This is a genomic window from Rathayibacter sp. VKM Ac-2754 (assembly GCF_009807095.1).
Taxonomy (GTDB): domain Bacteria; phylum Actinomycetota; class Actinomycetes; order Actinomycetales; family Microbacteriaceae; genus Rathayibacter.
Genome location: NZ_WUCC01000004.1, coordinates 165,032 through 222,702, shown reverse-complemented (window position 1 = coordinate 222,702; position 57,671 = coordinate 165,032). Strand labels below are relative to the sequence as shown.

Genomic DNA, 57,671 nt, shown 5'->3' with positions numbered 1-57,671 from the left:
CCCGTCCGCGTCGACGGTCTACCTCGCCACCGGCGAGAACTTCCCCGACGCCCTCGCCGGAGCCACCAGCGCCGGCTTCACCAAGAGCCCGCTCTACACGGTGCAGCCCACCTGCGTGCCCCAGCCCGTGCTCGACGACATCGAGCGCCTCGGCGCCTCGAAGGTCGTCCTGCTCGGCGGCCCGACCACGCTCTCGGAGGGAGTCGCGAAGCTGACAGCCTGCAGCTGACCCGGTAGTCCGAGTCGCCCGAGGGGGCCCTGTCAGAGGGGCGCTCTCGGGCGACTTCGCGTGTCAGCGGTCGGCGGGAGCGCCACCGCCGCCCGCCTGACGTGCAGCGCGTCACCTCGGTCGGCACCCCCCTTTGGGGACACAGCGTCGCATCCCATTGCCGAGGCGCGGAGCGTGACGCTAGCTTTCGAGCACCGTTCCCACCCTGTGTCGGCCCTCGGTCTCCCCGTCGCATCGCCGCGTCGTGGTAGAGCGTCGGGCCCGCTCTGGAGGGGGGCGACGGTCCGATCCGCCCTCTCGAGAAAGCGACACGATGTCGTCATCGCTCCACCTCTCCTGCCTGCTCCCCTCCCCGGTGGTGGCACCGTGAAGGCCCCGCGCCGCTCACGGCTCGCCCTGCTCGCTGTCGCGCTGATCGCCGGCACCGCGGGTCTCACCCCTGCGCTCAGTGCCGCCGCCGCCTCCACCGCGTCGACCGTCGTCACCTGCGAGGCCGGCGTCCCGGTCAGCGCGGTCGTCTCCGGCACCACGGACCCCACGGCCGAGCCCGTCACCATCGGCCTCGCTCGCAACGCCACCACCGTCGAGCAGAAGACCGTCCCCGCGGCCGGTGGCGCGTTCACCTTCGCCCCAGTGCCCGTCACGACGGGCGACACCCTGCAGGTCTGGGCCGCGAGCTCCGCGAACATCCAGTACACCTACCGCGTCGGCCCGCAGTCGTGCGGGGGCACGCCCACGCCGACTCCGACCGCGACGGGCACCGCCACGCCGACGCCCACCGCGACTCCGACCGCGACCGCGACGCCCACGGCGACTCCGACGGCCACGCCGACCGCGACTCCGACGGTGACTCCGACCGCGACGCCCACCCCGACTACCGGTGGCCCCGTGACCGTCACCCGCATCGCCGGAGTCGACCGCCAGGACACCGCCGCGAAGGTCTCGGCCGCGACGTTCGCCGCGAACGTGCCCGTCGTCTTCATCGCCACCGGCGGCAACTTCCCCGACGCTCTCGCTGCCGGCCCCGCCGCCGCGAAGCAGAACGGACCGCTGCTGCTGGTCGACCGCGACTCCATGTCGCAGCCGGTCCGCGACGAGCTGCGCCGCCTCAAGCCGAGCAAGATCGTCGTCGTCGGCTCCGACCTGAGCGTCAGCGAGCGCCTCGCGACCGAGCTCGCCGCCTACGCGAAGACCGGTGAGGTCCAGCGCATCGGAGGCGTCGACCGCTACGACACCGCCGCCAAGCTCGTCGAGGCCGCCTTCCCGAAGGGCTCCTCGCAGGCCTGGCTCGCCACCGGCGAGAAGTTCCCCGACGCCCTCGCCGCCGCCGCCGCGGCCGGCTCGGTCCGAGCGCCCGTCCTCCTGATCAACGGCGGACTCAGCACCGTCGACCCCACCACCCGGTCGCTCGTGCAGGGCCTCGGCGTCAAGAAGCTGACGATCGCCGGCGACCCCCTCTCGGTGAGCACCGGTATCGAGACGTCGTTCAACATCACGCCCACCCGCATCGGAGGCGTCGACCGCTACGACACGTCGGTGAAGCTCAACCGCGCCGCCTTCACGGCCGCGTCGACGGTCTACCTCGCCACGGGCGAGAACTACCCCGACGCGCTCTCCGGAGCGGCCGCTGCCGGCTTCACGAAGAACCCGCTCTACACCGTGAAGCCCGACTGCGTCCCGCAGCCCGTGCTCGACGACATCAAGACCCTCGGCGCCACGAAGGTCGTGCTGCTGGGCGGCACGAACACGCTGTCGGAGGGAGTCGCGAACCTGACGGCCTGCCGCTGATCCGGTAGACGGGATCGCCCGGGAACGCCCTCTCAGAGGGGCGGACCCGGGCGATTCTGCGTTGGGGGGTGCTGCGTTTCTAGAGCTTTCTAACGTCGTCCAGGAAATTTCGTAGACGGCGGTAGAAAGCCCAAGAAACACATCTCCGCCGCCGTCATGCCCACTGCGTCGCGATCTGCAGCGCCTCCTGGCCCTCGCTGTCCGGCAGCTTCCGCGACGTGAACCGCCGCCTCGCCAGGTCCCGGTGTCGCGCGCGTCACTTGTCTGAGGCATTCACTGCCCATCTGCTCAGGTCGAACCGAGCGCACTAACCTCGTCCTATGCCCACAGGACCCTTGCACGATCACGTCGTCAACAGCATCGTCAGCGGCGAATTCACTCAAGAAGCCACCCCGTGCCGGTGCATGATCGGCGAGGACCACGTCGAGGGTCCGTGGCCCGGCGAAGACGAGCCCGAGACAGACGCCGCGACGTCGTTCGCGGGTGCAGAGGAGATCTGGGAGTCCAGCGGTAAAGACGAAGACTACGACTTCCGCTGAGCGGTCACTTCGTCAGCGGCGGCCTCCTGGTCACAGGAGCAACCACTCCTTGTCCCGCACGATTACGCGCGCGTCGGCGAGGCCGCCGGCTCCTCGAGAGCTTCCTCGATGCGCTGGGCGCCTTCGCGACGGATGCGCACACCTATCTGCTCGCCGACGGACACGAGAGCGCGCTGACTCCGGCGGAGCTGCGGCTGCGGGAGCGGGTCGCGGCGATGCTGCGCGAGGCGACCGCGGAGGAGCGGGAGACTGGGACGTGGCAGGAGGTCGAGGCGATGGGCGTGCGGCTGGGAGGGGACGGACGGCGGAAGTCCGGACTGCCCCTCACCTGAGTCACTCCCGGAGTGCGTCCTGCAGCTGAACGAGCAGCCTCTGGTCGGCCGGCGCCGCCGCAATCAAGCCGTCATCCGTGACTGCGAGCTGCGACTCGACCACGCCGTAGGCCTTCACCTGGTCGAGGAAGATCTGCTTGTCGTCGAGGTTCGCGAATCGGTAGAGCTGAACCCGCACTCCGTCGAGCTGGCAGGTTCCGTACTCGGCGGCGCCGGGCGCCACCGTGGCCGCCAGTGCGTAATCGGTGCAGTTGAGCTTCGTCGCGGTATCCGCGAGTGTCGCGCCGGTCTTCGCGGCCTCGGTCGGCTCGGGTGCAGCCGTTTCCGGAGGCGAGGCCGCTTCGTTGCTCGCCGATGTGGATTCGAGCGCGGGACTCTCTTCGGGGTCCCCTCCCGCCGCACATCCGGACAGCAGGGCGGTGGAAAGCACGATAACGGGGACGACCAGGCGAATCCGCATGGCGGTGAGTCCTTTCAGGAACGAGGTGGAGGGAACGCTCACTCTGCACCGAGTGAGGGCAGGATCGCGCTTTCGAGACTTAGATCGCCTCGAGACGCGCTCCGGCAGGGTCAGACCGATGCACTCCGACGACGGAGCTCAGCGATGACGCTCTTCTCCCCCGCGTTCATGTCGCCGTCAACAGACGCGACTCGTTCTGCAGCATCGATCAGGTCAGTCAGGTCGCCAGACTCCGCCTCGAGCCGACGGAAGACGTCGGCGGCATCGATGTCGACGACCCTGGAAAGTTGCTCATCGCGGACGAGGTGGTCTTCTCTCACCTGAACGACCAGGTGCTGGAAGAGCAAGGTCTCGTCATCGGAGATCGTGCGGTCGGCGTTGATGACGAGCCAAGCTACCCACAGCATCAGCTGCGGGTGCCGACTCCGGCCGCTCAGCGCCTTCGCGAGCTCGATGACCCTCGCTTCGTTCCGGAAGACGGCCTGGGCGTGACGGCCTGCTATGAGCGTCGTCCAGTGGTTGAGCCCGATAGCGAGGGGGACGCCCACCGCGGGGATCGCGATCTTGATCACATTGCGCTGAAGAAGGTGCTTGCCGACGATCGGCAGCCCTTTCGCCGCGGCGAGGGCGGGGCCGGAGTAGAACTTCTTGATGAGAGGCCGCATCATCACGGGGACCGCCTTCAGAACTCCCTCGCGTGCCACCTCGCCGCCCTTGATCGTGAAGGCCACACGGATGAGCTTCCAGAGGTCCTCGGGATCGGACGGATCGAGCTTGAGACCGTAGAGAACGGCGATGTCGTAGGCGAGGCGGACCTGCAACTGAGTAGTGAACGCGACGTCGACCATGATCGTCCCGACCGCGGCGGGAACCGTGAGAGCGCCCGCAACGCCGGCGCTCCCGAACGTCGCAGCGACGGCAGCCGTGTAAGCACCGGCCGAGGCTCCGCCTTCCAACGCCGCATAGCGAGCAGCGAGCTTGATCCGTCGATCGACGATGCCGTCTGCCGGGACGCCCTTGTACTTCTCCCGGAAGTACTCTCCATCGACCTTCTGGGTGTACGACTTCAAGGCGTTGGCAAGCAGATGCTCGAACCAGTTCCCAGACTTGATGTCCTCCACGCTCAATCCGGCGACGAAGTCCCGCAGCTCCCCTCTCTCCTCCTCGACGGTCGCCCGAGCGGCGTCATCGTCGATCTCGACGTCATCGATCGCGTGCTTCGACATGCGGTGTCCCCCAAAAGAGTTCGGTGTCTGGCCAGACTGCCATGACTGCGGCCCTCGTCCGCCTCGCCGGCGACGCCCTGGACCGCTGCCGGCAACGCGTTCAACAACAGACGATGGGACACCGCGAGCGTTCCGGGGACCCGCTCTACTCGGCACGCCGGACCCTGCACACCGGCTCGAACCTGCTCACCGACAAGCAGCAAGCGCGCCTCGAGGCCTTGTTCGCGGTCGACGAGCATGTCGAGATCGAAGCGACCTGGGACATCTAGCAACGCATGATCGCCGCCTACCGCGACCCCGACCGCACCGCCGGGAAGACCGCGATGGAAGCACTGATCGCGTCGATCAGCAGCGCCGTTCCACGAGCCCTGATGGAGCTGGTCACGCTCGGTCGCACGATGAAGGCCCGGGCCGCCGACATCCTCGCCTACTTCGACCGACCCGGGACCTCCAACGGTCCCACCGAAGCGATCAACGGCCGACTCGAACACCTCCGCGGCTCCGCCCTCGGCTTCCGCAACCTCACCGACTACATCGCGAAATCACTCCTGGAAACCGGCCGCTTCAGACCCCGACTACACCCTCGATTGCGATGAGCCCCTTTGGGCGGGCAGAGAGGAGACGACTCGGCTGGGCAACGCAAGACGATCAGACTCGTTGAGAACACCACACAGCCGTCCTGCTTCGGCCCTACCCGCGATCTCTGAAACTGCGGTAAAGGAGACGTTCACGAACCGAGGCCGAAAGAACGATCACGCCCAGCACGACACCACACAGTGACGACACGACGATCTTGAGAAGTGGTGTCAAGAGCACAAGCGGCTCGTCTTGACTGAGACGCACAGAGAAGATCACGCAGCCGGATGCCAAGACGGACAAGGCCGGAAGCGCGATGCAGAGGTACTCCAGCAACACCTGTGCGACGAGATCAGTCTTGGGGACTCCAATATGTAGGGCCGACGCGAGCTCGACGCGCCGCGAGCGCACAAACGCTCCAGCAATGAGGAAGCAGAGCAGAAAAGAGGCTACCGATGCAAGGCGACTTGGGCGGCTCTCGATGGAACCAGCAATATCGAAATGCGCACCGAGCGTGGAGTTCAGCTGGCCGAGCATGACGTTTCCGGCGCTCCCCGACGTCGCCGAAGCGAGAGGCAACATGGCGAGAGTCTCGTCAGACGACGGAACGTCCACCCAGCACTGATCGAAGGACCCTGACGGAGACACGACCGAAAGCGCAGCCCACCCGAACCCTGGAACTCTTCCGTCGTCGGGGTAGTCGTACACCGCAGAGACGGTCTGGCTGCCGAGGTCGGTTCCAACCGAATCGCCAGTGGTCCGCCCGATCGCTTCTGCAACCTGATCTGACAGGACGATTCCGGGCCCTGGTGTCGATGTCGATCGGAGCAGGATGCGGGCGAATCCGGGTGTGACTTCCCAGAGTGGAACCGGGTTCGAAGGCATTAGATCGAACTGGATGGATCCATGATCTCGGGCTGCGCCTGATGATGAGACCGGGCCCACACCTGCGTAGCTCTCACATTCCCGGGCATCCAGCAGCCCCTTCCCGGAGGCGGTCATGATTGTTGCCCCGGAGCTGACGAAGTTCCGATACGCGTCCATAAGGCTGACAACGTTCGCGCCGTCGAGGGCAGCAAGGAGCCCCACGAGCACTACGAGACAAGCGAACAACGAAAGTGGACGACTCGCACGCGACCGCACGTTGCGGATGGCTTCTACGACGATTTCGCGCCTACGCATCGTCACGGAAGCGCTAGTTCGATTCTGACGTCGCACCGCTCAGCGGTGAGCGGGTCGTGGGTCGCGACAACCACTACACTCCCCTTCATTCCGATCTCCGCGAGAACATCATTCACCTTACGTGCTGCACGCAGATCCAGCTGCGCCGTCGGCTCGTCGACTAACAAGATGTCTGGCGAGAATGCGACAGCTCTGGCCAGTAGCAATCGCTGGGCTTCCCCTCCGGAGAGATGGCGGAAGTCTGTTCGCTTCTGAGCGCTCAACCCAAAGCGCGCTAATATCCTCACCGCGTGTTGGTTTGCCTCATTCCGCGAGAGCCCTTTCCCAAGCAAAGGGAGCGCAACATGATCCAACGCAGTACGCCGCGCCGAGCCGACCGGATTCTGAAAGACCCAGCCTACGGAAAGCTCCGCGTTTCGTTTGACCATTCCATCACTGGGTCGGATCTGGCCTGCGAGGATACCGAGCAGCGTTGACTTACCGGACCCGGATGGCCCGAGAAGTGCATACACGGTGCCGCTTCGAAGATCGAGGGAAATAGGGCGAAAAAGGGGGCCCTCTTTGCTGAATTTATGCGTCACGGCTGAAAGGCGGACGAGAACCTCTGACTCCGCCCCTACCGACATGATTTCGCCTCGTCAGGCGACAAGTCGACTGCGGGAGGCGCTTTTCCTACATCTGCAGCAAAGGAGACGAACACCTTCCCCAGTTGCGATACGACGATGTTCACAGGGTATCCGACGGTCCCCGACCACACACACCCCTCCGAGGCCTCGAGTCCTGTGAGTGCTGTTGCCGGGACGCCCCAGGCATCCTTCGGTGCAGCGAGCTGGTACGTCACATCGAGCTGAGCTGCCCCGACAGGGCCGCCCGAAGCTGGTGCGGCTTTCGCCGCGGCGAGTGCGTCTACTACCTGAGGGACCTGGTTGAGTTGTGCGAGCGCAGCGGGAGAGAATCCGTCAGGTCCGACTGGTATCGATTGGCCGCCTACAGCCAGAATCCGGTCACCGGGAACCAAGTCCGTGGGAACGTTGCCCAGACGGGCGGAAGCAATGCTCTCCGCGCTCGAGAGCAATGGGTCGCCCGCGGAGATCGTGGCACCGAGGATGGCGTCGCACGACCCGATCGGCAGAGTGGGGGTCGGCATCCACAAGATGTCTGCGCGCGTGATCGTGCTGATGGTTCCGGAAGCTGCCCCAGGTGTTCCCAGCAACTTCTGTACTGCGCGAACAGCGGAGGTTCCAAGAACGCCGTCACTAAGGGTTCCGAATCCCAGGTCGTTCAGCGCCGCCTGCAGGGCAGCCACATCATCGCCTTTATCTCCAACCGTCAGATCCCTCCAAAGTGGCGTGGATGTGTAGAGGTTGAGGACAGGGCGGCCGTCGATCTCGAAAACCGATTGACCGCTCTGCGCGCTACCGCCCACCACACAATTCGATCCGGTGATGATTCCCGACTTCGGCGCGAGCAATTCAGTTGAATCGCCGGAATTGACGATCAGCGCCACGGTGCGGGGGTCCGCTATCGTCGTTGACGTGATCGCAACCTGTTCGGAACTCGCTGCGGGATCCACGGTCGAGCTGGCGGGAAGCTTATCCGGCGACAGAGCGATTCCGACCGCGAGAGACCCCGAAGCAACCGATACGGTCACAAGCAGGAAGGTAGTCCACGCGCCAGTGGTCCGCTTCACTCGAGCACTGGCGCGACGACCGCCCCTCAACCGCCGATACCGAGCGGATCGACCTGGCACTTCTCGAGAGTGTCGCCCCCCGTGGCCGGATCCAAGAACGGAACATCATTGTTCATCATGCTTGAGTCGTAGTCCGCTGCAGTGAAGCCGTTATCGACAGCACCACTCTTCACGAGGCATTCCGCAACGATCTCGGATTCGTTGAGGCGTTCAGGGTTGCGATTGATCCAGCTGTACAGCGACCCGACTTGCGCTTCGCCTGTCGACTTCGAACAGTCGTTGATGCGTGAATTCACAAGCGCCGTGTCTTCGCCGTCCTTGAAATCAACGCCGTAAGAGCCGTCGAACTTGTAGTCTCGGATTTCATAGCCGAGGTCGCTGGCGCAGCGCTTGAAAGCAGTGAGAACCGTACTGAATTCTGCCTCGGTAATTTCGCTGTCAGAGAGGATCTGCCGTACTTCTTCGGTGGGCGCAATGGATGAATTGTACGCAAACTCTGTTGCGTACGGACCACTAAAACCTTCGGAGCTGACGGAAGCCATCGGATCAGAGCCCGTCTCTGACTGTTCTGACTGCTGAGGGTCGGACGCACATGAAGTTATGGTGAGCACGAGACTCACACAGAGTGCAGCGAGTCCTGTTCTAGTGAGTCGGTTCATTGTTCCCTCACGACGATGCATCAAACTGATGATACCTTCCTCAGTCCAGTGGTCGCGGCACATGTGCGCCGCGACCACTGGTTGCCTTTCCGCCGGCTACAGCACGTCCCAGTAGGCCGTGTTGCCGGAGAGCTTCACCGGCTGGTTCGCGAGGGCCGGGGTGCCTGGCGACTTCCAGCCGGTGTACTCGCACGCCCCGGATGCGTCGTACGCGCCGCATGCCGTCGCCTTGTGAGTTCGACCGTTGTTGTAGTAGTGCGAGTAGACCGTTTTACCACCAGCGCCGTAATACCAAGTACCCCCCGCCGGGTACTCGATCCCATCGGCCGCTGCCGAAGTCGCCACAGCGCCCACTCCGGCGATGCTGCCCGCGATGATGGCAACAGAAACGCCCAACTTCTTCCAATTCATAATTTTCCCCATTCTGTGCAGCCCATATATGTGGGTTGGCAGATTTTTGATGAATCCGGAGGCTTTGTTGCGTAGTCATTGATTCCTCAACTTCCCCCCAGGGCTCAGAACCTAGCACAGAGTCGAGGCGGCCTCGACTTTAATCTTCTGAGAGCAGAAATGACTCTTGACCAGGTGTTTCCCCGAGAGAATCGCAACGGGAGCCGCAGTCGGTGATAGGTGGTTGCAAGAGATAACGATTGTGTAACGGCCATCCGAACCGCAATACTAAGACTCGGCCCGCTCCGCCGAAAGTCAGGAGTGCGCGATATTTCCACGATGCCTCTTACTACCAGTATCCGCATGTTCGAAGATGTACCGGTCGAATTAATTACTATAGCTAAGGAGACGCGCGACCGATTCGCAGGTTACGACGAGTTACGTATTCAGCGCGAAGTCCGCGATGCGCTGAATAGAAGTCGAATGTCGATCACCGGCGAGAGAGATTACGTAACCGATCTCGAGACGGAGATCGTCGATGCCATCCAAGCGCAACAAAAACCCTGACAAGATTTTCGAGAACGCATACCAGAATAGTCGACTTTCTAGTAGAAAGTGCATGCGTAGGCACGCATGCACTTGATTGGTATATGCTACCTCTCCCTCAATCCGGGCCACTGCTTTGATAACAAAAAGTGAGGAACTAGAGAAAGAGATCGTCGCGAAAGTGATTCGGGTTGTCTTTAATCGAATCGATGTCAAGCTAAACCAGAAGCACCTCACGCACTTGGTGCCCGTTGTCGGCGGGATCGTCCCTGCGGGCCTGAGCAACGACATGCCGATCCGGACTCTGTAGGAGACAACACGGATCTATCGCGCTCGATACCTCTCTGACAAGTACGACGTGTCCTTCGATGAGTGGGCGGACCATGCTGGGGGGGGGTCGACGAGGCAGAGTCGATACCCGACGACACGGTTGCAGTGGATCCGATCGACGTCGAGGCAGTGACTCTTGCCGTGATCGCGGACCAGACCATGCTCGACCCGAATGCAGACGATGGAGCGATTGACGGCCAACCGACCGAACCTGCTGGACAAAGGTCAGACTCGTAGCATTCCAAGGGAGGTGGGTCTCGATACGCCGCCTTCGGCGGCTACTCGACCAACATGCTTGCAAGCGCGTCTCGAGTCGCGCAGGCCCTTTGCTGCCTGCGCGCGTGATCTCTCGGCCAGATTTCCAGCTGGCGGCAGCCCCTACCCCTTACAACGAGGGCGTGGCATTCGTCGCCAGACACTAGGGGCGAAGCGACCCGATCAATTCGCGCTCGTCGGTATCGGGGAGCCCCACCCCACCCACGAACCCCGCCGCCGCCCCGTCCCGCAGCGTCTCCTCCAACGGCCGCCGCACCAGCCCCGCCGCCTCCGCACGCGCCGTCGATCGCGCGTTCATCCCGTACCAGGACCGATCCGCCAGCCAGAGCGGCAGCGAGCGCGGCCCCGCCCACTCGTTCACGCCGTGATCCTTCAGCCACTGCTCGGGAGCGCGCACCGGCTCCGCTGAGGAGCCGGCAGCGGCCGCTGCGAGGAACGCGGGCAGCGGAACCGCTACTCCGGCCGCGTTGAAGACGCCCGCGGTACCGAGAGCGGCGCACCGCACCAGCCACGCCGCGAGGTCCCGCACATCCAGCACCGCGGCCGGCAGCTCCGGCGCATCCGGCACCAGCACCGCCCCCTCCACCGCCGGGTGCGCGAACCGCCACGGCCAGTACGTGCTGCGCCCCGTCGGATCCCCCGGCCCGCCGAGCAACCCGGCCCGCGCGATCAGCGACCGCGACTCCCCGAAGCCCTCGAGCACGGCCTGCTCGCACGCGACCTTCGCGGATCCGTAGTCATCGGCATCGACGTAGGAGTCGGCGGCGAGCGCCGACAACAGCTCAGCGTCCTCATCCGCCCCGACGAAGGCCTGGGACGCGTAGACGTTGCCGGTCGAGACGAAGAGGTATCGCTCGGCGACCGGCGCGAGGTCGCGCACCGCCCGCCGCACGTGGCCGGGCTGCCGGGCGACGTCGAGTACGGCGTCCCAGCGCTCGGCGGCGACGCCGGCCAGCGCGTCGTCGCTGTCGCGGTCGGCGCGCACCAGCCGGGCACCGAGGGGAACGTCCGTGCCGCGAGCGACGCAAGTGACGTCGTGGCCGCGCTCGAGCGCCTCCGTCGCGAGCTGTCGACCGAGCCATGCCGTGCCGCCGAGGATCAGGAGCTTCATCCCGGCATGCTGCCACGACAGCCGCCGGGCCCGCGACGGCGATTGGGCGGCTCGAGTCCTGGCGGCCTACCGCTGCATCTGGCAGCACCCATTGCACGTGAGTCGTCCCGCTGCCGCACTGGACTTTCGTGAGCGCTATCGGGTCGGTCGGCCTGGATCCCGACGGACGCGACGGCGGAGACGGTGCACCTTCGCAGTTACCGCCACGGCTGCGCCAGTGCGGTCCACATCCACGCCTACCCCCCGTTCTGAAACTGTCCTCATGCGAGCTTTCTTCACATACTGTTACCGTGCCTCCCGCCAGCGGTCGACACAGGAGATCACCTGGTCCTGCACCTCGAGAAAGGGAGCCTCTCGATGAGAAGAATCGCCGTAGTCCTGCCACTAGTACTGACCTTCGGGCTGTCCATGATGGCCGCTTACGCTCTACCAGAAGTGGCATGGACACTGGCCAATCCTGCATCAGCAGATACCGACCCGACTTTCCTCTTCGCCGGATTCATCGGTCTCGCCATCATGTCGCTCGCCCTGCATGTCTGGGGTGCCGTCTGGCTTCTGCGAGGACCGAGCGCCCACGACTAGGGCCCAACAGACAGCATCGAGCGGATGCGGCTGCGGGATTCGCGAAGCGCCACGACAAGTGGAGCCGCGCCCGGTCGGACCCCGGGACGCGGCGAGCAGCCCGGCCCGCACGATGAGAGCCTGCGACGTTCCGAACCCCTCAAGCGCGGCCTGCCCTTGCGCGACATCGGCGACTCCGTCGTCGTGAGGTCGTGGCCGCGCTCGAGCGCCTCCGTCGCGAGCCGTCGACCGAGCCATGCCGTGCCGCCGAGGATCAGGAGCTTCATCCCGGCATGCTGCCACGACAGCCGCCGGGCCCGTGGAGGCGCCCCCGAGGCTCGAGGACCGCCGCCATCCTGGGTGCACCTGCGTCATCTCGGCGGCATTCCGCGCCAGCGCCGCGGGCGGGAGAACGCTTGCCTCTGACGCTTCGGCGCCGATGGCCGCGGAGCGAGGGCGGCATCGAATCACCGCCGTTCACGCGCTGCCGAGGGTCTCCTCCCGCGGAAAGACGCGGATCCCTAGGGCACCGGCACCGCAGCGGCGAGGCGGAAGCCTCCCCACCCGAACGCCGAGTCTGAAAACTCTGTGAGCCTCGCATGGGCACGCCCCGACCCCCTCCTGGGCACCCCCCGAAAGGCGGACATCGGATTGGTCCTCCGTGTGCCTAGTTAGGGGGACTTTTTGTCCCCCGGCCGGACGTATCTTGATGCCTGCTCGACCGGGACCATCCGGCCCAGCGGGATCTGGGGGAGCGAGACATGTCGGAAGTGCGCGCGCTCGGGCGCCACCGGCAGACTCCGCGAGGACGGACCCGCCCAGCCGATCGCCGGTCGATCGCGCTGACCCTCGTGCTCGCGCTGCTCGCGGCGGTGCTGGTCGTACTGCCGGCGACGAAGGCCGAGGCCGCGACGGTGCTCCTCCAGGAGAGCTTCGGCGGCACGAGCGTGCCGGACCCGGCCTGGCAGGCGCTCGACAGTGCCTGCATCACCCGTGCCACCGCGGCTCCGCCGACCGGGGCCTCGAACCTCGGAGTCTGCGCCAACCGCGAGCAGGCTCCTCGCGCCGACTTCGCGACAGGGTTCCTCCAGCTGACCGACACCCGCAACAACGCGAAGGGCGGCGCCGTCTTCAACCGGCCGATCCCCGCGACCGGTGGGCTCGACGTGCAGTTCGACCAGTACCAGTACCAGGCGCTCCTCGGGCTGCAGGGAGCTGACGGCATCGGCTTCTTCCTATCCGACGGGTCGCGCAGCCTCACCGCGGCGGGTGCCCCGGGAGGGTCGCTCGGCTACGGGCAGTCGACAGCCGTCCCCGGCGTCAACGGCGGCTACCTCGGCATCGGCCTCGACGTGTACGGCAACTTCTCGTTCGACGACGGTGGGCTGGGAGCCGGCTGTCCTACCAACGCCGCAGCGGGCGCCCGGGTGCAGAACCGCATCGTCGCTCGCGGCCCCGGGCAGGGCACGGCCAACTACTGCTACATCGCCCGCAGCAACGCGATCTCCCTCCGCCCTACCCTCAACCTCGCCAACACAGGCACGCCGGGCACGGACGTCGGCCGTACCATCCGCGTGACCGTCTCGCCCGACGCCAAGCCCGTCGTGACCGTGTACTACGGCAGCTCGGCGGGCCTGCCCGCCTCCAGCCTGACCCAGGTGATGCAGTTCACGATGGCGACGAACGCGCCGCCCACCTTCAAGCTCGGCTTCACCGCCTCCACCGGCGGCTCGAGCGATACGCACCTGATCCGCAACGTCTCGGTCTCCTCCATCAACAACCTCGACGACATCACCCTCGTGAAGCAGATCGACCGCACCACGACGCAGCCCGCGACCTACTCCGAGGGCTCGGTCATCCCCTACCAGTTCGTCGTGACCAACGGCTCTGTCAACGGCACGCTCAGCGGAGTCGCGGTCTCGGACCCGAAGGTCCCGACGGTGACCTGTCCGACGACGACACTCGCTCCGCTCGCCACGGTCACCTGTACGGGCACGCACACCGTCACCGCCGCGGAGGCGGTCGCGGGCAACCTCGTCAACACGGCGACAGCCTCCGCGACCAAGACCACTCCCGGTCAGGCCACGGTCGGCGTCACCAGCAAGACCGCCACCGTCACCGCCCCCATCACCACCCCCGCCCCGGCGATCTCGCTCACCAAGACCGGCGCGCTCGCCGACACCAACGCCAACACGCTCGCCGACGCGAGCGAGACCATCACCTACAGCTTCGCCGCCCGCAACACCGGCAACGTCACCCTCCAGAACGTCGCCGTCTCCGACCCGAAGGTCGCCGGCATCACGCCGCTGAGCACGACCTTGGCCCCGCAGACGACGGCGACCTTCACCTCCGCGCCGTACACAGTGACGCAGGCCGACATCAACACCGGAGCCTCCTTCACCAACACGGCGACGGTCAGCGGTCGCACGCTCGCGGCCACCCCGACGACGGTCAGCGCCTCCTCGACCGTCAACACGCCCATCCGCTACGCCCCCGCGATCAGCCTCACGAAGAACGGCACCCTCGCGGGCTCCACGGTCGGCTCGACCATCGCCTACACGTTCACGGCGACCAACTCGGGCAACGTGCCGCTCACCGGAGTCGCGATCACCGACCCGAAGGTCACGGTCGTCTACGGCGCCTGGCCCGGCGCGACCGGCGAGCTCGGCATCGGACAGTCGGTCTCCGCCTCCGCGACCTACACGCTCACCCAGGCGGATGTCGACGCGGGCTCGGTCGTCAACACGGCGACGGTGACGGGCAAGCCGCCCACCGGGGCGAACGTCACGGCCACCGCCACCCGCACCACCACTCTCACCCGCGCGGCCGACCTCGCCTTCACCAAGACGGCGAACCCGGCCTTCATCAGCACCGCCGGCACCGTGATCACGTACACGTTCCGCGCGACGAACACGGGCAACACGACCCTGACGGGCGTCGGCATCACCGACCCCAAGACCGGGCTCTCGGCCCTCGCCTTCACCTGGCCGGGCACGGCCGGCCGGCTCACCCCCGGCCAGGTCGTCACCGCGACCGCCACCTACACGACGACCGCCGCCGATGTGACGGCCGGCTCGATCGCGAACACCGCGACCGCCACCGCGACACCGCCGACGGGAGCCGTGATCACGCGCACCGCCTCCGTCACCGTCGCCGCGATCCCCGACCCGCAGGTCGACTCGGCCACGGTGGTGCAGGGCGGCTCGGTCGTCATCGACGTGCTCGCCAACGACGGCGCGGCTGCCACCGGCGCGACGTTCTCGCGGGCGCAGCTCTCGGCGACGCCCAAGGTCATCGGAAGCGCCGCGTCGCCCGCGCCGGCCGCCCCGATCATGGGGTCGGTCACCTGCGTCGACAGCGGCGCGACCCGGGGCCAGTGCACCTACCGGCCCATCGCGGCCTACGTCGGCACCGACGTCTTCGACTACGCGCTCTCGGGCACCTACGGCACCTGGAACGTGCGCGTCACCGTCACGGTGACCGCCCTCAACAAGGCGCCCGTCGCCCGACCCGACCGCGCGGTCGCCACCGCGGGAGGCGCCTCCGTCACCGTCTCGCCGCTCGCCAACGACACCGACGAGGACGCGGGCACCACGCTGACCCTCTCCTCCGTCGGCTCCGTCGGCAGCGGCACGTTCGGCTGCGCCGGAGCGACCTGCACCTACACGCCCGGGGCGGCGACCGGCTCGTTCCCGATCGCGTACACGGTGTCCGACGGCGCGCTCACGGCGAGCAGCACGATCACGGTGTTCGTCGACCCCGCTCCGCTCACCCGCCGCGGCTTCACCGGCACCGACACGACCGGCGGCTCGATCGGCCTCGGCACCTGGACCCGCTCCTCCGTCGTCGCGACTCCGGTCGCGAGCTGCACGGCGAACCGCCCGAGCACTCTCGTGAGCTGGGCCGCCGCGCCCGGCGCCACGGGCTGGACGCTCGAGCGCCGCCTCGCCGGCGCGACCCCCGGCGCGTGGACCGTGGTGGCGACTCCCGCCGCCGCGGCCACGAGCTTCACCGACGAACGACTCGGCGAGGGCCGCAGCTACCAGTGGCGGGTGCGACCCGACCTGCAGCGCTGGCTCGGAGTCGCCTCGGCCGCCTCGACCGCGGTCGCCCAGCCGGCCGTCACCACCGCGAGGGGCTGCTGATGCGGCTCCCGCCCACGACTCGACCCGCACACCTCCGTGCCGGGAAGACCACGCCCGACCCGGGCACCCACCAGAGAGGACCGGTCTCATGACCATCACAGCACCCGAATCCAGCCCGAAGCGCCGCGCCCCGTGGAAGAAGATCGCCCTCACCGGCGGTGTCCTCCTGGCGGCGGGCGCCCTCGCCGGCGCCGGCGCGTTCGCCGTCTTCACCGACTCCGGAACCGCGGTCGGCAACGTCGACGCCGGCCAGACCGACATCAACGTGACCGGAGGCTTCACCGTCCAAGACATCGCGCCCGGCGACACGATCCAGCGCCCGCTGACTCTCGTGCTGCCCAACGCGACCAACGACGGCGACCTCGTCTCGACGGTGCGCTTCTACCAGGACGTCACCTCCGAGACCGCGGGCACCGACGACCCTGCGCTCACCGGCCCCGGCGAGTCGCTCGTCACGGGCACCGACGGACTCAACTACCGCCTCCTCACCTGCACCGTCCCGTGGACCACGGCGGCCACCGCCCCCGCGACGAACGGCCCCTACACCTGCGCCGGAACCAGCACCCCCACCGGCTCGGGCAAGCTGTCGACCATCGGCGGAGTCGCCAACGCGGCGAACTTCACCCCGGCGAACTTCGGCATCACCCCCACCACGACCGGCACCTTCCCGTCGGACGCCGGTGACGTGTCGCTCTACACGCTGATCGAGCTCGTCCTGCCGACCGCGGCCGACAACGACTACGAGAACGCCACCGCGCAGATCACCTTCACGGCGGCCGCCATCCAGCGCGCGGGCATCCAGAAGTAGCCCGCTCCCGCTCCGCCCGGCACCTCGGGCGGAGCGGGTCCCTCCCCCGCCCCGAGCGGGGACCCCTTCTTCCCCCGGAGCCCCATGCACCACGTTCGCGCGATCGGCGCCGCCCTCGCGGCGGCCCTCCTCGCGCCCGTCCTCCTCGCGCCGTCGGCGAGCGCCGCTCCGCAGAGCGTCATCGACGTGCGGGAGCTCAGCGCCCCCTCCGCGCTGTCGGGCCTCGCTCCCGGCGACACCGCCGAGTGGGCGGCCGAGGTGACCAACATCGGCACCTCGCCGCACGACCTCTCGGTGGCCTTCGTGGTCGATGGACCGGACGACCTCGCCACCGACCCGCGCGACGGCCTGCAGCTGGTCGTCGATCTCTGCCCCTCCGCCTTCACGGTCGTCGACCGCCGCCTCGCCGACGGCCGCGACATCGAGCGCTACGTCTGCCCCGTCGAGGTCGTCCCGCTCGGGTCCGGCCCCGCCGCGGTCCTCGGCCGTCTCGAGGGGTCCCGCCCGGTCGCCCGCGGCGCCACGATCGGGGTGCGGGTGCGTGTCGCCTTCCCGTCCACAGCGGGCAACGAGCTCGAGGACACCGACGCCGGCCTGCGCGTCGTCGTGACCGAGGCGGACGACATCCCGGTCGGCCCCGGCTCCGGGCCGATCGCCCTCCCGCTCCCCGGCGGCCTCGCCGTCACCGGTCGCGACGTCGGCGCGGCGCTCCTCGGCGGACTGCTCGCGCTCGGCGCGGGCGCCCTGCTCGCCGGGGCCGCCCGGCGACGACGCGACGAGGAGGAGCGCGCATGAGACTCCTCCGCTCCGTCCTCGGCGTCGCCGTCGGTCTCGTCGCCCTCGTCGGCGTCGCCGTCTTCGTGCTCTCGGCACTCGGCGTCGTGCGGCTCGTGCCCGTGCTCTCGAACTCGATGGCACCCGACATGCCCGTCGGCTCGCTCGCGATCACCCTCCCGGCTGCCCCGACCGAGATCCGCGCGGGCGACGTCATCGTCTTCACCGATCCGGATGTGCCGGAGCGCCGCGTCATCCACCGCATCACCTTCGTCTACCCGGAGGACGAGGCGGCCACTCTGCGCGGCCGCGAGCCCGGAGAGCTCGCCCTCACGACGAAGGGCGACAACAATCCGACCGCCGACCCGTGGATCGTGACCATCGCCGATCAGCGCATCTGGCGCGAGCAGACCTCGGTACCGCTGCTGGGTTGGCCGAGCATCGCGCTCGCGCAGCCGGAGGCGCGGTTCGCGTTCTTCGCCGTCGGAGGCGCGGCCGTGGTGGGCGGGGTGCTGCTCGCGATCTGGCGGCGCCCGGCCGAGGTGCGCTCGTGAGCCGCGGGGCGCACCGGGCGGGCGGGTCCCACCGGAGGGAGGTCGTCGGCCGTCTCCGCGGTGGGACCCCGTTCGCCCTGGCCACCGCGGGCCTGCTGCTCCTCGGGGCGGCGGGAGGCGCGGTCGCCGTCTTCACCGACCGGGCGAGCGCCGGCGCCGGAGTGAGCGGCGGCGTCGTGATCGCCGAGTTCGACGCCACGGGCCGCACGACCGCCTCCGTCCCGGTGACGGGGCTCACGCCCGGCGCGATCGCCGTCCGCCTCCTCGACCTCACCAACATCGGCACCCTCAGGATGTCGGCGCTGCAGCTCGAGACCACCGCCCCCGTCGTCGGCGCCTCGTCGTCGGACGGGCTGCAGCTCGCGATCGACCGCTGCTCTCAGCCCTGGTCGACCGACGGAGCGACCTGCGCCGGAACGGTGACCACCGTCGCCGCCGACCGCCCCGCGACGGCGCGCATCGACCTCCCGGCGTCCCCCGCCCTGGCGGTCGGTGCGACCGACAACCTGCGCCTCACAGTGCGGCTGCCGGAGTCGGCGCCGACCGGTGCGCAGGGCACCACGGGCTCGCTGAGCATCACCGTGACCGGCGTGCAGCGGCCCGGTCAGCACCGCTGATCGTCAGCGGTACACGCTCCACACGGCCTTGTCGATGCGCTTCTCCTCGCCCAGGACCTCGACGATCCACTCGCCGTCGCCCTTGGCGAGCACGCGCCCGCGGAGGTACTCGGGCTCCCAGCCGTCGGCCCTCGGGACCCACTTCACGAAGCGGGCGAACCGACCCGGCGTCACGTCTTCTCTCGACATCTCCACACCCTCGCTCCACCGGCGGAAGGGCTCCCTGAGCGGGGTTTCCGACCGGATACCTGGACTGTAAATCGACAGGAGTCGGTTGGAGGAGGGCGTTGACTCCCGGGGCGTCTTCTGCAAGCGCTCTCAGGCGTCTCCCACGGGGGTGCTCGAGGGGGCGCGCTTCACGGCCAGGAGGGCGAGTCGTCGGGACGTGAGACCCTGAGGCACCCGCGCCGAGCGCGCCGGTCCGCCTGGCAGTCCCGGAGGGGGCCGCGAGACGAGCGCGCGTCGCGACGCCTCCAGCGTCACCGACGACGCAGCTCGATCCTCGGCTCACTCGACCTCGAGTCGCACCGTCAGCGAAGCGTCTCCCGCCGAAGCGACGAGCTCCACATCCCCTGTTCCCTCCGTCGCCACCAGATCGGCAGCCGTCGCGATCCCGTCGGCATCGGTCTGGACGGCCAGGACCTCGCCCTCGAAGGCGGCGGGACCGGAAGCGACGTGAAACGTGACCGTCACGTCCGCGACAGGCGATCCGTCCCTGCTGACGAGCACGTTCGCCGCGTCGAAGGCGGAACCGGGCGCGACGGGCTCGGGGACGTCTCCGATGACCGCGAGGACCGCATCCGCTGATCCAGGCGGAGAGGCGCGGGTCGGGCCGTCGACCGCCGACGGCGCAGTACAGCCGCAGAGCACGGCGACTGCGGCGAAGACCACGGCGGCGGCGGTCGAAGGCCTCACGAGATCAGGAGGACCTGGAGGAGGGAGGTCGCACCGAGCGCCGAGATGCGCACCGTGACAGGCCCCGAGCTCGTGCCGGCCGTCAGCCCGAACGCCGTAGCCGACCCGTCTTCGTAGGTGGTCGTCGGGAACACCGCACCGAGATCCTCGAACGCAGCATCACCCGAGATCACCTCGAAGACGACAGCCTCTCCCTCGCCGACCGGAGCGGTCCCCTGCTGGAGCAGAACGGTGATCGGCGAGAACGACTCCCCGGACGCGACGGTCTCGGTCGCGTCGCTCTGCAGGACGAGACTCCGAGTCATCGACGCGGCGGCCATGGGTGCTGCGACGGCCGCGAACACGACCGGCGCGGCCCAGGCCGCCGCGACGACGTTGCGGCGAGACGGGGAGGCCGAGCCTCCGCGGATGGTGGGGTCTTCGTTGTCGTGATTCATCTTCTGGTCCTCTCGGGTGGGGGATGGTGGGAGACAGGTCATCGGGCGGCGTAGGGCAGGACGAGGGTCTGCTGGGAGGCTCCGGCCGTCGCGACGACGCTCACCGTGCCGGCGGCCACGGAGGCCAGCCCCGTCTTGATGGTCGTCGTGGCGGTCGCACCCGGCGCGAGGGCGACGATCGACTTCTTGCCGTAGCGGCTCGTGATCGCCACATCGACGGGCGCGCTGAAGGTGTTGGTCACCACCACGTCGAGCACGACGCGTCCGGCCTCCGTCCTCGTGGCGGCGGACCCTGTCACCAGCTCGGTCGGCGCCGGCCGTGACGCCACGGTGACCGCGGGGAGGGCAGCCGGACGCGGACCGGAGGCGCGCGCAGTGATGCTCGCCGTTCCCGGCGTCGACGCCGCGGTGGCCGGAGGCGCCACCGCCCAGCCCGCGCTGTCCGATACCGCGACGGCGGTCGAACCGCCCGCGAAGGCGGCCGGACCGGCGATCTCGAACGTCACGGACACCCCCGCGACGGGGACGCCCGTCGTGTCGAGGACCTTCACCGTCGGCCGCGCGAGCGGATCACCCGTCCACACCGTCTGCGCCGTTCCGCCCGGGGAGAGTACGGCCGGCTTCCCAGGCCCTGCCGCGGGATGCGACGCCCTGACCTCGTTCACCGCGGCGCCGGCCTGGAGACGGACAGTCGCAGTACCCGCGCCCACCGCGGCAAGTCCGGTCGGGAACTCCGCCGAGGCCGTCGCACCCGGCTGCACGCCCAGGACCTTCTTCGAGCCGAACCGGGTCGAGAGTGTCATGTCGACGGGGACGGTCGAGGTGTTCACCGCCTCGACGGTGAGCACCACCCGACCGCCGGCAGCACCCACGTAGACGTCGGCACGAGAAGTGAGCGCCACGTCGGGGGCCGTCACCGACCGCGCGATCAGGGCGAGGACCGGAGCCCCGGCGGCGGCCGCCGTCGCAGTGACCGCGCCCGCACTCGTGCCGGCGACGAGCGGCGTGGACGACACCGCGAAGCCGGAGGCGTCCGTGACGGCACGATTCGTCGGCGAGGCGCTCGCTCCGCTGCCGAAGGCCGCCGCTCCGGTCACCGTGAATGCGACCTCGGCTCCGACCACCGCTGTGCCGTCCGCCCGCATCAGCCTCACCGTGTAGGGCGGCAGGGCCCCACCGGCCAGCGCTGTCGCGGACGCGCTCGAATCGGTCAGCACCAGCACCGTCTGCGGATCCCAGGCGTCGTAACGGAGCGTGCGACTGCCCGAGACGGTCGGAGTCGCCGCGGTGATCGTCATCTCGCCGGCGGCGATCTTCTTGAGGCCGGTCGAGAAGAGGAGCGTCCCGCTCTCCCCTGCGACGAGGGCCGGGATCTTCTTGGTGCCGAAGCGAGTGGCGACCGTGACGGCCACCGTCTCGGGCGAGCCGTTCGCGACGACGACCTGCAGGACGACCTTGCCGTTCACGACGATCGGAGTCTGAACGGCGGTGACTCCTGCGGGGAGTCCGTCCATGGCGGGCACGACCTGGTCTCCGAGATCGACCGAGGACTGCCCCGACACCTCGGCGCTGGTGCGCAGTGCGCCCGCAGCGCCTGTCGGGACAGGCGTCGTCGAGACGGCGTACCCCTGCTGATCCGTCCGCACCGTCTGCTGCTGCGAGCCACCCGCGAACGCAGCGGGTCCGTCGACGCGGAAGATCACCTCGGCCCCGATGACCGGTCGGCCGCTCGCGTCCAGAACCTGCACGGCGAGAGGCTTCAGCACGTATCCCGTCGGAGCCGTCGAGACGGGCCGCACCTCGGCCACCTCCGCAGCCCAGCCGGCCTTGATCGTGAGGCCCACCGTGCGCTTCTGGTCGGGCCTGGCTCCGGACACCGAGAGCCCGAAAGCATAGGTTCCCCCAGCGAGCGTTCCCGAGAGCAGGCCGCCCGGCGACAGCGAGACCGCCGGGCTCCCACTGCTCTCGATCCGCCACTGCGGCTGCACTCTCTCGCCCGTCGGCGAGAAGACCGTCTTGATCGAGTTGGAGGGAGTCGCGTCGATGAACCTCTGGTCCCCAGCGACGTCGGTCGCGAGCTCCGGGCTCGTGAGGACCGGCACGCCGAGGGCGCGCCACCCGGCCTCCTGCGCGTAGCGGCGAAGCGTGGGCGCGTCGCGCTTCCAGTAGTTCACGTGGTTGTCGTAGCCCTGGACGAGCTGCAAGGACGCCACCGCTACGCCGAGCGGCGCGAAGACCTTGCCTGCGCGGAGGCTGATGTCCGCGATGTCGACGAGGCCGCAGACCACATCGGGGTAGGCGCAGAGCGACGTCGTCCGGTCCTCGATGGTCGAGGGGATCGTCTCGTTCCAGACCAGCGCGCTCACTCCCGTCGTCCAGGAACCGCTGCCCTCCATCCGGCCGCCGATGTCCTCGTTCTGGCTCGGGTTCGCGACCAGGTAGAGCCCTTCGATGCGCGAGCGTCCGGTGGCCCCCACGGACGAGAGATCCGGCTGGTCGTCGAGCACACGGCTCATCACGACGGCGCCCTGGGAGTATCCGGACAGGATGTACGTCTCGTTCTTGCACGACTCCATCCGGCTGCGGAGGAAGGTCGTCATGTTCGCGACGCCGGTCTCGATGCTGTCGTAGTAGCCGGTGAAGTCGACGTCGCCGTTGAGGAGGAGCGGCACCTTCCTCGCCGGGTAGTCGAGGTACACCGCGGCGAAGTCACGATGCGGCGCGACCACGTCGTGCAGCTCGAGATTCAGGACCCCCAGGGGCCGCCCGATGGTGCCGACCTCGCCGGAACCGGCGGCCGCGATGTGGAGCACGTCGACGCACGCCGGTGCCTCACTCGAGCTCGTCACCCCGATGTCGATGCCGACCGGACCCTCGGACTCCTCCGGAGCAGTGACGGTCTTCGGCACGAGGCTGTGCAGCACCCGTGTGGTGCCGTCCGCGTACTGCGCCACGACCGCGTAGAAGGGATGGAGCTGCTCGCTCCTCTCCGGCAGGAGGATCATGTCGGTACGGTCCGGGTTGAGAGTCTCGGTGATCCGCTCCCAGTCGCTCGATCCGGGGAGCACGTCGTCACGTCCCCAGACCGAGTACCCGACCGCATCCGGAACGACCTCCCACGCCACGGCGAGCGCCATGGTGCTCTCGTCGATGTCGACCCACTCCGATTCGACATCGAGGACCTCCGTCGGTCTCGGCTCGAGCACGAGCGGCGCCCTGTCGACCTCCACGGCGCCTCCGGTCGAGGTCGAGAAGAGCCCGACGAACGACGAGTCGTCGATGAGCGTCCTGCCGCCGACCAGCGTGTAGAAGACGAACTCCGCGGTGAGGGATTCGCCGGGTCGCAGCGAGGGAACCGACCTCGTGTACTCGGTGTCGGGAGCCAGGAGCATGTTCGAGCCCTGTCGCACCTGGACCGCGGGGTTGTAGACGATCGTGCCGGCCCGTTCGGGCGTCACGTTCTTCAGCTTCACGGTCACTCGGAAGGGGTCGTACGCGTTCGTCGTCGGGTCCACGCTCACGGTCATCGACAGCGCCGACCCGCCCCAGACCTTCAGCGGTGCCTGCGTCGCCGCCACCAGGCGGATCGGATCACCTGTCGGCTGCATGACCGCGGTGTAGTCCGCCGTCAGCGGATACTCTCCCTCGACGTCTCCGCGCAGCGTCCACGAGACCGTCTGGCTGCCACCGGCGGGAACCTCGGGCACCGCCACTGCGAGCGACTGCTGTGCAGCCGTCGGAGCGAGACTGATGCCGGCCGGCAGGCTGAGCGAGGCGAGGCCGTCGGTGAAGCGGAAGGGCTCCGCAGCGAGGTTCTGCACGATCATCCGCGCCTCGAAGAACTCCTTGAGGTAGCTGCCGCCGATGGGGACGACCATCCACTGCACGGCCGGTCGGCCCTCGGCGTGGACGACGGTCGGCGTGTAGCTGTAACCGCCCTGCACGACGCAGCCGCAGTCGGAGGTCCCCCCGCCACCGCCGCCGCCACCCGTCTCGCTCACCGCGACCACTCCCGAGGGGTTCCACGTCAGAGCGACGGGCAGATCGACCGCCTCACCGGCCACAGCCAGGTGCACCTCGGCCTCGAAGACGCTGGTGTTCTCGGGTGCGGCCGGGTCGATGCCCCGGTCGACGATCTCGTCGTAGGTCAGCTGACGCGTCTCGAGCGCCGTCGCTCCGACCTCACCGCTGGCGAGGTTCGCCTCGAGGGAGCCACTGCCGTCTCTCAGCACGGCCGTCGCCGCCAGCGGGAGGTAGCCCGGTGCGGTGACGAAGACGCTCGACGAGCCATCGGGCATCCCGTCGAGGGTCGCGACGCCGGCGCCGTTGCTGACTGAGGAGATGCGCTGACCGCTCGGCAGGGTGGTGCTGACCGTCGCGCCGCTGAGCAGAGCTCCGCCGGTCCGCACGGTCACGGTCAGCCCCGGGACGACGGGGGCCGGCGTAACCGACACGACGAGGGTCGACGTCGCGGTCTCGGTGCCGTTCGCGACGGTGAGGCGCACGGTGTAGGTCCCCGCCGCGGAGTAGCGGTGGTCGGCGACCAGTCCGGTCGCCGAGGATCCGTCTCCGAAGTCCCAGGTCGCCGTCCTGATCAGTCCCGCGGGTCGCGATCCCGCGCCGGTGAAGCGCACATCGGCTCCCGCGACGACCAATCGGTCGTCGCCCGCGACGGCGACGAGAGGCTCGGGGAGGATCACGCTGACGCGAGTGGTCCGGACCGTCTCGGTCGTGCCGTCGCTGACGATCGCCCGGAGCAGATAGGTGCCTGCCTCGGAGTAGCGGTGGGTGACTCCCGATGCCGGCCAGGCTCCTGCGCGCTCAGCGGTGCCGTCCCCGAAGTCGAAGCGGAACCGGAGCGCGTCGCCGTCGGGATCGGACCCCCCGAGGACCATCGCCACCGGCGCGTCGATCTCGACGATGCTCGCGTCGGTGCTGAAGGTGATCTCGGGCGCGCGGTTGGGCGGCGAGACCCTCAGTGCGAACGGCACGGCGGCGACTCCGGGTGCAGTGGCCGTCACCGTCACCGCACCGGTCGACGCACCCGCCACGATCGACGGCGAGACCGCCCTCCCGAGACCGTTCGCGACCACGACCGCCGAGGTTCCCCCCGTGCTGAACGCGGCATCTCCGGTGATCGCGAACGTGACGCGGGTCTCGGGTGCACCGACACCCTCGCCGTCGACGGCGCTGACGGCGAGCGGTGCACCGAAGGTCTGACCCGGATTCGCGATCTGGCCGTCACCGATCGGGTCGACCAGTGCGGTGGCCACGGGAAGCGCCGTGGTGCTCATCCGGAACTGGACGGGAACCAGCGACCCCGTGCTCGCGGTGACCGTCGCCGAACCGGCGGTCGTACCGGCGCCGGGCTGCACCGAGGCGATGCCCTCGGCATCGGTGTAGGCGTAGCTGCGGGTCTGACCAGAGAAGGCGGCGACTCCGATCGAGCTGGACGTGAATCGCACCGACTGGTTCGCGACGGGCGAGCCGTCGGCCGCCGTCACGCGGACCGTGAGAGGCGCGAACAGCGAGCCGACCCGGACCCGTTGATCGTCCCCGGAGACGAGGGCGAGCCTGGTGGCGGTGCTCGAGACGGTCATGTCGAAGAGGGCGGCGGCGGACGCGTCCGGGGCGGTGGCCGAGACGAGGACGGATCCGCCCTGGCTCCCGGCGAAGAGCCGAGGGGAGATGGCGACTCCGGTGGTGGAGGAGGGGACGACGGCCGAGGGGACGTGCTGCCCCGCAGCGTCGACGAAGTACGCGTCACCCGCAGTGACGGTGTACGTGACCGGGACCTTCGGCACGACGGTCGCCGACGCCGCGTTCGAGACGAGGGCGGTCAGTGGTGAACCGAAGGCGGTGCCCGGAGCGGCGGTCTGCCCGCCGCCGCCACTGGCCACGATTCGGTCGGCGATCGGGTAGGCGAGCGCTTCGAGGGCGATCGATCCCTGCTCGACACCGTCGATCTCGACTCCCACGGTGAACGGGCCGGGGACGTCGCCCACCGAGATCGCCGACGCTTCGAGGCGCGCGAGGCCCTCGGCGTCGGTGATCCTGTCCGACCGGCGATCGCCGCCCGAGAAGACGTGCGGTCTTGCGTCCGAGAGCGTGAACGTGACGAGCTGGCCGACGGCCGGCCGGCCCTCGTCGTCGAGCGCCTGCACGACGATGGGCGCGGTGGCACCGCCGACGTAGACCTTCTGATCACCTCCCTCGACGATTCTGATGGCGGTCGCCAGCCCGGTGACCGTGTACGCCCAGGTGATCGGCGCGATCCCCGGGGACTCCTCCGACGTCGCAGTGAGTGTGAAGGCGCCGGGGGTCGTGCCCGCGACGATCACCGGCGCGGTCGCGTATCCCTGGGACGTCGAGCGCACGACGACCTCGGTCTCGACTCCGGCCGCCGTCCGGAAGCCGGAACCCGTGCCGCCGTCGATGCGGAAGCGCACGTCGGCGTAACCGGCGCTCTCTCCGGAGGCGGTCGCTCGGACGCTCGGGCTTCCGGTGAACTCGGAGCCGGCCGACGCCGAGCGCTCCCCACCGCCGTCGTCGACGACTGCGTCGGGGGCGGGGTAGGGGATGACCTCGACGTCGAAGTCGACCTGACCCGAGCCGGGGAGGGAGGCGGCGATCAGGAGTCGGCCGACCGCGTCACGGCCCGCCGGGGCGCGGAGGCCGCAGAGGGTCGCGATCCCGTCCGGTCCGGTCCGCGTCGACGACGTCTCGGGGTTGGCGGTGCAGGGGTAGGAATAGTAGGTGGGCACGCCGGGGTAGGTGAACGTCACCACCTGGCCGGCGACCGGCTCCCCTTCGGAATCGGTCACGCGCACGCTGAGCGGAGCGAGAGGCTCGTCGGGGTGGACCCGCTGGTCACCCCCGGCGACGGCGAGGCCCTGGGCGACGCCGGTCACACGTCCCGTCCAGACGAGGTCGGAAGCTGCCGGGCTCGACGCCGTCACTGTCACGTCGCCCGGTACAGGCCCGGCGGCTCCGAGGGCGACGGAGAAGTCGCCGCGGATGTCCGTGGTCGCGGTCGTCTCGGTGGAACCGTCGGCGAACGTCGTACCCGTGCCTCCGTCGATCCTCACCGTGATCGGAGCCAGGCCGGCCGGCCCGCCGTCTGCGGCCGATGCACGTCCCTGGAGCATCGGCGGCTGACCGCCGGTCGGGACGCTCCATCCCGAACCGCCTCGATCGATGAGCTGCACCGGTGGCCCGAACGCCTCGACCGTCACCGGCACGCGTGTCGACACCCCGGAGGCGGTCTCGACGAGCAGTACGGCCGGTCCCGACCGAGTCGGGCTCGCGTAGAGGACGCCCGCGCGTGCGGAGCCTCCTGGACCTGTCGTCGACGTCACCGTCCGGCCTTGTCCATCGTCCCCGCCAGATGGGGTGAAGCCGATGGGACCGCTCTCGACGGTGAAGGTCACCGTCTCGTTCTCCACCGCGTTGGCATCCGCATCGAAGACACCCACCGAGCTGTTGAGCCAGTACCCGCCAGGCAGTACAGAGGAGTTCGCCGCAGGCGAGTGCACCTCGATCCGGGCCGTTCCCCCGGTGATCCAGAAGTCGTAGTAGAGGTCCTCGAGGGAGTCCTCGCTGCTGACGAAGACGGTTGCCGGGCCGCTCTCCGGGCCCGCTCGCAGCAGAGGGCTTGTCGCCATGCCGTTCTGATCCGCGACGACCCGGACGGTGTTCGCGTCCTCACCGGGCTGCACGACGAAGGAGGCCGAGCCGGCGGGAGCCACCCGGAAGGTGAGGGGAGCGAAGCTGGCGGCGATCCCTCGCTCGTCAGTCGCTCGGACGACCATTGGAGCAGCGAAGTCGGTCCCGACAGCCGTGCTCTGTCCGCCGCCACTGACCGCCACGATCTTCCACGCGCGCACGCGATCGCCGATCAGCATCGTCAGTTCCGTGCGCGCAGATCCCGCGGATGCGCGAATCGTGACGACACCATCGGCAGCTGTAGCACCGGGATCCACCCGCACACAGTCTTCGGGGAGGGTCGCCAGGCCGCTCGCGTCGGTGACGGAGTCATAGCCCGACGACCGCTCACCGCAGACGAGGGTAGCCGGACCGAAGACCTGGAAGTAGGCTCTACGGCCCTGCAGAGAGACTCCGGAGCTGTTCGCCGCTCGAACGGTGATCTCGCTGTAAGTGTCGCCGGGCTGCGCGTACTGCCGATCACCCGTCACGCTTGTCAGGGCGGTCACGCGGTCGAACTGGATGACGGTCCCGAAGCCGCCGACGCCTTCCGCCCGGACGTCGATAATCGAGTCCTCGAGCCCCTCGCTATCGCTGACGAACCAGCCGGTCGTGTCCGAGTCCGGTTGGTCGCTCGGGATCGTCGTCGCGATCCCCTCTTCATCGGTCGTGGCTGTGAGCGACGTCCCGCTACCGACGAAGTACCCCGAGTCCCACTCGAGCGCGAAGACCACCTCGACTCCAGCGAGCCCCGCACCATCAGCGCCGACCACTTTCTGCTGCAGCGGGATCCGCTGCGGTACACCGGGATTGGCGAGCCTGATGAACGGGTCGCCGATGCGCTCCAGGCGTGCCACCCGCGTCGCTCGGAAGTTCGTGAAGACGTACGGCTCGGCCTGGGGCGTCGACACCTGGATCTCGATCGGCCCGTAGTAGTCGGGGTCGGCGAGCCTCAGTCGCGGCCCGGTGCCGGTGTACAGGTAGGGCGACGCCTCGCCCTGCGCGTTGGTGACCGTCGAGACCGTCGAGGAGGAGGACGCGGGGCCGGCGGCCGACTCCGGGTACTCGAAGACCGCTCCACCCTTGACCACCTCGAAGGTCACGGGCGCACCCTCGACGTACGCTCCTCCCTCGGTCCTCACCTGGACCTGCATGTCGTTCTGGAAGTAGGAGCCGGGCAGCGCCCCCTCCTCCGACTCCTCCGTGCCGTAGCTCGGAGTGAGCACGAGCGTCTCGTTCGGCGCGAGCGCCGATGCCTGCACCGTCTCCGCCATCGCGCTCGGCGCGAGGCCGACGCTGGTGACGAGGACGAGCGCGGTGAGAGCGGTCGCGGCGAGTCGGGTGGAGCGGCTCCAGAGAGCGAACATCGTTGGTCTTTCGTCCGAGGGCACAGGCCCGAGCCAGAAGTGGCCCCGGTGCACGCAGACCCGCGCTCCCTGGTTCGCGGCCCCAACCTGTGGATCCGCTCCGAATCCGGCCAGCGCAGTCAGATACTAATGGCGCGAGACGTCGCCTTCTCAGAACGAGACATCACGTCCCCACAGCCGTCGACCATCGCCAGTCCACGGCTGTCAGCGCCGCACGAGCCTCCGCACCCGCTCCCGCAGCAGATACGCGCGATACGCCGCGTACCGCACCGCCGGCCGCGCCAGCGCCCGAGCCCGCACGCGCACCGGCACCCGCCCCGCCACCGCCTGCTCGTAGATCGCCGCCTGCCGGAGCGCCGCCGCCGCGAGGCTGAACCGCTCGACGACCACCTCGCGCCCGAGCTCACCGAGACTCCGCCGCAGCTCTGCGTCGCCCGCGAGCGGCCCCAGGATCCCGGCCAGCCGCCCCGCCCCGTCGACCCCGTCGCCGAGCGAGTACCAGCCGCCCTCGAGGAAGAAGGGCAGCGACTCCGGAGTCAGCAGCCGCCAGAACGCCTTCTCGCCCTGCACCACGAGCGGCTTCGCGAACGCCATCCCCCGCAGCGCGCTGCTGCCCATGCCGAGCACGATGTCGGCCGCGGCGTAGGCGTCGCGCGGGTCGAGCATCTGCCCGGTGAGGGTGACCAGCCGGCGCGAGCGCCCCGCGTTCACCCGGTCGGCCGCCGCCTGCAGCTCGCCGCGCACCGCTCCGTCGCCGACGATCACGAGACGGAGGCGGTGCTCGTCGCCGATCCGCCCGACCGCCTCGATCGCGGCGAGGATCCCCTCCCGTTTGAGGTCGGCGACCAGTCGCGCGACGGTCACCACCGCGATCTCGTCGGGTGCGATGTCGAACCGCGCTCGGAGTTCCGTCACGTCCGCCACCGGTGCGTTCAGCTCGGTGTCGACGGGCGGCTCGATCAGGTGCAGGTCGCTGCGCCGCGCGCGCTCCTCCTCGAGCAGCTCGACGACCCCGACGATCATCGGGAACACGGTCGGCACGAAGTCGGGCACCTCGGGCGACAGCACCGTGGTGACCACCGGCACCCCGTCGATCAGGTACGGCCCGAAGGCCGCGTCGAGGGTCGGCGCCCACTCGTAGGCGTGGATGAGGTCGATGCCGCGCTCCCGCACGATGCGTCGGAGGCGCGCCATGCTGCGCGCCGACACGTGCGGCCCCTTCTCGGGCGCCTCCTCCCAGTCGAGCCCGAGCTCGGCGACGAACGGCGTCAGGTCGCCGCGCGGACCGTAGACCACGGCCTCGTGGCCGAGCGCCGCCATCCGTCCGGCGAGCTCGATGCCGTTGATCTGGCTGCCGCCGACCTCCATGGTGTGCAGGCAGGTGAGGATGCGCATCGCTGGGCCTTCGGAGTCGGGTGCCCGCGCCGTGCGGGGTCAGCCCAGGCTCCCAGGGATCGGCGCGTTCTGCGAGCCGGGCGTCCGTTCCGCGAGCCGGAGGTGCCGCGCCCAGCCCGCACGGCCGCCGCGGCGCCCGTCCGGCGTCGAAGGTGCGCACAACTAAGGCTGAATCCGCCGAACTGCCCAAAATCCGAGAGGACGCCCGATTCAGCCTTAGTTGTGCAGCCGAACGCCCTCGAACCCGCGCCGCGATGCCCCTCCCGCGCGCCTCCGCAGCACCTCCGGCTCGCGAGACCACGTTCGGCTCGCAGAACCACGTTCGGCTCGCGGAAAAGGCCGGATCCGACGAGCCGAACCGGATCCCACGAGCCGAACCGGATCCCACGAGCCGAACCGGATTCCACGAGCCGAAGGCACCTCCGGCCGACCCTCGGCTCGTGAAACCGCGTCGGGCTCGCAGGAATCGACGGATTCCGCGAGCCCGAGCCGATTCCACGAGCCGAACGTGCCCCCGACGTCAGCCCGGCAGCACCTCGAAGTCGTTCTCCTGGAACTCGGCCACCTCGGGCACCCAGCGCGACTGCACGAACTCGACGTGGTCGGGGTGCGCGTCGTACGCCGCGAACGCCGCCCGGTCGGCGAACACCATCGAGAACTGCCAGTCGAGCGCGCTCTTCGCGCTGACCTGCCGATTGACGGTGAAGTCGGTCACCCCGGGGATCGCCGACAGCGTCCGCCGCGCGTGGGAGAGGAACTCCGCCTCCGCCGCCGACCCCGTCTCGTGCACGAGCGAGAACGCGACGGTGTGCTGCACCGCACCCGAGGCTCCGGCGATCTGGCGCCGCGCCTCGTCGATCGTCTCCATCACCGACACCACCTCGTGGTGCGGGTGCAGCGGCGACTCGAGCAGCCCCTGCGCGACGTACGACGCGAACGCCGTCGCCTGGAACGCCAGGTTGCCGTACGGCCAGGGTCCGTCGTCGATCCAGGTGTCCGACTCCTGCGCCGAGCTCAGGCTGCCGAGGGTCAGCGTCAGCCCGCTCGGGCCGAAGAAGGGGCTGTGCACTGCGAGGCGACCCTCGGAGCCGAGGATCATCGCCTCGACCGGCAGCGAGGTCTCGAGCGAGGTCGACAGCAGGGCCTGCGGGCCCGCCTCGGTGCTGAGGAGGAGGTCGGCCCGCGAGTCGACGCCGGTCTCGGGATGCGTCGCGCCGGCCGCGCTCACCCGCGAGGGGGCGCCGATCACCGACGAGGCGAACGAGATCGGGTAGACGCCCGCGTCGAGCAGGGCGCCGCCGCCGAGGGAGGCGTTCCAGAGCCGGCTCTCGGGGTCGAACGGGATCGAGAAGCCGAAGTCGGCGCGCACCAGGCGCAGCTCGCCGAGCACCCCGCTCTCGACGACCTGGCGGATGACGTCGGCCTGCGGCAGGTAGCGCGCCCACATCGCCTCCATCACCAGGACCCCGGCGGCGCAACCCGCCTCGGTGATCTCGCGCGCCTCCTCGGCCGACATCGCGATCGGCTTCTCGATCAGCACGTGCTTGCCGGCCGCGATCGCGGCGAGCGCCTGGCTGCGGTGCAGCGGGTGCGGAGTCGAGACGTAGACGACGTCGACGCCGGGATCGGAGACGAGCGCCTCGACCGAGTCGTGGATCGTCGGGATCCCGTGCCGCTCGGCGAACTCGCGGGTCTTCTCGGCGTCGCGGGCGGTCACGGCGACCGCGCGCTGCGTCGAGCGGACGTGCAGGGCACCCACGAACTGGTCGGCGATGCCGGTGCCGATGATCCCCCAGCGCAGCACGGGCACGGAGGAGGGGTCGATCGTTCTCGGGGCGGGGAGCGTCACGGGCATGGTGTGGCCTTCGCGTCGGTACGGGAGTGCGGGCGGAGTGCGCCCCGATGCCTGTCGGCAGGATCGCCGCGACCCTAGCAGCCGGTCGGTCGGAGGTGGGGCGCGCCCGCAGCGGGGTCGGCGGCGGCGCGGGTCAGCGCGTCCCGAACACCGAGCCGCGCGGCTCCGGCGCCTGGATCGAGAGCTCCTTCGACTCGGCCCGCCGCCCGCAGCCCGGCCCGTTCGGCTCGTCGACGAACGTCCAGTCGATCAGCTGCTCGCGGGTGAGCAGCACCTCGCCCTGCCGGTCGAGCAGGGTGACCGCGATCGGGTCGGGCGACTCCATCCCGAGGTCGAACACCCATCGGTCGTCGCTGCTGTGCAGCACGGGGAAGGACAGTGCGCCGTCGGAGGCGAGGTCGCTCGGGCGCGAGCACACGCCGCCAGCGCAGATCCGCACATCGGCGACGGAGGTGCGCCCCGGGCCCGAGACCGTGATCGCCAGCGAGGTGCTCCAGCCGACGGCCGTGCAGGCCGCGGGCGCCGCACAGCCGCTGAGCAGCAGCACCCCCGCCACCGCCGCTCCTGCGCCCGCCCGCCTCATCCCCTCATCCTCCTCCGCCGGCCGGCCTGCGCGAGGGGACCTGCGGGGCCGGCCGCCCTTCATGCTGATCGAGTAGCCCGCGCAGCGGGCGTATCGAGATCCACGTCCGTCAGAAGGGCAGGGCTGAAGCCTGGTCTGCTGAAGCTGGTAGGTCTCGATACGCCCCTGCGGGGCTACTCGACCAGCATGACTACTCCGCTCACCCCCGCGACCAGTCGACCGCGTCGAACAGCGCCCGCAGCGTCGCGCCCCGCGCCGGGTTCACCGACGCCACCCAGGCGATCCGCCCGAGCAGGTGCGCGCCGAAGTCGGGCACGCCCGCGCGGTTCTGGCCCGCCGGCCCGTGCACGACGCAGTTGTGCAGGATCGCGTGCAGCCGGTCGACGTCGGCGCGCCGCACGTTCGGGCGCGCGTTGACCACGACTCCAGTGACGCTCTGCCGCACCGACGCCGAGCGGAGGCGCGTCTTGCGCGGGTTCACCGCGTAGCCCGAGTCGGCGACGATCCGCTCGGCGCCGCGGGCGAACGCCTCCGCCCGCCGCGCGAAGCGCTCCCCACCGCTGAACGCGAGGTCGTCGGCGTAGCGCGTGTAGCGGGCGCCCGCGGCCTCGGCGTAGCCGGTGAGCCGCGCGTCGAGCCGCCGGAGCGCGAGGTTCGCCAGCGCCGGCGACGTCGGCGCGCCCTGCGGGAGGTGCGGCAGCGTCAGCGACCGGCGCAGCGCCGCGCGCTCGTCGACGTCTCCGCCGCCGGGCATCCTCCGCAGCACCGCGATCGGCACCGCGTGCGTGCACAGCCCGGTGAGCGCGTACGCGACCGCCTCCGTCATCCCCTCGCCGCGGAGCAGCCCGAAGATCCGCGGCGCCGTCACCTGCGCGAAGAAGCGCTGCAGATCGAGGGTCACGACCATCGCCGAGCCCGCGTGCACCTGCGCCCCGCTGACGGCGCTGCGCCCGGGCACGAAGCCGTGGGCCGCCGGGTGCACGGGCGCCAGACCGACGATCTCGTCGAGCACGCTGCGCTGCACCGCCTTCAGCCGCGACCTCGGCACCTCCAGCAGCCGCGGCGCGCGCCCCGGACGAACCCGCCAGACGTGGTCGTAGTGCTGCAGAGCGCCGTCGGGGGCGCGCCGGTTCCAGCCGCCGAGGTCGGCGAAGCCGTCGAGCTGCGCCGGAGCGATCCCGAGGAGCCGCGCGAGGTCGTTCCGCCCGTCGATCAGCGGCACCGGAGAGGCTCCCGCGACCGCCCGCGCCGCGACCGGCGCGAGGTGGACGACCACCGGCTGCGCGCGCTCCGGCAGCAGGCCGGCGATGCAGCGGGCGAGCTCGCGGGGCGCGTCGACCGGCGGATGCGGGAACGCGACGAGCACCCCGGTGATCAGCGGCCCGAGCCAGCGGCGGCGAAAGCCGAGGGAGTCGGCGGCGGCGGCGCGCAGCGAGTCGCGCGTCCACTCCGCCCCGAGGAACGCGTGCGCGAGCGTCTCGACGAGCACGTCCCGACCCCGCACGGCGCCCTCCCCACCCCTCGGACGCCGTCCAGCCTAGGCTGAGGCCGATCGCCCCTCCGGGCGAGGCGGACGGGGCGCGAGCCGCACCGTCCTCTCCGGGGTCACCCCGGGGCACGCAGACCGACCAGGCATCACGCCGCAGGCGACCGCCCGCGCTCCGCGCAGCTCTTCGCCCGCACTTCTCGACAGGTCGCCCGGAGGAGCGGTCATCGCCGATCGACGTTCGGGAATCGGTCGACGCAGACCCCCCATCCGCCGGGCACGAGCGGTAATCTGGCAGCAGTCACTCCCACTGACCCACCCTTGACCCCGGTGCCGGCGCCCCGATGAGCGAGCCTCCCGAGAAGAGGACCCACGATGGATCAGTGGCGCAGTCGCCTCCCGGTGGAGGAATGGGTCCCCGTCTTCTCGGGGGCGTTCGAGCAGGTGCTGCCCGAGACGCTCGAGGCGGCCGTGAGGATCCTCCGCCTCCTCCCCGAGATCGAGCGGCTGACCGTGTCGACTCCGCACGGATCGATAGGCGTCGAGCGCCGCTCCTCCGTCACCGCCTGGCGCGCCGCCGATCGCGTCACGATGGCTCTGCTCGCCTCGTCACCCGATGTCACGGGCGTCGTCGCGCACCCGTTCGATCCGCGCGACGGCTTCCGCTTCGCGACGCCCTCCGACCCGTTCCTCACCCGCGACGGAGGCGCGTCCGCCGCGATCCGCGCCTCCGAGCACCTGGGCGAGATCACCGCCGCCGAGGCCGCGCGCCGCCGGGGCGTGCACCTCGTCGGCGACGACACCGAGGACCCGCTGCAGACGATCTGGGACTCGGACGCGCCGCACTCCGACCCGGTGCCCTGACCGCGCGGGCCCTCCCTCCGACGCCCACTCCGCGAAAGTTGCGGTAGTCGACCACCGAGTACCGCAACTTCTGCGTACTCGCCGGCCGGGCCGTCGTCAGCGCTCGCCCCGCGACGCCCAGTCCGCGAGAGTCGTCGGACTCGAGCGCCGAGTACGACAACTCCTGCGCACTGGACGCGCGTGCGGCCGCGAGGCCCGCCCATTCCTCAGAAGTTGCGGTAGTCGCGTCCGACTACCGCAACTTTCGAGGGGTGGCGAGCGCCATAGTGTGCAAGACTGTTCATATGAACAAGTGTTCAGAGGAGCGGTAGCCATGGGTGCAGGACACTCGCACGGAGTCGGCGGTCACGCCGGATCCGCCGCGTCGCGCCACCGGCGGCCCCTCGTCATCGCGTTCGCCCTCACCGCGGCGTACATGATCGTCGAGTTCGTCGTCGGCTTCAGCACCGGCTCCCTCGCCCTCATCTCGGACGCCGCGCACATGGGCACCGACGTCATCGCCCTCGGGATGTCGCTCGCCGCGATCTCGCTCGCCGCCCGCCCCGCCGCGAAGGGCCGCACCTACGGCTCCTACCGCCTCGAGGTGCTCGCCGCGCTCGCCAACGGGCTCCTGCTCTTCGCCGTAGCAGGATTCGTGATCGTGGAGGCGGTGCGCCGCTTCGCCGAGCCGCCCGCGGTCCCCGGACTCCCCCTCCTGATCACCGCGATCATCGGTCTGCTGATCAACCTCGTCAGCTTCCGCCTGCTCTCGGCCGGCGCGAAGGAGAGCATCACCCTCCGCGGAGCCTCCCTCGAGGTCCTCGGCGACGCCCTCGGCTCGGTCGGCGTCATCGTCGCGGCGATCCTGCTCCTCACGACCGGCTGGGCGTGGGCCGACCCGATCGTGGGCGTGCTGATCGGGCTGCTGATCCTGCCGCGCACCTGGTCGCTCACCCGCCAGGCGCTGGGCATCCTGATGGAGTCGGCGCCGCCGCACATCGACCTCGACGCGGTCGAGCGCGACGTCTGCGCGGTGCCCGGCGTGCTCGCGCTGCACGACCTGCACGTCTGGACGATCACCTCCGGCATGGAGAGCGCGAGCGGCCACATCGTGGTCGCGCCCGACGCCGACTACCGCACGGCGCTCAGCGCGGTGCTGACGGTTCTGCGGGAGGATCATGGCATCGACCACGCGACGATCCAGTGCGAGCCGGAGGAGTTCCCGGAGCAGACGCACCGGGTCTGAGCGGACCACCCGCGTCCGCCCCCGCCATCCCACTCGCCACCTCACGCCACCCCTCGCCACCGGAGCCGACATGCCAGCCGACACCCCCCGCCCGCACGGCGTCGAGGCGCGCACCGGGCTCCCCCCCGACGCCGCGATCGCCGACCTGGCCGACGTCTTCGGGCTGCTCGGCGACCCGGGGCGGATGCGGATCCTGCTCGCACTGCTCGGCGGCCCCCTGCGGGTGAACGAGCTGTCGGACCGCAGCGGACTCAGCCCGTCCGCGACCTCGCACGCCCTGCGCCTCCTCCGCTCGCACCGCGTCGTGGAGGCGCATCGCGAGGGCCGCACCGCCGAGTACGCCCTCGCCGACGAGCACGTCCGCGACTTCCTCGAGCTCGGCCTCGCGCACGTCGGCCACACCGTGCTCGTGCACACCGTCGCCGCGCCGTCCCCCTCCGACCCTGCGGCCCCGGAGGCGTGCGACCCGCCCGCGCACCCCTGACCCTCCGACTCCGCAGAAGTCGTCGCACTCGATCGCCCAGCACGACAACTCCTGCGCACTCGCGCACCGGACCCTCGGGAGGCGCGCTCGAGTCAGCGAAAGTTGCGGTAGTCGCACGCCACTACCGCAACTTCTGCGGAATCGCGGCGGCCCGGCGGCCCCCACCCGCGCCTCTCGCGCGCCTTCCGCTTGTTGACGTGAACATGTATGGTCGGCCCTCTGAGCGTGTTCACGTGAACACACTCGACTTTCACAGGCGAAAGAGAGACCGCATCAATGTCGATGTCCGCGAGAAGACTCGCCGCGCTCGCCACGAGCGCCGCCCTGGCCGCCGGAGCACTGCTCGCAGTGCCGGCCGCCGCCCCCGCGCAAGCGGCCGACGCGTTCCGGATCACCCCCAACCCCGCCACCGCGGGTGAGGCCTACGAGGGCTGGGGCACGAGCCTCGTCTGGTTCGCCAACGCGACCGGGGACTACCCCGAGGCCCTCCGCGAGGACCTCTACCAGAAGGTGTTCGGCGAGGACGGCCTCGACCTCAACATCGCCCGCTACAACATCGGCGGCGGCAACGCCTCCGATGTGAAGGACTACCTCCGCCCCGGCGGCGCCGTCGAGGGCTGGTGGAAGCCCGACACTACGGGAGCCGCGTACGGCGGCACCACGACGAACTACGCCGACCGCGCGGCCCTGCTCGCCAAGTGGAACGCCGACGACCCCGCCTCGTACGACTGGACCGCCGACGAGACGCAGCGCTGGTGGGTCGAGAAGCTCGCCGAGGAGCAGCAGATCTCGCACTGGGAGGCGTTCGCCAACTCCGCCCCGTACTTCATGACCGAGAGCGGCTACGTCTCGGGAGGCTTCAACGCGTCGAGCGAGCAGCTGAAGCCGGCCGCCGAGCAGCAGTTCGCCAAGTACCTCGTGAACGTCACCGAGCACGTCGAGGACGAGTACGGCATCGAGTTCGACACCCTCGACCCCTTCAACGAGCCCAACACCAACTACTGGGGCACGCAGCTCACCAACGGCGTCCCCACCGGCGGACGGCAGGAGGGCATGCACATGGGCCCGACCCGCCAGACCGACCTCATCCCCGACGTCGTCGCCGCCCTCGACGGCTCCACCACCGAGGCCGGGCTCGCCGCGATGGACGAGACCAACCCCAGCATCTTCAAGACCAACTGGGCCGCCTACTCGCCCGAGATCCGCGCCCAGGTCGACCGGATGAACGTGCACACCTACGGCACCTCCGACCGCCTCGCCGTTCGCGACCTCTCGAAGCAGGCCGACACCGACCTGTGGATGAGCGAGATCGAGGGCAACTGGGTCCAGGGCTACAACCCCGTCAACATCGAGAACGGCCTCGGCATCGCGGGCCGCATCCACGACGACCTGCGCGAGCTCGAGCCGAAGGCCTGGGTGCTCTGGCAGCCGGTCGAGGACCTCTACAACATGAGCCCGAAGGGCGAGAACCTCAACTGGGGCTCGATCTTCATCGACCTCGACTGCCAGCCGTACCAGGAGGCGGGCGGCGAGGTCTGGAAGTCGGCCCGCCGCGTCGCCGATGCCGGGGGCGACTCGACGAAGGCCCCGGTCTGCGGAGTCGAGACCAACTCGAAGTTCAACACGATCCGCAACTTCACCAAGTTCATCTCCGAGGGCGACCGCCTGATGTCGGTGAACGACACCGCCAGCACCGCCGCCGTCCGCGCCGACGGCACGGGCGCGACCATCGTGCACAGCAACACCGCCACGGCCTCGCAGACCATCACGCTCGACCTCTCCCGCTTCGGCACGATCGCCGACGGCGCGAAGGTCACCCCCTACGTCACGACCCAGGCCTCCTCGGCCGCCGCGCCGACCGGCAACGCGCTCGTGCAGAAGACCGCGGTCGTCGTCGACCGGGAGTCGCGCACCGCGACGGTCACTGTGCCCGCCAAGTCGGTCACCACCTTCGCGATCGACGGAGTGTCGGGAGTCGCCGACTCCGCCCCCGCCCTGCGCGACGGCCACCACTACCAGCTGGTCGGCACGCAGAGCGGCAAGGCCCTGACCGCGACGACGACCGGAGCCGCGACCACGATCACGACGCTCGCCACCGACTCCGCCGCCGCCGCGAAGCAGAACTGGACGGTGCACGAGGTGCCCGCCGGCGAGCGCGAGGCCACCCGCCGCGTCGTCCTCCAGACGACCGACGGACGCGTCCTCGGCGCGACGACCGCCGGGACCGACCTCCGCTCCGTCTCGGTCGACTCCGCAAAGACCACGGCTGCGACGCGCTGGATCGTCAACTCGACCGACGGAGTGAACTTCACGCTCGTCAACGAGTCGATCGCCCAGTCGCTCGACGTCAACGGCCAGTCGAGCACCGAGAACACCGCGGTGGGCGTCTACGGCTCGAACGGCGGAGCGAACCAGTCGTGGACCCTCCGCGACCTCGCCCCGGCCGCGACGCAGACGGTCGCGGTCCGCACGACCGTGGGCGTCGCTCCGACCCTGCCCGCAAGCGTCACCCCGCAGTACTCGTGGGGCGCCGGCTCGCCGGTCGCCGTCACCTGGCAGCGCCCGGCCGACTCGGCCTACGGCACCGCCGGCCGCGTCGAGGTGAAGGGCACCGCGACCGACCTGTTCGGCCAGTCGATCCCCGTCACCGCGCTCGTCGACGTGGGCGGACTCACCGCGACCGACCCGGTCTCGGTGACCGTCGCCTCCGGAGCCGGTGTCGCCGGAGTGAGGGCCGCCGCACCCACCACCGTGCCCGCTCGCGTCGGCGCCTCGACCAGCACCTTCGCGGTGCCGGTCACCTGGGACTGGACGCCGCTCACCACGGCCTCCCTCGCCCAGCCCGGCTCCGTGACGATCACGGGGACCGCGACCGCCGACGGCGCCACGCTGCCGGCCACCCTCACGGTGCTCGTCACCGCGGGCACGCTCCGGAACTTCAACCCGGATGCTGGCATCGTCGCCACGGCGACGTCGGCCGAGTCGGGCTACGGACCGGAGCGCACCCGCAACGGAGTCGACGGCGACAAGGGCTGGTCGAACTGGGTCAGCGGCACCAAGGCCGCGCAGAGCACCCTGACCTACACCTTCCCCGCTGCCCGCCAGGTGCAGCAGGCGTCGGTGCAGTTCTTCCGCGATGGCACGAACAGCTGGGCGCAGAGCGCGCAGCTCCAGTACCGGGCCGCGGACGGCACGTGGACCTCGGTCCCCGGCTGGGAGACGGCGCAGCCCGTCGCCTCCCCCGCCGACGGCACCGCGCCCACGCTCGTCGCGAGCTTCGCGCCGGTCACCGCGACCGCGTTCCGCATCGTGATGAACGCCAACGCGAACACGCACCTCATCGTGTCCGAGGTGAAGCTGTTCGAGTCGGTCGCGTCGCCCGCCGCGGTCAGCACCCTCGGGGCGCTGCGCGTGAACGGAGTCGGCGTCGCCGGCTTCGACCCGGCCCGCACCTCCTACGCGGTGACCGTCGAGGGCACGACGATGCCGGTGATCACCGCGGTGGCCACCGACTCGGCGGCCCGGGTGGGCGTCACTCAGCCGACCAGCGCGAACGGCGGAGTCGCCTCCGTCGCCGTGACCTCGGCCGACGGGACGTCGACCACCACGACGACGGTGACGGTGACGCTGAAGCAGCCCGCCGCCCTCGCCGTCGCAGTGACCGCGACGACCCGCTGCATCGCCGGCAAGGTGACGCTCACAGTCACGGCGCTGAACAACGCCGGCGTCCCGGTGTCGATGACCGTGGCCTCGGCCTACGGCTCGAAGGAGTTCACCGGAGTCGCCCCCGGCAAGAACGCCAGCGCCGCCTTCTCGACGCGCGCCGCCTCGGTGCCCGCCGGCGAGTCGACCGTCACCGCGACCGGGACCGTCGACGGCAAGGCCGTCACCACGGTGATCCCCGCCGCGTACGCCGCGCGCAGCTGCAGCTGACGCGCGCCCCCTCGTGACCGCCTCCGCCCCCCGGGCCGGGGGCGGTCACGTCGTTGCGGGCCCCGCACCCAGGGTGCAAGCACGCCGGGCGGCCTGCGCACGCCTGCCTGCCGCACGCCTGCCCGCCGAATCCAGGCCTGCCGCAGCCCTGCTGGTCGAGTAGCCGCCGCAGGCGGCGTATCGAGACCCACCAGCGTCAGAACCGAGGCCTGCACACCACGCCTTCTGACGCAGGCGGATCTCGATACGCCCGCTGCGCGGGCTGCTCGATCAGCATGTTGATGGCATCCGCCTCGCGTCAGTGCGCCTCGGCAGGCCGGCCGCGCTTGAGCAGGCGCGAGACGCCCGTGATCACGGCGACGACGATCAGCCCGAGCACGAGCCCGAACACCATCGACACGGCGGTGTCCGCGAGCCACACGACGACCGGGCCGGCACCCTCCACCGCGTGCGTCACGACGTGCACGACGTCCTCCGGCGCGTGCCAGAACGTCTCGGCGAGGTTCGAGATCACGAGGTGCCCACCGACCCAGAGCATGGCGAGCGTGCCGATGATGCTGATCCCGCGGAAGACCGCCGGCATCGATGCGACGATGCGCGCGCCGGTGCGGCGGACTCCGCGGGCCGCGTTCTTCATCAGGCGCAGGCCCACGTCGTCGATCTTCACCAGCAGCGCGACGGCTCCGTAGACCAGCAGCGTCATCCCGAGGCCCACGACGGCGAGCGCGCCGAGGATCCCGCCGAAGCCGAGCTCGGTGTCGAGGCCGTCGAGCGCGATCAGCATGATCTCGGTGCTCAGGATGAGGTCGGTGCGGATGGCGCCGAAGACGAGCTTCTTCTCGTCCCGCGACTCCGTCTCGCCGGCCTGGTGGTGCACGCCGAACCACTCCATGACCTTCTCGGCGCCCTCGAAGCAGAGGAACGCGCCGCCGATGATCAGCAGGTACGGCAGGACCCAGGGCGCGAACGACGACAGCAGCAGCGCCAGCGGGATGATGATGACGAACTTGTTGAAGAGGCTGCCGAGCGCGATCCTCCACACCACCGGCAGCTCCCGCGCGGGGGTCAGCCCCTGCACGTACTGCGGAGTGACGGCCGCGTCGTCGATGACGACACCCGCCGTCTTGGCGCTCGCCTTCAGAGCGGCGGTGAGGATGTCATCGACAACCGCGAGCAGGCCGACCGACATGTGCGTCTCCTTGGATGGATGCGGGTGAGAGGGCTCACAGTATCGCGGGCGCGGGTGGCGTCGGCGCCGCAGAGGCGTCGGGGCCGTGTGCCTGCTGGTCGAGCAGCCCCGCAGGGGCGTACCGAGACCCACCATGTCCAGCAGGCGAGGAGTGCAGACCCACCGCTGCAGGCATGCAGGGATCTCGATACGCCCGCTGCGCGGGCTGCGGGCTCGATCAGCAAGAGGGCAGACAGGCGGCCCGTCACTCCGTCGCCGCGTCGTACACCTCGAGCAGCCGATCGAGGAACGCCAGCACCGTCGCCCGCTCGCCCTCGTCGAGGCTCGCGACCAGTCCCTCGACGCCCTCGATCAGCGGCGCCACCCGCTCCTGCGCCAGCGCGGCCGAGCTCTCGGACGCGGTGACGACGAGCTTCCGCCCGTCGGACGGGTGGCGGTCGCGCCGCACGTGGCCCGCTGCCTCGAGCCGGTTGAGCACCAGCGTCGTCGCGGCCGTCGAGATGTCGAGCCGGCGCGCGAGCTCGGTCGGGGTCAGCGGACCCGCCCCGAGCAGGTGCGTCATCGCTCCGAGCCCGACCGGGTCGACCGCGAGGGTCCGCGAGAGCGAGCGCTCGAAGTCGCGCTGCCGCTCCGTCACCTGGCGCACCCGCGTGCGGATGTCGTGGTCGGCGGAGGGGGCGGAGTCGGTCATCCCGCCAGAGTACTCGTGTATATTGCCAATCTCATTGATTATCAACGGAGGCAACAATGCCGCGCATCCTGATCTCCGGCGCCAGCATCGCCGGACCCGCCCTCGCGTTCTGGCTGCACCGCTATGGCTGCGAGACGACGATCGTCGAGCGCGCACCCGAGCTCCGCCTCGGCGGGCAGAACGTCGACGTCCGCGGGGCCGGCCGGGAAGTGGCCCGCCGCATGGGTCTCGAGGACGACATCCGCTCCGCCACGACCGGCGAGGTCGGCACCCGCTTCGTCGGCCCCCGCGGGCAGACTCTCGCCGAGTTCCCGGCCGGCACCTCCGACTCCGGAGGCGCGACCGCCGAGCTCGAGATCCTGCGCGGCGATCTCGCCCGGCTCCTCGTCGACCGCACCGCCGAGACCACCGAGTACCGCTTCGGCGACCGCATCACTGCGCTCGACGACGACGGCGACGCCGTCACCGCCTCCTTCGAGACCGCCCCCGACGAGCGCTTCGACCTCGTGATCGCCGCCGACGGCATCGGATCGAGCACCCGCCGCCTCGTCTTCGGCGACGAGCCCGAGATCCGCTCGCTCGGCCTCGAGACCTCGTACGCGACCCTGCCCCGCACCGCCGAGGACGACGACTGGTGGCGCTGGTACACCGCGGCGCGCGGTCGCAGCATCACCCTCCGTCCCGACTCGCACGGCACCCTGCGCGTCGCACTCTCGTACCTGACCGAGCGCAGCGCCGAGCGCCGCTCCGTCGACGAGCAGCGGGTGCGACTGCGCGAGGTCTTCGCCGACGCCGGTTGGGAGGCGGAGCGCGTGCTCGCGGGCATCGACGACTCCGACGACCTCTACTTCGAGTCGATCGGCCAGGTGCACGCGCCGCGCTGGTCGAGCGGACGCGTGGCGCTCGTGGGCGATGCGGCCTACTGCGCCTCGCCGGTCAGCGGGATGGGCACGAGCCTCTCGATCGCCGGCGCCTACGTCCTCGCCGGCGAGCTCGCGGCGCACGTCGACCACCGCGACGCACTCGCGGGCTACGAGCGCCGCATGCGCCCGTACGCCGACCAGGCGCAGAAGCTGCCGCCGGGCACCCCGCGCCTGGCCCACCCGAGGTCGCGGGCCGGAGTCACCGCCTTCGGTCTGGCGGTGAGGCTCGGAGCCTCTCCGCTCGGCTCGCGCCTGGCCGCGCGCTTCGCGACTCCGCCGGCCGAGGCGATCGACCTGCCCGACTACTCCCACCTGGAGCGCTGAGGCACCGCACCCGCAGCCGCACCAGCGCCGGCACAGCGCCTCAGCCGCGCGCCGGCCCCGTGCTCTCGCGCACGACGAGCCCTGTCGGGATGAGCGAGACGCCCGAGCGCTCGCCCGACTCGAGCTCGCGCAGCAGGATGTCGACCGAGCGCCGCCCGGTGTCGCCGAAGAACTGGCGCACCGTGGTGAGCGGCGGCCAGAAGCTCGCCGACTCCTCCATGTCGTCGAAGCCGACCACGCTCACGTCGCCGGGCACCGCGCGCCCCGACTCGTGCAGCGCCCGCAGCACGCCGAGCGCCATCTGGTCGTTCGCCGCGAAGATCGCGGTCACCGACGGATCCGCCGCCAGCGTGCGCCCGATGCGGTAGCCGGAGGCGCTCGACCAGTCGCCGACGAGCACCTCGGGGACGGGGGCCCCCGCCGCCCGCAGCGTCGACTCCCACGTCTCGCGGCGACGCTCGGCCGAGTAGGAGCGCTCGGGTCCGGCGATGTGCCAGACCGTGCGGTGCCCCAGGTCGAGCAGGTGCTCGACGGCCTGGCGCGCGCCCGAGACCTGGTCGGTGTCGACGACCGGGTACCTGTCGCCTCCGGCCGAGTCGACGACGACGACCGGCAGCTCGGGGGGCAGCACGATGTCGGTCTCGTCGAGCAGGTGCGCCTCGACGATGATGATCACGCCGTCGACCGCCTCCTCGCTCAGGCGGTGGAACGCGACAGACACCTCGCCCTGGGTCGGGTGCGAGACGGGGATGAGGGTGATGGAGTAGCCGGCATCCGCTGCGGCGATCGCGATCGCGTCGAGGGTGCGCATGTTGCCGAACGACGACAGCGTGAACATGATCACGCCGATGCTGTGGAAGCGGCCGGTGCGCAGGGCCCGCGCGGCGCTGTTGGGCCGGTAGCCGAGATCGCGCATGGCCTCGAGCACGCGCTCGCGGGTCTCGGTGTCGACGTTCTGCTTGCCGTTCGACACGCGCGAGACCGTCTGGCCCGAGACGTTGGCGCGTCGGGCGACATCGGCCATCGACACACCGCGACGGCGTGGAGCGGAGGCGGCTGCGGCGTTCGTCTCGACGACCATGACACCCCCTTGATAGCGCGTTGCACAACATAACGGACAGGTCGCGGAATCGAGCCGCAGTCGCGGGTGTTGACGTCATCATGCTACGGTGTGGCTCTGCCATGTTGACGTGAACATGCGCCCCCTCCCGAACGGAATCCCCAGATGACGACGACGTCTCCACCCGCGCCGCTGCGCGAGGTCACCCCTCCGACCGACCCGCTCGGCGTGCCGCGCTCCCGGGCGAGGAGCGAGTGGAAGGGCCTCGCCTTCGTGGCACCGTTCCTCGTGGTCTTCCTGCTCGTCTTCATCGCGCCGGTCGTCTACTCGATCTACCTCAGCCTCTTCCGCCAGCAGCTCATCGGCGGCAACTCCTTCGTGGGGCTCGAGAACTACATCACTCTGTTCGGCGACCCGAACTTCTGGGAGGGCTTCGGACGCGTCCTGCTCTTCCTGGTCGTCCAGGTCCCGATCATGCTCGTCCTCGCGCTGGTCGCGGCTCTCGCGATCGACAGCGGACGCCTGCACGGCACCGGCTTCTTCCGCATCGTCGTCTTCCTCCCCTACGCGGTCCCCGCCGTCGTGGCCGTGCTGATGTGGGGCTTCATCTACGGCGACAACTTCGGCCTCGCGGCGAACGTCAACGACCTGCTCGGCTCCGACGTCGTCCAGCCGTTCTCGCGCGACTGGATCCTCGCCTCCATCGGCAACATCGTCACGTGGGAGTTCGTGGGCTACAACATGCTCATCTTCTACTCCGCGCTGAAGACGATCCCCGGCGAGCTCTACGAGGCCGCCGAGATCGACGGCGCGGGAGCGATGCGCGTCATCACCTCGATCAAGCTGCCCGCTCTGCGCGGCGCGATCGTCATCGCCTCGATCTTCTCGATCATCGGCAGCTTCCAGCTGTTCAACGAGCCCAACATCCTCCGGACGCTGGCGCCGAACATCATCACCACCTACTTCACGCCCAACATGTACGCCTACAACCTGTCCTTCGCGGGTCAGCAGTACAACGCGTCGGCCACGGTCGCGATCGTCATGGGAGTGATCACCGCCGTGATCGCCTACGTCGTCCAGCTCCGCGGCGCGCGGAAGGAGAACTGATGGCCCTCGCGACCGCACCCCGCACCTCCGCCCCGAAGCGCACGCCCCGCCGCGGCTCCTCGGTCCAGCCGAGGAAGTCGATCGCCTTCACCCTGCTGATGTCGGCGTTCATCCTCTACAGCCTCGTGCCGCTCGCCTGGCTCGTCATCAACGCGACGAAGACCCAGGCCGGGCTGTTCTCGAGCTTCGGGCTCTGGTTCGACGGCGACTTCGTCCTCTTCCAGAACATCGCCGAGACGCTCGGCTACCGCGACGGCATCTTCCTCCGCTGGCTCGGCAACACGCTGCTCTACGTCGTGGTCGGGGCCGGAGGAGCGACGCTCCTCGCGACGCTCGCCGGCTACGGCCTCGCGAAGTTCCGCTTCGCCGGTCGCAAGGCGGTCTTCGCCGTCGTGCTCGGCGCGATCGCCGTCCCCGGCACCGCGCTCGCCGTCCCGACGTTCCTGATGTTCAGCCAGCTCGGCCTCACCAACACCCCGTGGGCGATCATCATCCCCAGTCTGATCAGCCCCTTCGGGCTGTACCTGGTCTGGGTGTACGCGGTCGAGTCGGTGCCCACCGAGCTGCTCGAGGCGGCGCGGATGGACGGCGCGGGAGAGTTCCGCACCTTCTTCACGATCTCGATCCGCCTGCTGGCCCCCGGCATCGTGACCGTGCTGCTGTTCTCGGTCGTCGCGACCTGGAACAACTACTTCCTGCCGCTGATCATGCTGAGCGACCCCTCCTGGTACCCGCTGACCGTCGGGCTCAACCAGTGGAACGCGCAGGCCACCGGTGTCAGCGCGCAGCCGATCTACAACCTGGTGATCACGGGCTCGCTGCTCACGATCATCCCCATCGTCGTCGCCTTCCTCGGACTCCAGCGCTTCTGGCAGTCCGGGCTGAGCGCCGGAAGCGTCAAGGGCTGAGGCCCTCTTCCCCCGAGTCGGAGCGTCCTGCCCCGCACCACCCCACAGCACGAAGAAGTGAAGGGAAACACCATGAAGAACGCCCGTTCCGCCCTCCGGCGGACCCTGACGGTCGTGGCGGCCGCGGCACTCGCCGCCGGCTCGCTCGCCGCCTGCTCCTCCGACTCCGGAGGCGGTGCCGCAGCCGGCTCCGGCACCGCGGCCGACCTCGACGCCGCCCTCGAGGCCGGCGGCAAGATCACCTACTGGAGCTGGACGCCGAGCGCCGAGGCCCAGGTCGCCGCGTTCGAGGAGGCGTACCCGGAGGTCGACGTCGAGCTCGTCAACGCCGGCACCAACAAGGACGAGTACACCAAGCTCGAGAACGCGCTCAAGGCCGGCTCCGGTGCCCCCGACGTCGTCCAGATCGAGTACTACGCCATGCCGCAGTTCGCGCTGTCGGACTCGCTGCTCGACCTCTCGCAGTACGGGATGGGCGACCTCGAGGACAAGTACTCCGCCTCCACCTGGGGCAGCGTCAACATCGACGGCAAGCTCGTGGGCCTCCCGCAGGACTCGGGCCCCATGGCGCTGTTCTACAACAAGACCGTCTTCGACCAGTACGGCATCGCGGTCCCCGCCACGTGGGACGAGTACGTCGCCGCCGCCGAGAAGCTGCACGCCGCCGACCCGTCGAAGTACATCACCGCCGACACCGGCGACGCCGGCTTCGCGACCAGCATGATCTGGCAGGCGGGCGGCGAGCCGTTCGCCACCGACGGCACCGACGTCACCGTGAACCTCGAGGACGAGGGCACGAAGAAGTGGACCGGAGTCTGGAACCAGCTCGTCGAGGGCGGCCTCCTCTCCGACACCCCCGGCTGGGGCGACGAGTGGTACAAGGGCCTCGGTGACGGCTCGATCGCGTCGCTGATCACCGGTGCGTGGATGCCCGGCGTGCTCGAGTCCAGCGTCCCCGACGCCAGCGGCGACTGGGCCGTCGCGCCCATCCCGACCTACGACGGCACCGCCGTCAGCGCCGAGAACGGCGGAGGCGGCCAGTCGGTCACGAAGCAGAGCGAGAACCCGGCGCTGGCCGCCGCGTTCCTGCGCTGGCTGAACAGCGACCAGGCCTCGGTCGACGTGTTCCTCGAGAGCGGCGGATTCCCGGCGACCTCGGCCGACCTGAGCGACCCCGACTTCACCGGCGCCGAGTCCGAGTACTTCGGCGGCCAGAAGATCAACGAGGTGCTGACGCAGGCGTCGGAGGACGTCCGCCCGGGCTGGTCGTACCTGCCCTTCCAGGTCTACGCGAACAGCGTGTTCGGCGATACGGTCGGCCAGGCCTACGCCAACAAGACCAGCCTCGACGACGGCCTCACGGCCTGGCAGAGCCAGCTCGTCGAGTACGGCAACGCTCAGGGCTTCACGGTCTCCGAGTAGCTCGCGCGGCGCACGAGGCCGGTCGGATCACTCCGGCCGGCCTCGTCCAGTTCCCACCGCCCTGCTTCGCCGGGCGCTTCCGATCCTGAGGGGGATCCCGCATGACCACCTCCCGCTTCGCCATCGGCACCACCGATTTCGAGCTCGACGGCCGCCCGCACCGGATCCTCTCGGGGGCGCTGCACTACTTCCGCATCCACCCGGACCTCTGGGCCGACCGCATCCACAAGGCGCGCCTGATGGGGCTCAACACCATCGAGACCTACGTCGCCTGGAACGCGCACGAGCCGCAGCGCGGCGCCTGGCGCGCCGACGACGGGCTCGACCTCGGCCGGTTCCTCGACCTCGTCGCCGCCGAGGGCATGCACGCCGTCGTGCGTCCCGGCCCGTACATCTGCGCCGAGTGGGACAACGGCGGACTCCCCGCATGGCTGTTCCGCGACCCCGAGGTGGGCGTCCGCCGCTCGGAGCCGCACTACCTCGCGGCCGTCAGCGAGTACCTCCGCCGGGTCTACGCGATCGTCGCGCCGCGGCAGATCGACGTGGGCGGGCCGGTCGTGCTGGTCCAGATCGAGAACGAGTACGGGGCCTACGGCTCCGACAAGGAGTACCTCGCCGAGCTGGTCCGTGTGACGCGCGACGCCGGCATCACCGTGCCGCTGACGACCATCGACCAGCCGACGCCGCAGATGCTCGCCGACGGCAGCCTCCCGGGTCTGCACCTGACCGGCTCGTTCGGATCGCGCACCCCCGAGCGCCTCGCGACCCTCCGCGAGTTCCAGCCGACCGGTCCGCTGATGTGCATGGAGTTCTGGTGCGGCTGGTTCGACGACTGGGGCACGCAGCACCACACGACCGACGCGGCCGCCTCCGCCCGCGAGCTCGACGCACTGCTCGCGGTGGGCGGCTCGGTGAACGTCTACATGTTCCACGGAGGCACCAACTTCGGCCTCACCAGCGGCGCCAACGACAAGGGCCGCTACGCCGCGATCACGACGAGCTACGACTACGACGCACCGCTGGACGAGGGCGGCGACCCGACGGCCAAGTTCTGGGCGTTCCGCGAGGTCATCGCGCGCTATGCGCCCGTGCCGGCCGAGGTGCCCGCCGCGAAGGCGCCCGCGCCCGCGCTGGTCGCCCCGCTCGTGCCGGGGCCGCCGCTGCTCGAGCTCGACGCGGCCTTCGGGCCCGCCGCGCGCCTCGAGGGGATGGCGAGCTTCGACGAGCTCGACCACGACGACGGGTTCGTGCTGTTCCAGACGACGCTGTCCGGGGGCTCAGGGCCGACCCGCCTCGTCGTCGGCGAGGAGGTGCGCGACCGCGCCTGGGTGCTGCTCGACGGCGCCCCGGTCGGCGTGCTCGCCCGCGACGACCACGAGCGCGCCCTGACGCTGCCGCGCGGGCACGGCGCGCTCGCGATCCTGGTCGAGAACCAGGGCCGGGTGAACTACGGCACGCGGATCGGCGAGCACAAGGGTCTGATCGGCGGCGTGCAGCTCGACGGCGTCGAGCTCACGGGCTGGACGGCCCGGCCGCTCGCGCTCGAGTGCGTGCCCGAGATCGCGGCCACCGCCTCCGCCTTCGCCGCGGGCCCGGGGCTCGCCTCCGGAGCGTTCGAGCTCGACGAGCCCGCCGACCTCTACGTCGACACGCTGCACTGGGGCAAGGGACTCGTCTGGGTGAACGGCTTCCTGCTCGGCCGGTACTGGCGCCGCGGACCGCAGCGGACGCTCATCGTGCCGGCGCCGGTGACCCGCGCGGGCCGCAACGAGGTCGTCGTGCTCGAGCTCGAGTCGATCGCGGAGCCGGAGATCCGGCTGCTCGCGGGGGCGGAGCTCGGTCACACGGAGGTGTGACGGGCGCTCGGCGTGCAGAACCGAGGTCGGGAGTGCTCGACGGGTCCGGATCGGGGCCGACGGCGCCTCCTGACCTCGGTCGTGCACGCTCCCGGCCCTGCTAGCCTCGATCGGCTCGCGGCGAGGCGCCGCGGGGCGGAGGGGGACGACATGACGAGGACGACGACGACGCGCGCAGGGGCGGCACTCGCGGGGGCGATGCTGCTGGCGCTCACCGGCTGCACGGCCGCCGAGCCGGAGCCCACGTCGGAGGCGCTGCCGCAGCACACCGCCGCCGAGCTCACCACGATCTTCGACGACATCCAGTTCGTCCCGGACCAGTACGCGAGCACCGCCGCGATGCTCGAGTCGATCTACCCAGGGCTCACCGTCTCGGACGCCTCGTGCCTGGCGCCGTTCGGTGCCGGCTGGGACACGGACGACACGCTCGGCGACTCCGCCGTCACCTACGGCACCAGCACCGACCGCTCGATGACCTCGGTGGTGGCGAGCACCGGCGACGCCGACACCGCCTCCGCCCTGGTGGGCGACGCCGAGGACGCGCTCGAGCGCTGCGCCGACGGCTCCGAGCTGTTCGCGATGCAGGGCGTGCCGGTGCAGACGACGGTAGAGCAGACGCAGCCGACGCTCACGGGCACCGACGACGCGCTCGGCTGGACGGTCACCGGCGACGTCGGCGGTGCGCCGTTCACGCTCGTCGGGATCACCGCGCGCGTCGGCGGCGACGTGATCGCGCTGGTCGGCTGGGACCCGTCGACGAACGCGTCCTACGTCCCGCAGGCGACCCAGCTCTTCGTCGACGCGCTGTAGCCGCGCGCCCGGCTCCTGCCGCGATCACGTCCGGCGGCCTCGACTACTCGAAAGTTGCGGTAGTCGACCGCGACTACCGCAACTTCTGAGGGATCGCCGGGGTGCAAGACCGGGGGCGTCACGTCAGCCAGGAGAGCGCACCGCCGTGCGGGGTGGCGCAGGCGAGCGGCACGCCGTCGGCGGCGAGCACGAACGGAGTCGGGGCCGGCGCCGACAAGCCTGCCCGCGCGGCCGCGACCTGCGGCAGCAGCCCCTCGGCCTCGAGCGTGACGAGGCTCGCCCCGCCCGCGTCGACCGCCGCCAGCACCCGCTCGCGCGCGGCGCGCGGCAGGTAGACGAGCGTCCCGAGCGACACCACGACCGCCCGCAGCCCGCGCGGCACCGCGTCGAGCAGGCGCGGCAGCGCGTCCGCAGCGTCGCCCGCGACGATCTCGGGAGGATCCTCCCGCAGCACCCCGATGGCCTCCTGCAGGCGCGCTGTCCGCTCGGGCCGGTCCGGCGGCAGCAGCGCCTCCAGCCACGCGCGGTCCTCCGCCGAGCGCACGTCGAGCGGCCGCAGATCCACTCCGCGGCGCCAGGCGACGTTCGGGAGGCGCGTCGGAGCGCCTCCGCCCGTCACCTCGCAGCGCAGCAGCGGCCCGCCGCGCCCCAGCCGCGTCTCGACCCCCTCCGCCGAGAACGCGTAGGAGTACCGCTCCGGCGCGAGGCACAGCCCGGCGGAGGCGCCCACCTCGATCAGCGCGACCGGCTCGTCGGGCGCGGTGAGGCGCTCGAGCGCGGCGACGAGCGGCGCGCACCGCAGCGCCTCGTTCGTCTGGGTGAGCCGCTCGGCCGCGACCGGCGCGACGCGCGGCCACGCCTCCCGCAGCCACTCGACGATGTCCGGCGAGGCCGGCGCCCCGAGCAGCCTCGCCACCGAGAAGACGAGCGACGGCTGCCGGTGCGCGCGCGGCAGCTCGTCGATCAGCGCGATCGTCGCGTCGTCGGCGGCGATCGAGAGCGCCCACTGCACCTGCAGCTCCGAGGTCTGCGCCAGCTCGACGGCGGCGCGGCGGTACCAGTCGGCGGTCTCTCCCATCCGTCCATCCTCGCCCGCCACTCAGCCTCCCTTCAGCCGCCTTCGCAAACCGGATAGCACTCGTCGACCCCCGAGCTGGGGAGCATACGTTCTCCCCAGGGCCGGACGACCATCCCGCTCCGACGCATCGTCGCCCGGGCACTCCCCGCTGTCGGCAAGGCCGACTCCCTCAGACTTCCGACCGGCATCCGCCGGCGCTCCTCGACCAGCCGCGGCAGACCACCCCCGCGGCGCCAGCACAGATCGGCGGCTCCGCACATGGGCGCACTCCTCTACGGCACTCCTGCCACCTCGCACGACATCGACGACCGCGCTCTCGCGCACCTGCAGATCGTCATGGTCAACAAGTTCCGTCGCAACGAGGCCTTCGCCTTCCAGCTCGACGCCTCGAGCGCGCACGGCACGGGTCGCCAGACGATCTGGCTCCACCCGTCCATTCCGCTGCAGTTCTCGTTCAACGGCAGCCGCATGCCGGCGATCAACCCCGAGTGGGTCCGCGCGCTGATGGACGAGGCCAACAGCGGCCGCGGACTGCGCATCCTGCCCGAGCCCGCGCAGCAGCCGGCGAGCGCCGGACTCACGACGGCCGCGTGACCGCGATCCTCCCGGTGCACGTCATCGGGAGGCCGGCGAGTCGGAGGGGGACACCATGACGCGCACGGAGGAACGGCAGCGGAGCGAGGGCCCGTGGGCCCCCGACTTCCTGCAGCTCGGCGGAGACGACCACGACGCCGCGGGCTTCGAGTGCTCGACGACCCGCGGAGGCGTCACCGGAGGTCTGCGCGTCAGTGACGGTGCGCGCGTCGGCGACGGCCGGTTGGTGCTCAGCCAGGTCGGTTCGACGATGAGCTTCCGCGCCCGCGACGTGCTCGGCTGGTGGGACACCTCCTCCGGCGGCGGCGCCACCTTCTCGCTCGCCGTCGAGACGGGCGCGCGGCACACCCTCGTGCTGCTGTCCGAGTTCCGCGGCGCGACCGTGCACGCCATGACCCGGGCGTTCGGGCCGCGCACGCCCCTGGATGGTTTATCCGCTTAACGAATTCCCGCTCCGGCCCATCGACCTCGCGCCCCTTGGCGTGGGAGCCTGATCGGCGATGGACGAGGAGAGCGGCGGGGTCATCCGCTCCGAGATCGGCGGGCGGGACATCGATGAGGCGCGCGCCCTCTTCGAGGACGTCTACAACGGCCACCGCTTCACCGTCGAGCCGAGCGCCGACTTCTCGTACCGCTACACCTCGGTCGGCGATGCCGACGTCACTCTGCGCGGCAGCCACTTCGCCGGCTCGGTGAAGGGCCGGATCCAGACCGAGGGCGAGTACGTCGTCGCCTGGCTCACCGCAGGCGAGGGCGCCACCGATCTCGATGGCGACCCGATGCAGATGCTCTACGGGCGGCCGGCGATGTTCGCGAACGACCGCCCCAGTGCCTTCGAGGTGCACGACTACCGCCAGAACCTGATCCACTTCGACGGCGCCTACCTCGAGAGCCTCGCCGACGAGGTCGAGGGCACCGGAGGCGGTCCCCTGCTCTTCGACACCACCGCGCGCCCCGAGGGCGAGGTCCTGCGCCGGTGGTCGGCCACGGTCGCGACGGTCGCCCGCGTCATCTACGACGCCGACAGCTCCGCTCTGCTGCGCCAGGAGGCGAACCGCACCGTCGCGGTCGCGCTCCTCGACGCCTTCCCGCACGAGGCGCTCGGCGCGCCCAGCGACCTGCTCGTGCCGCGGAGCGGGCGCCTGCGCCAGGCCGTCGAGTACATGTACGCGAACGCGCACCTGCCGCTGCGCACCGAGACGATCGCCGAGCAGGCGGGCGTGAGCCTGCGCACCCTGCAGAGCGAGTTCCGCCGCGAGTTCGGCTTCACCGCGGTCGACTACCTGCGCCGCATCCGCCTCGACGCCGTGCGCAAGGAGCTGCGCGCCGGCGATCCCGGGGCGGTCACCGTCTCGGAGGTCGCGCGGCGCTGGGGATTCGCGCACCTCGGCCGCTTCTCGGCCTCGTACGCGCACCGGTTCGGCGAGCGGCCGAGCACGACGCTCGACTCGTAGCCGGCCGAGCCTCGCAACTAAGGCTCAGCGGCGGATTCCGCGAGGAATCCGGCGTCTCGGCCTCACTTGAGCAGGCGTTCGCGCCGCGCCGCGACCGGCTCGAGCTCCTCGGTGGCCGTCCCCCGCTCGAGCACGATGTCCACGCGGACGGGTACCTCGGGGTCGATGCCGCTCGGGGTGTCGAACACGAAGCTCCAGTGCGCGGCGTCCTCCTGACAGCCACCGCCGCCCGACCACTGCAGCAGCTCCGTCTCGATGCGCACGTGGTCGGCGGCGAGCACCTCGAGCGCCGCCGGAACCGTGGGGCAGTTCCCGCTGCCGGTGATGGTCAGTTCGAACCCCGTCCCGTCCTCGAGCCAGCGCGCACGGCTCTCCATGTACGCCTTCACGGCACCCCGGTAGAAGGAGCGGTAGACGGCCCCCTCGGGAGCGGGCTCCAGCGCGCCGAACGTCGCCGGCGGAGTCGGCCGCGCGGGCGACTCGGCGCGCGCGCAGCCGAGCATCGCCAGTCCGACTCCGCACACCCCGGCCAGGATCACCGCACGCCCCCGCATGCGCGTCAGCCTAGGCGCCTACCCTCGGAGCGGGGGCATCGTCGCCCCGCGCATCGGGGGGATGACGGATGACGACCGAGTACCTGCGAGACGGGCTCTTCCTCATGGCCTGGTTCGGGCTGATGACCTGCGTGTGGCTCGGCTGGGCCCAGGAGTCGCCGCCGAAGCGGGCACAGGTGCCGCTCGGGGTCGGCAGCGGGATCGGCGTCCTCGCGGGGGTGGGCGGCGGGCTCCTCGTCTGGCGGGTGTGGGGCACGCCCTCCGCGCTCGAGGGGCGCTACGCCTGGTTCGGCGTGCTCGTGGCGGCCGAGGTCGTCCTCGCCGGGGCCGCCTGCGCGATCCTCGCGGCGCGAGGGCGCAAGCGCTGGTTCGCGGCCGGGGTCGGCGCGGTCGTCGCGGCGCACTTCGTGCCGCTCGGCGTGATGCTGGAGGACGCGGGGCTCGTCGTCTTCGGCATCGTGCAGCTCGTCCTGGTGGCGGCCGCGGTGGTCGTGGCGAGACGCCGCGGCGTGACCGCGAGCTTCGCGATCGGAGTGGCGATGGGAGCGACCCTCCTGCTCGCCGCTCCGGTCGCCGCGGTGCGGTGGCTGCCCGCCGGGCTCGAGGCGGCGCTCTAGCCGGCGGTCCGAGCCACCTCCTCCAGGCGGGCGACGTGGCCCGGCCACCACTCGGCGGGAACGGGCGGCAGATTGTCGCCGTCGGAGCGGAGGCCCACCGCGCCGTCGATCAGCTCGCGGACGATGTCGGCGTGGCCCGCGTGCCGGTGGGTCTCGACGGTGATGTGCACCAGGATGCGGTGCAGCGTGACGTCGCGGTTCGTCCACCACGGCACGAGGCCGGTGGCGTCGAGCGGCAGGGCGGCGACGGTCGCGTCGGAGTGCGCCCAGACCCGCCGGTACTGCGCGATCACGTGCTCGCGCGACTCCTCGGCGGTCGCCCACATGTCGGCGTTGGGCTCCGACTCGTCCTCCATCCACGGCATCGGCTCGGGGAAGGGGCGGCCGAACGTGGCGCCGAGGTAGCCGGCCTCGGTGCCCGAGACGTGCTTGACCAGGCCGAGCAGGTTGGTGCCCGTCGGCACGAGCGGCCGCCGCACGTCGTACTCCGACAGGCCGTCGAGCTTGCGGAGGAGCGCGTCGCGCCCCTCCTGCAGGTAGCGGAGGAGGGTCTGCTTCGGATCGTTGAGGTCGGGGCTCGTCATCGCCCCAGCCTGGCCCGCCCGAGCGCCCGGCGCCACGGCTGCGCGCCGAGCAGAATCGGAGAAGCGGACCGCACGCCGTGCCTCTACCGTGAGGGGCACGACGAGAGGACGACATGAGCACCGACGGGACGGGCGGATTCTCCGCCGAGGAGAAGGCCGCGATGAAGGCCCGCGCGGCCGAGCTGAAGGCGGAGGCGCGGCGCGGCAAGGCGGCTGACAAGGCGGCGGCCGACCGCGCGACGATGTTCGAGAAGATCGCCGAGATGCCCCAGCCCGACCGGGCGCTGGCCGAGCGCCTGCACGAGCTCGTGACGGAGGCAGCGCCCGCGCTGCTCCCGAAGCTCTACTACGGGCAGCCCGGCTGGGCGAAGGACGGGAAGATCGTCGTGTTCTTCCGCAGCGGGCTGGTCGACAAGGCGCGCTACTCCACGTTCGGCTTCAGCGTCGACGCGCAGCTCGACGAGCCGGGCGGACTCTGGCCGACCTCGTACGCGCTCGACCACCTCGACGACGCGGGCGCGGCGCGGCTCACCGAGCTGGTGAGGCGCGCGGCGGGGTGAGTGGTGTCAGCGCGGGTGAGCGGCCGCCTCTCCCTCGCTGGTGACGCGCGCCGCGGGCTGACCGGCGCATTCGCGGGCAACCGGCCGCCTCCCCCTCGCTGATCGAGTAGCCCGCACAGCGGGCGTATCGAGATCCACCAGCGTGAGAAGGCAGGATCTGAGGACTCATCTGCTGACGCTCGTGGGTCTCGATACGCCCCTGCGGGGCTACTCGACCAGCATGGGGGTGACGTGCTTCGGCTTCTCCGCCACTGCTCGAGTGAGACGCGAAGCGGCGTCGCGGGCGGGTCAGTCGGGTCGCGACCAGGCGATCGCGATGAGGCGCCGCAGCACATCGAGGTCGATCGCGTCGAGCCGGGTGACGTAGACGCAGCCGGCTCCCTCGGTGAACGAGCCGAGGGTAGGCAGCAGCTCCGCGCCCTCGGGCAGGTCCTTCAGCCCGTAGAGCGAGTGCCGCGCCTTCCGCGGCGAGAAGGCGGTCCTCGGCCAGACTCCGGTGCGCCGCGGGTCGGACGGCGAGACGTAGCGGTAGCTGCCGTAGCCGATCATCGTCGGCCCCCAGAGCACGGGATCGACGCCCGTCACCTCGCGGAAGACCTCGGCGAGCCGCAGCCCGTCGAGGCGCCGGCGCTCGGGAGTGACGGCGGCGAGGAACTCGTCGACGCTCGCCTCGGTCGGCAGGGTCTTCTGCTCGGTCATGGGCCCAGTGTGGCCAGCCGGACGCCCACGAGGGAACCCCGGACCGTCGAGGCCGCCTCGAAAGGCGGGCTCCCTCGACGGTCCGGGGTTCCCTCGGTGCAGCGGGTCAGCCGGCGACCGGCACCCGCGGCAGCACCTCGACGCCGACGAGGCGGCGCGTCGAGGTGCTGACCGGGGCGGAGGCGCCCACGAGCTCGACC

The 57,671-nt window shown here is 70.5% G+C and carries 49 protein-coding genes and 1 pseudogene (2 of these 50 running past the window's edge); 26 read left to right on the top strand and 24 right to left on the bottom strand.

From position 1 onward, the window contains the following. The 3 genes from GRS92_RS08715 to GRS92_RS08705 form a co-directional block, all read left to right on the top strand. Positions 1-229, top strand: the end of a protein-coding gene (locus GRS92_RS08715) for a cell wall-binding repeat-containing protein (protein WP_159855298.1). Its footprint begins 1,286 nt before the window's first position; 229 of the gene's 1,515 nt are visible here — the last part of the coding sequence; the start codon falls outside the window, past its left edge; its stop codon occupies positions 227-229. 366 nt (positions 230-595) lie between these two features. Beyond that, the gene (locus GRS92_RS19110; RefSeq protein ID WP_159855296.1) at positions 596-2,017 is read left to right on the top strand and encodes a cell wall-binding repeat-containing protein; all 1,422 of its coding nucleotides are present in this window, start codon (positions 596-598) and stop codon (positions 2,015-2,017) included. Between the two features lie 320 nt (positions 2,018-2,337). Further along, positions 2,338-2,556 carry a hypothetical protein gene (locus GRS92_RS08705; RefSeq protein ID WP_159855294.1) on the top strand — a complete coding sequence of 73 codons (219 nt, stop codon included), beginning with the start codon at positions 2,338-2,340 and terminating at the stop codon, positions 2,554-2,556. A gap of 333 nt (positions 2,557-2,889) precedes the next feature. Here the strand turns inward: GRS92_RS08705 and GRS92_RS08700 are convergent, their stop codons facing one another. Next, positions 2,890-3,390: a hypothetical protein gene (locus tag GRS92_RS08700; RefSeq protein ID WP_159855292.1), complete on the bottom strand. Its 501-nt coding sequence runs from the start codon at positions 3,388-3,390 to the stop codon at positions 2,890-2,892. Between the two features lie 68 nt (positions 3,391-3,458). Further along, entirely contained in the window at positions 3,459-4,574 is a 1,116-nt protein-coding gene (locus tag GRS92_RS08695; protein ID WP_159855290.1) for a hypothetical protein, read from the bottom strand. A gap of 53 nt (positions 4,575-4,627) precedes the next feature. On the opposite strand from GRS92_RS08695, the pseudogene GRS92_RS08690 reads away from it, so the two are divergent. Beyond that, positions 4,628-5,170, top strand: a pseudogene (locus tag GRS92_RS08690) (transposase); the annotation flags it as partial. Between the two features lie 94 nt (positions 5,171-5,264). On the opposite strand, the gene GRS92_RS08685 reads toward GRS92_RS08690, so the two are convergent. The 5 genes from GRS92_RS08685 to GRS92_RS08665 form a co-directional block, all read right to left on the bottom strand. Next, positions 5,265-6,239 carry an FtsX-like permease family protein gene (locus tag GRS92_RS08685; protein WP_159855288.1) on the bottom strand — a complete coding sequence of 325 codons (975 nt, stop codon included), beginning with the start codon at positions 6,237-6,239 and terminating at the stop codon, positions 5,265-5,267. Positions 6,240-6,334: 95 nt separating this feature from the next. Continuing rightward, the gene (locus GRS92_RS19220; RefSeq protein ID WP_159855286.1) at positions 6,335-6,958 is read right to left on the bottom strand and encodes an ABC transporter ATP-binding protein; all 624 of its coding nucleotides are present in this window, start codon (positions 6,956-6,958) and stop codon (positions 6,335-6,337) included. Continuing rightward, positions 6,949-7,983 (bottom strand): peptidoglycan-binding domain-containing protein, encoded by a 1,035-nt coding sequence (locus GRS92_RS08675; protein WP_235021889.1) that lies wholly within the window; start codon positions 7,981-7,983, stop codon positions 6,949-6,951. The genes GRS92_RS19220 and GRS92_RS08675 overlap by 10 nt, the downstream gene beginning before the upstream one ends. A gap of 65 nt (positions 7,984-8,048) precedes the next feature. Continuing rightward, complete coding sequence (locus GRS92_RS08670) at positions 8,049-8,564, bottom strand: hypothetical protein (RefSeq protein WP_159855282.1); 516 nt, start codon at positions 8,562-8,564, stop codon at positions 8,049-8,051. Positions 8,565-8,777: 213 nt separating this feature from the next. Beyond that, positions 8,778-9,092: a lactococcin 972 family bacteriocin gene (locus GRS92_RS08665; protein WP_159855280.1), complete on the bottom strand. Its 315-nt coding sequence runs from the start codon at positions 9,090-9,092 to the stop codon at positions 8,778-8,780. Between the two features lie 342 nt (positions 9,093-9,434). Here GRS92_RS08665 and GRS92_RS08660 point away from each other — a divergent pair, with 342 nt between their 5' ends. Continuing rightward, positions 9,435-9,638: a hypothetical protein gene (locus GRS92_RS08660; protein ID WP_159855278.1), complete on the top strand. Its 204-nt coding sequence runs from the start codon at positions 9,435-9,437 to the stop codon at positions 9,636-9,638. Between the two features lie 727 nt (positions 9,639-10,365). Here GRS92_RS08660 and GRS92_RS08655 read toward each other — a convergent pair. Then, the gene (locus GRS92_RS08655; RefSeq protein WP_159855276.1) at positions 10,366-11,334 is read right to left on the bottom strand and encodes an NAD-dependent epimerase/dehydratase family protein; all 969 of its coding nucleotides are present in this window, start codon (positions 11,332-11,334) and stop codon (positions 10,366-10,368) included. Positions 11,335-11,691: 357 nt separating this feature from the next. On the opposite strand from GRS92_RS08655, the gene GRS92_RS08650 reads away from it, so the two are divergent. From GRS92_RS08650 to GRS92_RS08625, 6 genes are all read left to right on the top strand, one after another. Then, entirely contained in the window at positions 11,692-11,916 is a 225-nt protein-coding gene (locus tag GRS92_RS08650; protein WP_159855274.1) for a hypothetical protein, read from the top strand. Between the two features lie 740 nt (positions 11,917-12,656). After that, a complete protein-coding gene (locus GRS92_RS08645) occupies positions 12,657-16,040 on the top strand; it encodes a DUF7507 domain-containing protein (protein WP_159855272.1) in 3,384 nt (1,127 codons plus the stop codon). An 88-nt stretch (positions 16,041-16,128) separates the two neighbouring features. Further along, positions 16,129-16,848 (top strand): TasA family protein, encoded by a 720-nt coding sequence (locus tag GRS92_RS08640; protein ID WP_159855270.1) that lies wholly within the window; start codon positions 16,129-16,131, stop codon positions 16,846-16,848. An 84-nt stretch (positions 16,849-16,932) separates the two neighbouring features. Further along, on the top strand, positions 16,933-17,643 hold the full coding sequence (locus GRS92_RS08635; protein WP_159855268.1) for a hypothetical protein: 711 nt from the start codon (positions 16,933-16,935) through the stop codon (positions 17,641-17,643). Then, complete coding sequence (locus GRS92_RS08630; protein ID WP_159855266.1) at positions 17,640-18,176, top strand: signal peptidase I; 537 nt, start codon at positions 17,640-17,642, stop codon at positions 18,174-18,176. The genes GRS92_RS08635 and GRS92_RS08630 overlap by 4 nt, the downstream gene beginning before the upstream one ends. Further along, positions 18,173-18,793, top strand: a complete 621-nt coding sequence (locus GRS92_RS08625; protein ID WP_159855264.1) for a TasA family protein — start codon at positions 18,173-18,175, stop codon at positions 18,791-18,793. Before GRS92_RS08630 ends, GRS92_RS08625 begins: the two co-directional genes overlap by 4 nt. A 3-nt stretch (positions 18,794-18,796) precedes the next feature. On the opposite strand, the gene GRS92_RS08620 is transcribed toward GRS92_RS08625, so the two are convergent. The 8 genes from GRS92_RS08620 to GRS92_RS08585 form a co-directional block, all read right to left on the bottom strand. Further along, positions 18,797-18,982 carry a hypothetical protein gene (locus GRS92_RS08620; protein WP_159855262.1) on the bottom strand — a complete coding sequence of 62 codons (186 nt, stop codon included), beginning with the start codon at positions 18,980-18,982 and terminating at the stop codon, positions 18,797-18,799. A gap of 318 nt (positions 18,983-19,300) precedes the next feature. Then, positions 19,301-19,708, bottom strand: coding sequence for a hypothetical protein (locus GRS92_RS08615; RefSeq protein WP_159855260.1), 408 nt, complete (start codon positions 19,706-19,708; stop codon positions 19,301-19,303). Then, on the bottom strand, positions 19,705-20,145 hold the full coding sequence (locus tag GRS92_RS08610; protein ID WP_159855258.1) for a hypothetical protein: 441 nt from the start codon (positions 20,143-20,145) through the stop codon (positions 19,705-19,707). The genes GRS92_RS08615 and GRS92_RS08610 overlap by 4 nt, the downstream gene beginning before the upstream one ends. Positions 20,146-20,183: 38 nt before the next feature. Next, positions 20,184-29,216 carry a PKD domain-containing protein gene (locus GRS92_RS08605; RefSeq protein WP_159855256.1) on the bottom strand — a complete coding sequence of 3,011 codons (9,033 nt, stop codon included), beginning with the start codon at positions 29,214-29,216 and terminating at the stop codon, positions 20,184-20,186. A gap of 204 nt (positions 29,217-29,420) precedes the next feature. Beyond that, positions 29,421-30,611, bottom strand: coding sequence for a glycosyltransferase family 4 protein (locus tag GRS92_RS08600; RefSeq protein ID WP_159855254.1), 1,191 nt, complete (start codon positions 30,609-30,611; stop codon positions 29,421-29,423). A gap of 520 nt (positions 30,612-31,131) precedes the next feature. After that, positions 31,132-32,466, bottom strand: a complete 1,335-nt coding sequence (locus GRS92_RS08595; RefSeq protein WP_159855252.1) for a Gfo/Idh/MocA family oxidoreductase — start codon at positions 32,464-32,466, stop codon at positions 31,132-31,134. A gap of 133 nt (positions 32,467-32,599) precedes the next feature. Further along, complete coding sequence (locus tag GRS92_RS08590; protein ID WP_159855250.1) at positions 32,600-33,049, bottom strand: hypothetical protein; 450 nt, start codon at positions 33,047-33,049, stop codon at positions 32,600-32,602. Between the two features lie 199 nt (positions 33,050-33,248). Next, positions 33,249-34,553 (bottom strand): reverse transcriptase family protein, encoded by a 1,305-nt coding sequence (locus GRS92_RS08585; RefSeq protein ID WP_159855248.1) that lies wholly within the window; start codon positions 34,551-34,553, stop codon positions 33,249-33,251. 357 nt (positions 34,554-34,910) lie between these two features. Between GRS92_RS08585 and GRS92_RS08580 the strand changes: the two genes are divergently transcribed. The 4 genes from GRS92_RS08580 to GRS92_RS08565 all read left to right on the top strand — a co-directional run bounded on the left by GRS92_RS08580 (position 34,911) and on the right by GRS92_RS08565 (position 41,041). Next, positions 34,911-35,399 carry a hypothetical protein gene (locus GRS92_RS08580; protein ID WP_159855246.1) on the top strand — a complete coding sequence of 163 codons (489 nt, stop codon included), beginning with the start codon at positions 34,911-34,913 and terminating at the stop codon, positions 35,397-35,399. 313 nt (positions 35,400-35,712) lie between these two features. After that, complete coding sequence (locus tag GRS92_RS08575; RefSeq protein ID WP_159855244.1) at positions 35,713-36,624, top strand: cation diffusion facilitator family transporter; 912 nt, start codon at positions 35,713-35,715, stop codon at positions 36,622-36,624. Between the two features lie 70 nt (positions 36,625-36,694). Further along, on the top strand, positions 36,695-37,108 hold the full coding sequence (locus tag GRS92_RS08570; RefSeq protein WP_159855242.1) for an ArsR/SmtB family transcription factor: 414 nt from the start codon (positions 36,695-36,697) through the stop codon (positions 37,106-37,108). A 276-nt stretch (positions 37,109-37,384) separates the two neighbouring features. Further along, positions 37,385-41,041, top strand: coding sequence for a glycoside hydrolase (locus tag GRS92_RS08565; RefSeq protein ID WP_159855240.1), 3,657 nt, complete (start codon positions 37,385-37,387; stop codon positions 41,039-41,041). A gap of 298 nt (positions 41,042-41,339) precedes the next feature. Here the strand turns inward: GRS92_RS08565 and GRS92_RS08560 are convergent, their stop codons facing one another. Both GRS92_RS08560 and GRS92_RS08555 read right to left on the bottom strand, forming a co-directional pair. Further along, a complete protein-coding gene (locus tag GRS92_RS08560) occupies positions 41,340-42,230 on the bottom strand; it encodes a DUF808 domain-containing protein (protein WP_159855238.1) in 891 nt (296 codons plus the stop codon). Between the two features lie 244 nt (positions 42,231-42,474). Continuing rightward, entirely contained in the window at positions 42,475-42,921 is a 447-nt protein-coding gene (locus tag GRS92_RS08555) for a MarR family winged helix-turn-helix transcriptional regulator (RefSeq protein ID WP_159855236.1), read from the bottom strand. 56 nt (positions 42,922-42,977) lie between these two features. Here GRS92_RS08555 and GRS92_RS08550 point away from each other — a divergent pair, with 56 nt between their 5' ends. Continuing rightward, positions 42,978-44,168: an FAD-dependent monooxygenase gene (locus GRS92_RS08550; RefSeq protein ID WP_159855234.1), complete on the top strand. Its 1,191-nt coding sequence runs from the start codon at positions 42,978-42,980 to the stop codon at positions 44,166-44,168. Between the two features lie 40 nt (positions 44,169-44,208). On the opposite strand, the gene GRS92_RS08545 is transcribed toward GRS92_RS08550, so the two are convergent. Further along, entirely contained in the window at positions 44,209-45,249 is a 1,041-nt protein-coding gene (locus GRS92_RS08545; RefSeq protein ID WP_235021888.1) for a LacI family DNA-binding transcriptional regulator, read from the bottom strand. A 144-nt stretch (positions 45,250-45,393) separates the two neighbouring features. Here GRS92_RS08545 and GRS92_RS08540 point away from each other — a divergent pair, with 144 nt between their 5' ends. The 5 genes from GRS92_RS08540 to GRS92_RS08520 all read left to right on the top strand — a co-directional run bounded on the left by GRS92_RS08540 (position 45,394) and on the right by GRS92_RS08520 (position 51,331). Beyond that, positions 45,394-46,335 (top strand): carbohydrate ABC transporter permease, encoded by a 942-nt coding sequence (locus GRS92_RS08540; RefSeq protein WP_159855232.1) that lies wholly within the window; start codon positions 45,394-45,396, stop codon positions 46,333-46,335. Next, positions 46,335-47,243, top strand: a complete 909-nt coding sequence (locus GRS92_RS08535) for a carbohydrate ABC transporter permease (RefSeq protein ID WP_159855230.1) — start codon at positions 46,335-46,337, stop codon at positions 47,241-47,243. The genes GRS92_RS08540 and GRS92_RS08535 overlap by 1 nt, the downstream gene beginning before the upstream one ends. 72 nt (positions 47,244-47,315) lie before the next feature. After that, entirely contained in the window at positions 47,316-48,665 is a 1,350-nt protein-coding gene (locus tag GRS92_RS08530) for an ABC transporter substrate-binding protein (RefSeq protein WP_159855228.1), read from the top strand. 101 nt (positions 48,666-48,766) lie between these two features. Further along, the gene (locus GRS92_RS08525; protein WP_159855226.1) at positions 48,767-50,521 is read left to right on the top strand and encodes a glycoside hydrolase family 35 protein; all 1,755 of its coding nucleotides are present in this window, start codon (positions 48,767-48,769) and stop codon (positions 50,519-50,521) included. A gap of 150 nt (positions 50,522-50,671) precedes the next feature. Next, entirely contained in the window at positions 50,672-51,331 is a 660-nt protein-coding gene (locus tag GRS92_RS08520; RefSeq protein ID WP_159855224.1) for a hypothetical protein, read from the top strand. A 118-nt stretch (positions 51,332-51,449) separates the two neighbouring features. Here GRS92_RS08520 and GRS92_RS08515 read toward each other — a convergent pair whose 3' ends face one another. Next, complete coding sequence (locus GRS92_RS08515) at positions 51,450-52,409, bottom strand: DUF2332 domain-containing protein (protein ID WP_159855222.1); 960 nt, start codon at positions 52,407-52,409, stop codon at positions 51,450-51,452. Between the two features lie 258 nt (positions 52,410-52,667). Between GRS92_RS08515 and GRS92_RS08510 the strand changes: the two genes are divergently transcribed. From GRS92_RS08510 to GRS92_RS08500, 3 genes are read left to right on the top strand one after another with little or no spacing between them, the layout of a single operon-like run. Continuing rightward, on the top strand, positions 52,668-53,003 hold the full coding sequence (locus tag GRS92_RS08510) for a DUF7882 family protein (RefSeq protein ID WP_159855220.1): 336 nt from the start codon (positions 52,668-52,670) through the stop codon (positions 53,001-53,003). A 55-nt stretch (positions 53,004-53,058) separates the two neighbouring features. Further along, complete coding sequence (locus tag GRS92_RS08505; protein WP_159855218.1) at positions 53,059-53,445, top strand: hypothetical protein; 387 nt, start codon at positions 53,059-53,061, stop codon at positions 53,443-53,445. 58 nt (positions 53,446-53,503) lie between these two features. Next, the gene (locus tag GRS92_RS08500; protein ID WP_159855216.1) at positions 53,504-54,457 is read left to right on the top strand and encodes a helix-turn-helix transcriptional regulator; all 954 of its coding nucleotides are present in this window, start codon (positions 53,504-53,506) and stop codon (positions 54,455-54,457) included. Positions 54,458-54,519: 62 nt separating this feature from the next. On the opposite strand, the gene GRS92_RS08495 is transcribed toward GRS92_RS08500, so the two are convergent. Continuing rightward, positions 54,520-55,011 (bottom strand): hypothetical protein, encoded by a 492-nt coding sequence (locus tag GRS92_RS08495; RefSeq protein WP_159855214.1) that lies wholly within the window; start codon positions 55,009-55,011, stop codon positions 54,520-54,522. Between the two features lie 68 nt (positions 55,012-55,079). On the opposite strand from GRS92_RS08495, the gene GRS92_RS08490 reads away from it, so the two are divergent. After that, positions 55,080-55,628: a hypothetical protein gene (locus GRS92_RS08490; RefSeq protein WP_159855212.1), complete on the top strand. Its 549-nt coding sequence runs from the start codon at positions 55,080-55,082 to the stop codon at positions 55,626-55,628. Here GRS92_RS08490 and GRS92_RS08485 read toward each other — a convergent pair. Beyond that, positions 55,625-56,212, bottom strand: coding sequence for a DinB family protein (locus tag GRS92_RS08485; protein ID WP_159855210.1), 588 nt, complete (start codon positions 56,210-56,212; stop codon positions 55,625-55,627). The two genes, GRS92_RS08490 and GRS92_RS08485, sit on opposite strands and share 4 nt — an antisense overlap. Before the next feature lie 113 nt (positions 56,213-56,325). Between GRS92_RS08485 and GRS92_RS08480 the strand changes: the two genes are divergently transcribed. Then, positions 56,326-56,772: a DUF1801 domain-containing protein gene (locus GRS92_RS08480; RefSeq protein ID WP_159855208.1), complete on the top strand. Its 447-nt coding sequence runs from the start codon at positions 56,326-56,328 to the stop codon at positions 56,770-56,772. A 288-nt stretch (positions 56,773-57,060) separates the two neighbouring features. On the opposite strand, the gene GRS92_RS08475 is transcribed toward GRS92_RS08480, so the two are convergent. Beyond that, entirely contained in the window at positions 57,061-57,471 is a 411-nt protein-coding gene (locus GRS92_RS08475) for a DUF1801 domain-containing protein (protein WP_159855206.1), read from the bottom strand. Positions 57,472-57,577: 106 nt separating this feature from the next. Further along, a protein-coding gene (locus GRS92_RS08470) for a glycoside hydrolase family 3 N-terminal domain-containing protein (protein ID WP_235021912.1) crosses the window boundary here: on the bottom strand, positions 57,578-57,671 show its 3' end. Its footprint extends 2,144 nt past the window's final position; 94 of the gene's 2,238 nt are visible here — the last part of the coding sequence; the start codon falls outside the window, past its right edge; the stop codon is at positions 57,578-57,580.

Bases quoted from the DNA above. Each gene is read 5' to 3' on its own strand.
- GRS92_RS08705 (WP_159855294.1), top strand. From the start codon at position 2,338: ATGCCCACAGGACCCTTGCACGATCACGTCGTCAACAGCATCGTCAGC.
- GRS92_RS08695 (WP_159855290.1), bottom strand. From the start codon at position 4,574: ATGTCGAAGCACGCGATCGATGACGTCGAGATCGACGATGACGCCGCT.
- GRS92_RS19220 (WP_159855286.1), bottom strand. From the start codon at position 6,958: ATGTCGGTAGGGGCGGAGTCAGAGGTTCTCGTCCGCCTTTCAGCCGTG.
- GRS92_RS08670 (WP_159855282.1), bottom strand. From the start codon at position 8,564: ATGGCTTCCGTCAGCTCCGAAGGTTTTAGTGGTCCGTACGCAACAGAG.
- GRS92_RS08665 (WP_159855280.1), bottom strand. From the start codon at position 9,092: ATGAATTGGAAGAAGTTGGGCGTTTCTGTTGCCATCATCGCGGGCAGC.
- GRS92_RS08660 (WP_159855278.1), top strand. From the start codon at position 9,435: ATGTTCGAAGATGTACCGGTCGAATTAATTACTATAGCTAAGGAGACG.
- GRS92_RS08655 (WP_159855276.1), bottom strand. From the start codon at position 11,334: ATGAAGCTCCTGATCCTCGGCGGCACGGCATGGCTCGGTCGACAGCTC.
- GRS92_RS08650 (WP_159855274.1), top strand. From the start codon at position 11,692: ATGAGAAGAATCGCCGTAGTCCTGCCACTAGTACTGACCTTCGGGCTG.
- GRS92_RS08645 (WP_159855272.1), top strand. From the start codon at position 12,657: ATGTCGGAAGTGCGCGCGCTCGGGCGCCACCGGCAGACTCCGCGAGGA.
- GRS92_RS08640 (WP_159855270.1), top strand. From the start codon at position 16,129: ATGACCATCACAGCACCCGAATCCAGCCCGAAGCGCCGCGCCCCGTGG.
- GRS92_RS08635 (WP_159855268.1), top strand. From the start codon at position 16,933: ATGCACCACGTTCGCGCGATCGGCGCCGCCCTCGCGGCGGCCCTCCTC.
- GRS92_RS08630 (WP_159855266.1), top strand. From the start codon at position 17,640: ATGAGACTCCTCCGCTCCGTCCTCGGCGTCGCCGTCGGTCTCGTCGCC.
- GRS92_RS08620 (WP_159855262.1), bottom strand. From the start codon at position 18,982: ATGTCGAGAGAAGACGTGACGCCGGGTCGGTTCGCCCGCTTCGTGAAG.
- GRS92_RS08610 (WP_159855258.1), bottom strand. From the start codon at position 20,145: ATGAATCACGACAACGAAGACCCCACCATCCGCGGAGGCTCGGCCTCC.
- GRS92_RS08605 (WP_159855256.1), bottom strand. From the start codon at position 29,216: ATGTTCGCTCTCTGGAGCCGCTCCACCCGACTCGCCGCGACCGCTCTC.
- GRS92_RS08600 (WP_159855254.1), bottom strand. From the start codon at position 30,611: ATGCGCATCCTCACCTGCCTGCACACCATGGAGGTCGGCGGCAGCCAG.
- GRS92_RS08595 (WP_159855252.1), bottom strand. From the start codon at position 32,466: ATGCCCGTGACGCTCCCCGCCCCGAGAACGATCGACCCCTCCTCCGTG.
- GRS92_RS08590 (WP_159855250.1), bottom strand. From the start codon at position 33,049: ATGAGGCGGGCGGGCGCAGGAGCGGCGGTGGCGGGGGTGCTGCTGCTC.
- GRS92_RS08580 (WP_159855246.1), top strand. From the start codon at position 34,911: ATGGATCAGTGGCGCAGTCGCCTCCCGGTGGAGGAATGGGTCCCCGTC.
- GRS92_RS08575 (WP_159855244.1), top strand. From the start codon at position 35,713: ATGGGTGCAGGACACTCGCACGGAGTCGGCGGTCACGCCGGATCCGCC.
- GRS92_RS08570 (WP_159855242.1), top strand. From the start codon at position 36,695: ATGCCAGCCGACACCCCCCGCCCGCACGGCGTCGAGGCGCGCACCGGG.
- GRS92_RS08565 (WP_159855240.1), top strand. From the start codon at position 37,385: ATGTCGATGTCCGCGAGAAGACTCGCCGCGCTCGCCACGAGCGCCGCC.
- GRS92_RS08560 (WP_159855238.1), bottom strand. From the start codon at position 42,230: ATGTCGGTCGGCCTGCTCGCGGTTGTCGATGACATCCTCACCGCCGCT.
- GRS92_RS08555 (WP_159855236.1), bottom strand. From the start codon at position 42,921: ATGACCGACTCCGCCCCCTCCGCCGACCACGACATCCGCACGCGGGTG.
- GRS92_RS08550 (WP_159855234.1), top strand. From the start codon at position 42,978: ATGCCGCGCATCCTGATCTCCGGCGCCAGCATCGCCGGACCCGCCCTC.
- GRS92_RS08545 (WP_235021888.1), bottom strand. From the start codon at position 45,249: ATGGTCGTCGAGACGAACGCCGCAGCCGCCTCCGCTCCACGCCGTCGC.
- GRS92_RS08540 (WP_159855232.1), top strand. From the start codon at position 45,394: ATGACGACGACGTCTCCACCCGCGCCGCTGCGCGAGGTCACCCCTCCG.
- GRS92_RS08535 (WP_159855230.1), top strand. From the start codon at position 46,335: ATGGCCCTCGCGACCGCACCCCGCACCTCCGCCCCGAAGCGCACGCCC.
- GRS92_RS08530 (WP_159855228.1), top strand. From the start codon at position 47,316: ATGAAGAACGCCCGTTCCGCCCTCCGGCGGACCCTGACGGTCGTGGCG.
- GRS92_RS08525 (WP_159855226.1), top strand. From the start codon at position 48,767: ATGACCACCTCCCGCTTCGCCATCGGCACCACCGATTTCGAGCTCGAC.
- GRS92_RS08520 (WP_159855224.1), top strand. From the start codon at position 50,672: ATGACGAGGACGACGACGACGCGCGCAGGGGCGGCACTCGCGGGGGCG.
- GRS92_RS08515 (WP_159855222.1), bottom strand. From the start codon at position 52,409: ATGGGAGAGACCGCCGACTGGTACCGCCGCGCCGCCGTCGAGCTGGCG.
- GRS92_RS08510 (WP_159855220.1), top strand. From the start codon at position 52,668: ATGGGCGCACTCCTCTACGGCACTCCTGCCACCTCGCACGACATCGAC.
- GRS92_RS08505 (WP_159855218.1), top strand. From the start codon at position 53,059: ATGACGCGCACGGAGGAACGGCAGCGGAGCGAGGGCCCGTGGGCCCCC.
- GRS92_RS08500 (WP_159855216.1), top strand. From the start codon at position 53,504: ATGGACGAGGAGAGCGGCGGGGTCATCCGCTCCGAGATCGGCGGGCGG.
- GRS92_RS08495 (WP_159855214.1), bottom strand. From the start codon at position 55,011: ATGCGGGGGCGTGCGGTGATCCTGGCCGGGGTGTGCGGAGTCGGACTG.
- GRS92_RS08490 (WP_159855212.1), top strand. From the start codon at position 55,080: ATGACGACCGAGTACCTGCGAGACGGGCTCTTCCTCATGGCCTGGTTC.
- GRS92_RS08485 (WP_159855210.1), bottom strand. From the start codon at position 56,212: ATGACGAGCCCCGACCTCAACGATCCGAAGCAGACCCTCCTCCGCTAC.
- GRS92_RS08480 (WP_159855208.1), top strand. From the start codon at position 56,326: ATGAGCACCGACGGGACGGGCGGATTCTCCGCCGAGGAGAAGGCCGCG.
- GRS92_RS08475 (WP_159855206.1), bottom strand. From the start codon at position 57,471: ATGACCGAGCAGAAGACCCTGCCGACCGAGGCGAGCGTCGACGAGTTC.